We start from the raw sequence: 57,671 nt of genomic DNA on the forward strand, positions 1-57,671 counted from the left end.
GCTAACAACGGCAGTTTTGCCGTTGTTTTCGGCCAGCATAGCCGAAGGCCCCCGCTCATGACAAACGGCACCGGATGCTCTGCCCACATGCGGACAGCAGAACCGTTATTTTTCAAAGTAACCCCGTTATTCCTCCATCGCGGACACAGAATCGTCTATTGGCATCCTTTCTCCCCATTTCGGGTCAAAAAACATGAAATAAGGGCTCCTGAGTCCGTGACAACAGTAAAAATACTCATTTCCACAAAATAAGCGCATCTGTGTCCGCAACACTAAAACTCAGCATCTGCAACTTATTACTCACAACTTAATACCACTTAGCTACTCATTACTCCTACCCCCACACTCTCCACTCACCTACCCACTACTCTCACTACTCTCACTACTCACTACCCTAACTACTTACTACTCTCACTACCCCCTACTCCCACTCACCACACAGCTACTCACTACTCCCCACCCACACTCCATACTGACTACTCTTACACCACACTCTCCACTCACCTACTCTCAACTCTTGCTACTCCATACTCTCGCCATTCCCTGCTCCCTACTCATCACTCAGCTACTCCACACTCCCATACTCCATACTGACTACTCTTACACTACACTCTCCCATACTCCATACTGACTACTCTTACACTACACTCTCCCCTCACCCTACTCCCTACCCCACATCCTACTCCCCATCCTCAACTCACTACACTCTCTACTTCCCACTCACCCACTCCCCGCCTACACACCCCGAAGACCAGCCACACCACGAAGCTTCCTACATCCCCCCTAACTACCCTCCAGCACTCTACACTGCTCTTAACCGCCTACGCCGCTAAATCCGAGTGAGAGACGTCTATTTTTTAATTAATATAATATATATGACGTATTATATATTGCATTAATGATCATTATTGCGTATTATATAACCAAGTTAAGGGTTATATATTCCAATAGCACGTAAGAATGGAAGGGGGAATCGGCAAACGGTGCTCCTTTTCAGTGAAGGAACGCCAGATTGTATCCGGAAAGTGGAGGGAACCTGTGATCGAACTGACATCCCGTCAACTGCAAATTATTGAAATTGTCAAAAAAAGAGCGCCGATAACCGCCGAGCAAATTGCGGAGCATCTCCATCTCAGCAAGCCGACGATCCGCTCGGACTTGTCCGTGCTCGTCATGCTGGAGTACATTGACGCTAAACCGAAGGTGGGTTATTTTCCCGGCAAAAAAACCTCGGAGCGCCTCGGCGGCAGCTATCTGCTGAAGGACACCAAGGTCAAGGACATTCAGAGCATTCCGATCATTATCCGCGAGACGACAACGATCCAGGATGCCGTAGTTACACTGTTTCTGCAGGATGTCGGCACGCTGATCATCTGCGACGGGGACGGCAAGCTGACCGGAGTGGCCTCGCGCAAGGATTTTTTGAAGGTTACGCTGGGCAATCCCGGCGCGGTATCCATGCCCGTGAGCATGGTAATGACCCGCCAGCCCAAAGTCGTGACGGTTTCTCCCGAAGATACGGTGCATGATGCCGCACAAAAAATGATTTTTCACGAGGTGGACAGTTTGCCGGTGGTGATCCCCGGTACTGTGGAAGAAAACGGCCCAAGGCTCGACGTGGTCGGACGGCTGACCAAAACTTCCATCGTCAAACTTCTCCTCGATCTAGAAGCCAAAGGATAACGGGAGGAATCAAAAACGCATGGAGCCATCCTCACATTTCATTACGATATGCTCGGATTCTATAGGGGATACAGCAGAGGCTGTCGTTCAGGCTGTTATCCACCAATTCCAGAATCAGCGTGTCACGATCAGAAGATACGGCAATGTAAGGCATGAAGACGAGCTGCGGAAGCTGATGGAGGAGACGGCCCAGCTTCAGGGCTTTGTCGCCTACACGCTGGTTCAGCCGGAGCTGCGGGAGATGATCCGCGAGGAAGCGGTACGCCTTGACCTGCGGATTGTCGATATTATGGGCCCGATGATGCAGGCCTTCATCGATACCTTCGATGATGCGCCCCAGGCCCGGCCAGGGCTGCTTCACCAGCTCGACGAGGACTATTTCCGGCGGATCGAGGCGATCGAATTTACCGTGGCCTGCGACGACGGGCGCGATCTTGGTGCCATGCTGAAGGCGGATATTGTGCTGCTGGGCATGTCCCGCACCTCCAAAACCCCGCTCAGCATTTTTCTCGCCCACCGGGGTAAAAAGGTCGTGAACTACCCCATCGTCCCCGAGATCGGCCCGCCGCAGCAGCTGATGAGCCTGCCGCCGAACCGGCTCATCGGGCTTACGATGAAGCCCGAGTATATGCTGAAGATCCGCTCTGAGCGGCTGAAGCAGCTCGGACTCCCGGCAGGCTCGCAGTATGCCAGCCTGGAGCGCATTACCGAAGAGATGGAATATGCTGCTGTCCTGTTCGCGAAGCTGGGCTGCCCGGTGATTGATATTACGAACAAGGCCATTGAAGAAACTGCAGGCATTATTATGGGTTATATCACTGATTCTCCGTAGAACCGTTTTACTGCTGGTCTTAGCCTGTCCGGCCTTAGCTTATACAAATATATTACTGGAGGGAAATCATATGGAACGAGAATTGGCACTGGAAATTGTACGGGTAACTGAACTGGGCGCTTTATCCTCGGCCCGCTGGATAGGACGGGGCGATAAAAATGCTGCGGATGATGCGGCCACAACCGCCATCCGTTCCATGTTCGATTCCGTCTCCATTGACGGGACAGTGGTCATCGGCGAAGGGGAAATGGACGAAGCGCCGATGCTCTACATCGGCGAGCAGGTCGGGAACCGGAACGGCCCTTCCGTTGATGTAGCCGTTGATCCGCTGGAAGGCACAGAGGTGGTAGCCTGCGGGCTCCATAATGCCCAATCGGTAATTGCCATTGCCGACCGGGGCAGCCTGCTCCATGCGCCTGATATATACATGGAGAAGCTCGCCTGCGGTCCCGAGCTCGCCGGCAGGCTCAGCCTGGAAGATCCGGCTGAGGTCACGCTGCGCAAGGCCAGCCTCATTACCGGCAAAGCGCTCTCCGAGCTGACGGTGATGGTCCTTGACCGCAAACGGCATGAGCCGCTGCTCGCCACGCTGCGCGGGCTGGGCGTGCGCGTCAAGCTGATCGGCCACGGCGATGTGGCCGGAGCCATAGCGGCAGCGCTGCCGGACAGCGATGTTGATCTGTACATGGGCTCCGGCGGAGCACCGGAAGGCGTGCTGGCAGCAGCCGCGCTGAAATGCCTCGGCGGTGAGCTGCAGGGCAAGCTGCTGCCGGAGGGCCCCTTCGAGCTGCAGCGCTGCCTGATGATGGGCATCGAGAATCCGACGCGCGTCCTCTCGATGGAGGATATGGTCGGCACCGGCGATGTCATCTTCGCGGCGACCGGCGTGACCTCCGGCGAATTTTTAAGCGGAGTCCGCTTCATCGGCAAGGAACGCGCCGAGACCCATTCCGTCATCATGCGGGCGCAGAGCCGCACAATCCGCTACATCCGCAGCATTCATTTTCTGCCGGGCAAGGAGATTCCGCAGGTAAAGGCCAGCAGACCGGATGCGGCTTTCATCTGATCTGCGGTTCACCGTACTCGCTGTAATAGCAAGTTTTAGGCCATCCTTTGCGGATGGCCCTTCTTTTGAAAATTTGCACTAACAAGCTATGTCATCAAACTCTGCTTATGTAAAATGATCTAATTCAGTAACAGAGTCGAACAGGTAATGGCCTTTCTCGCATGCAGTTGACAGTTTATTCATCATTCCCCGTGATCTCCGCGTTGGTTGAAGCGGCAAGTTTTGTTTAATATGTTCTCTGCATAGATTATAAAAAAATCTCATGATACCTTATTCATATAACGACGGAGGAGGTTATAACATGAAGATCACGTTAAGAAGGTATAGATTACTTTCCGATTTCGAAAGAGTCTCTCAGTTCATGCGATTAAACTTCAAGAGTATCAGTTGGGTGGTAATGTCCCGCAGCCTTTTTGGGAGTATGCGCATACACATCCTTATTTTAATCATTCTCTAACACATCGATTCGGTATTTGGGAGGAGAACGAAGAAATTGTAGGTGTAGCTTGCTATGAAATGGAAGTTGGCGAATGCTACTTTTCAACCAAAGAAGGATATGATTTTTTAAAACAAGAAATGGTTGAATATGCAGAGACAGAGTTGTCAAAGAGATCAGCTGACCAATTCAGCCTCGATGTTAGGGTATACGATTATGAAGAACATCTTATAAAATTGCTTGTCCAAAAAGGATATCACAAGGTATACAGTGAGCCAATCCGAGTTTACAATTACGTTTCGGGTTTCTCCACGCGCATATTACCCGAGGGGTTCACTTTCATAACTTTAGAAAATGAAAATGACCTGCGTAAAATTAACGATGTATTGTGGCGGGGATTCAACCATGGAGACGAGCCTGACGATGACCTTGATTCCAGATTGCTCATGCAGAGTGGTCCACATTTCAGAAAGGACCTTACCGCAATAATAAAAGCCCCCAATGGAGAGTACGCCTGCTTTGCCGGAATGTGGGTTGATGGTGTGAACGATTTTGCATATCTTGAACCACTCGCTACAGATCCGCGATATCGCAGTTTAGGGCTTGCAACTGTAGCAGTAACCGAGCTAATGAAACGCACTGAACAACTGGGGGCTACATATTGTTTCGGAGGTGCTCCTGACTTTTATCCCAAAATTGGTTTTGAAACCGCCTGCCACCGGAAATGTGGTCAAAAGTATGGCCAAGCAACAATTCACTAAGAGGATAGGTTCTGACCAGATTCCCGTTTCTGTCTCTCAGGGTTTAACCGTAACCACTCATCGAGACGGACTAAGTCCTTTTACTTCTATTACCTTTTTACTAAACTGATATGCTACAGTAACATTTTCTATAATCTCAGTATCCTGATATGCAAGAGAGCCCTCAAACTCTAAAGTATCATTGTCTTTCCACACTACTTTGTCTGCATAGCTATAATTCTCATGATCTGGGCGGATCCATGTATCTAATTCTTTTTGTGCACCATATTTGACTCTTGCAGATTCTACTAACTCTGGACTTGTTCTTCCCTCTTCAACATTCATAATTTGAACAAATTCACTTTTATTAGAGCCTGTCACGACCGCAACTAACTTCTTATTTGGTGAAGGAATAATATCTGTAATATACATAGATGGTGGAGAAAAGCTTAAATACTCTTGAAGCACATTGTCTTTTATCCTCCAAAGGACATTTTGACTTCCATAATCCGAATAATTGTTAAATAACGTAAACAATATACTTCCGTCTGCTAACTTAAAAATATAAGGGCTTCGATAACTTTTTGACAGAATATCTGTGGCGAAAGCAGCTGAATCAGCGATTTTTGGATTATCATTTTCTAAAAATGGCTGGAGTGCTTTTAACGCTTTTTCTCTCAACTTTTGATCATTAAAGCATTCTACCAGCCTATTAATAGCAATATATACATGTTCATCATTATTACTTTTTAAAGCTTGTAGAAATTTTTCCGCATCAAAGCGGGTAACAGGTACTAACTCCATGTCTTCAGCTCTTAAATAACGTATGTAAGGCTCTGCATTCTGATTTTTATAATATTCTGTCGCTAATAAAGCTGAAGCAGTAGAACTATAAAGGATAAGACAGGCCACCACAACAACCCACTTTTTAGAAATACTTTTTTTACTTCTCTCCATACTGTGCCCGGCCGCTTCAATTAAGTTCTCATCAATTAATCCGATCTCTCTATATAACTCTTCTCTTTTCACAGGTTTACCCCCTCTTTCTCCAGATGAACTTTAAGTTTATTTCTTAACCTGAATAAAATGGACTTCACTTTACTACTACTCATATTAAATTTCATAGAAAGATTCTTTATGGAATAGGAGTACCAGTACCTCCCAACAAATAAATTTCTTGATTGCTCATCCAAGGCATATAAAAATTGATTTATTACATTGGCTATCTCACCTGCTTCATACTCTGTTTCTACAGTATCAGGGGAAGCTAAACAATTTTCTAATTCAGTTAGAATAACTTCGAACTCACGATTACGCTTTTTCGCTGTGTTATAACCATGTTTATCAAGCGCAATATTACGTGTAATTCTCCCTAGAAATACAGGGAACTTCCTAGGCATATTAGGGGGGATTGCATTCCATGCTCCTAAGTATGTATCGTTCTCACACTCTTCAATATCCGAATAACTGGAGAGTGTGTTTCTTGCAATCATTCTGCAGTATGCCCCATATTTATTCTTAGTCTCTATAATGGCTTGCTGCGAACGCTGTAAGTATAGGCGGACTATTCCCTGATCTTCCATCCGGTATTCTCCTTTTACAAATCTTATCTCTCTTATCTATATAGTAGAAAGTTTGTAGAATTGGTTGCACTTCTTTTCGATTCTCTAATATTAATTGGTTCGCAAACAACCATTCCTCTGTTTACAACAACAATAGTATGTATGTGGTTTAGATCTAAAAGTTTCAACGATTTCTGTATGCAGGGCAGAAAGGGCCACCCTTCGCAGGATGACCCTTTCTTTTTGTAGATCAAGGATTCAATCGGCTTGTTGCCTAGCATCATGACTTCAATGCTCACCGTTCCGTCAAAGGAAAATTGAGCGTAGTCGTATTCTGACAGATAGTAAATAACGGCAATGGTAACCGCTTTCATTCCTCTCACACGGAGTTATTCATCTACTATAATCCTTGTCCAAAAAGAAAGGAGCGGGGTAAGCCCACTCTCCAGGGATAAAATTGTACTGTTCTGTTCTAACTGATACCAGCCAGTACTCCGCAATAATTAGTAATCTAGTAGACGTCCATTATCGTTCCATTGGCCGTACATTTTATTTTCTCTCGTGTTTGTTATGAATTTGTCTAATCTGCTCTTATATAGCTCCGGCTGATTCTTATAGCTTTGTATCGTGTCGATCCGAATTCTTTTATAAAGATCCGGAAATGCCATGAAATTCTCATATACTTGCTTTTCCTCTTTTAGCCTTTGCTCTATATCTTTATCTATTGTAAAAGAATGGTGATCCATATCAGGAAGAACCCTTCTTCCTTCGTCTCTCATGAACCCCAGCTTTTCGAGGCGGCGGATACGTTCTTTATTTAGTTCAGTCCATGAACTTTTTTTACTTCTAGGAGATAGTCTCTGAGCCAGCTCCGTTTCAGACATTTTCTTCTTGGCTCCATCGATCCATCCACAGCACAAAGCTTCTTCAACCGCGTCCAAATATAACAGCACATCGGGGGTGGGCGTCATACTAATCAAGACCCAGCAACACTTTTCAGTCTTACCATTGCTCTGCAGCCAATTCCTTAAATCTTCTCTCGATTTTATTGGAATTAAATTTTCAATTTCCATAGATAAAAACCATTATCCTTTCCTAATGGATTTACATTCTCATATTGGAAATAACTTCATCAAGGAACTTATCCGCGTCACTATTAAATTTCCAAACCACACCAAATTTATCAGCCAGCATTCCGAAGCAGGAAGACCAAGGCATTTTTGATAACGGCATGATAACATAACCACCTACCGACAAATTAGAGAAGTAATTTTCCATTGTCTGTTTATCATCAATAACGATACTAATCAGGATATTATTGCCTTTCACCAGCTCGCCCGTTACACTCTTCATCGAAGGCAGAAGATCCGACATCATAATTTTCCCGCCTGCGAATTCGATTGAAGACTCCATGATCATATTTAATTCATTTTCTGGCAACGGATAGTTTGGATCTTGCGGAAAATCACTGAATTTCACCTTTTTTACCTCGCTTGCATTTAAAGCCTCCGCATAAAATTCAATTGCTTGTTCTGCGATTCCATCAAAGTTCAAATACGCAATAGCTGACATAAAGTCATACCTCCTTCTTGTGATAAATGTAGTATAATCCACAAAAGGTGACAGCTGTTTGTCACCGTTCTTAGATTATGTAGAGAAAAAGGAGGGGGACATATGGACAAGGTTGAGAGACTAATTTCTATTATTATGATATTGCTGAAAAAAGATGTCGTTCCAGCAAATGAATTCGCACAATTATTTAATGTTTCCAAAAGAACGATACTCCGCGATATGGAAACACTGAGTTTATCCAACATCCCGGTCTATTCGGTCAATGGCGTTCATGGCGGCTATGGCATTATGGATGAATACAAGGTTGATAAACGTCTTTTAAGCAGCTCTGACTTGGAGAATATACTGACTGCGCTCGGCGGATTGGAACAAATTCTAATTAGCGAAGAAGTTGAAGTGACGATCAAAAAAATAGAAGCCATGGTTAGCCCATTGTCTCCAAAAGGTTCAATCGAGCTGTCATTTTATGATTGGGCGGGCCGGGCTGAGATTCTTCAAACCTTGAGGATCTGCCAAGAATCGATACTAAAGAGAAGGTTAGTTTCATTTGATTATATAGATAAAAATGGCACCACGACGAAGAGGATTGCCGAGCCGTACCAGCTTCATTTTAGTGAAACGAGTTGGTATTTGAAGGGATTCTGTTTACATCGCCAGAGATATAGAACATTTAAATTATTCAGGATCGATCATCTTCATATGGAGGAAAATACGTTTAACCCTAGAGATTATTTAGTGGAACAAGCACATGAAGCAAGTTATCAACCTCAATTAGCCGCTATTAAGGCGTTGATTTCGCCTGGCATAAAAGATCAATTCATTGAAAGGTACGGCCGGAAGAGTATTGAAAACTATAGTTCTGACTATTTCTTAGCCACCATCCACGTTCCCCAAAACAGTATTGGGTTTCAATTTTTAGCAAGCTTCGGTACAAATCTGGAAATCGTAGAGCCCAAAACATATGTTGAAGAATTTCGAAATTATTTAATTAGAATGGTGGAGAAATATTCTTAAATGTCCCCAAGAAGAGCGTCGAGTTGCTCCCACCGCTCCGCAGTGCGGATCATTTCTTCGGCAAAACGGACAGGGACCGCGCTGGACGATTCGAACGACGGCTTGATCCACCAAGGTGATTCGATGCACCAGACGTACTTGATTGCCTTCACAAGCGAGCCCGGCGGCAGCAACCGCACACTACGGTAGCCTTCAGTGAAAGCGGCCACCGCATCCTTGCGGAATCCGTGCTCGCTGAGCGTGCCGGAAAGGACAGCCCGACCGAGGTCCAGCGCTGGAAACGAGTAGCGCGCCCGGTCGAAATCAACAATGGCTGTCAGAGCGTTTCCTTCGAAAAGCAGGTTGTCTGCCCATAGATCGAGGTGGGCCCAGCCTGCAGTCAGAGGCGTAAAGTCATCATCTCCAAGTGATTCAACTATCGCCTTCTGTAATTGCAATGCATTCCGGACACGCTCAGACGAGTCACGAGCCGCATCCCAATTCACCTCCCAGGTGCGCTCCATCTCCTCGCGGGACAACCGCCAAACCGGTTCCTCCGGCGGCACTGCTGCTCCGAACCCTAATGTCGTCGCGGAATCCCAGACGGCATGCATATCCGCAGCAGCACGTCCGAGTGAGTGCATCATATGCTCACCGATCATGCCAGCAGGCACCATAGCGCCCGGACAGCACGTCATAACGGTCATGTACCTTCCGCACGGCAGGATGTGCATGCAGCGCCCTTCCAGCATCAACGGCTCTGGACACGGTCCTCCCGACTGATAAAAAAGAAGCTGCAGTTGCAGCGCATTTTCAATCTTCCCGCGAAATTCCAGATCATGCATCTTAAACCGCTCAGGGTGATAGCTTTTTACGAACAGCCCCCCCTTGTTTGTCTCGACAATCCACTTCTCGTTCATTAGCCCTCGCCTAACACGCTCGGCGGACAGCATCTCAGCCGAAAAATGCTTTTTCAGCCAGTCTGCGATTTCGTTGACTATTTGGTCCTCAGTCGTCAACAGCATTTTAAGTCAACCTCTCTAATCGACATTTTTCTTACCTGATTAAAGGAAAAATCGGAACAGCGAATTCTGTACTTCGGCTGCACAACCAGTCCATCCGGAATTCCCTCCGGGTAGGTCTGAACAAAGCGCACATATTTATTCAGGAGTTCTGTTTTTCCTGACAGATATCCCGGAAATACAGGGACAGCAATCGCTCAAACTCAGCACCATTAATTTTGTCCAGAGGTGTTTTTAAAAGCACATCATCCGGTCTTCACGTCGTAGAGGAACGGTTAAAAGTAGTAGCAGTGCTTTTGACAGTACTTTTCTTAATAGTAGTCTGCCGCTTGCCTGTACTGCGTCTTCTCTTCTTCTTATTTCCTTGCATCATCCCGGTTAAAATGGACAAGACAATAATAGCTACTATAAATCCGATAAATGATGTCATGGCTGCTCCTTGATAAATTAATAAAATTTCTTGAATATCAAACTTTAGGGCATTGCCATTAATCATAAAATAAGCACTACACTTACGCTACAGCAAAACGCACAAGCCACTGGCTTGTGCGTTTTTACTTCTTACGACCTCATTTGTTGCCCTGTAGGACCTTGCTTCATAATAATTCTTTTAGTACATTTTTAGCCACACGGATTTTCTCATCATTGGCATCACGAAGCATACCTACAATATCTAGAATATCGCTCTCTGCTGATGTAACCATAAACTCTTCATTCAGATACGCAAACAGCTGAATTAAATTAACTTCAAGCGATTCTGCTATCTTATGTAAATTCAATAAAGAAACATTCTTCTCGCCGCGTTCAATCTGCCCTATGTATGAAAAATGAAATCCGCCTTTCTCCCCAAGCGCTTCCTGCGATAATCCACGCTCTTTCCGAAGAGCACGAATCCGGGTTCCTACGAGCTTCAATATTTCTTTATCCATTATGGTATTCACCTCTCCATGTCAAAAGTGTAGACAAGTTTCATAACGGTAAACACCAAACAATGAATATTATTATTTATTTTAATATTTATAGGTATTATAATTATGTGATGCTTTTCCAATTACAGTCTAGGAGGCATTAGCTATGGGTAAAAGTTTGCAAGAGAAAATCGACGATTATTATCAACTTGCTCAATATCATATGAAATTAGCCCAGATTATGAGAAAACACAATCAGTTTAAAGCTTCGTTCTTTCTTTGTCATTCGGCGCTCATCTCCATAACCCGTGCGCTATACATTTATGAACACAAGGCAGAGTTCGGTTCAGAAATATCATTAATTGATCTTTTGCTACTTATACATACGGATTATAATCCTGGGCTTGAGATTGCGGTGTTTGTTGGCGAGTTAAGTTATATCGTTAATGGGGAGGGGCAGGAGTTAGAGGTGATACAAGATGAGGATATGAAAAGAGTGATATTAAGAGCAAAGGAGATACTGAGCATTCTTTACGAGAGAATGAGGGATTGAGAGTGCTTATGAAGAGCATCTCATTATTCATTAGGTACAATTACTTTTAAATAAATAATTCTATAAAAAAGGAATAACTTAAATTTTTTAAGAACTACTTGATAAATAAAAGATCAACAGCAGCCAAATTTAAAGACAGATCTATGAAGTCTAGCTTGGAAAGAATAATGAAAACAAGCTACTACTGCGAACCCGTCAATCCTTACTTACGATAAGATTCACCCCACAGCAGCTCAACACACATCTGCTGGTTACGCACCCCTCAACCTGCAGAATTCCCGCTCATTACAAAGAAGGGTCTCCCCAAGTCCGGCGGACTCAGGGAAACCCTTCCTTTAATCGTTATTCCAAGGAGGCAATGCCCCCTGCTTGCGAATTCCTCTTAACGGGTCCGGCTGTGGTCTCTCAGCACCTCGTTATTATTGTTCACCTTTACATTCCCCGTCTTATCCACCCGGGCTTCCTCACGTTTAATCGTATCTTTAACCTGCTCCGTCTCTTGAATTTCACGTTTATGAACATCCACTTCACCGGTGACCACCGTATTCTTGTTAACCTCGACCTGTTCTTCGCTTACAGGAATACGAATCGTCTCATCGGCTCCGACGGGTTCTGCTGTGGAATCATTATTAACGGAACGGCGTTCGATAACAATTTCTTCATGGCTGACTGGAACATTAATCGTTTTCTGCTCTTCAACGATTTCCTTCCGCACGTTCACTTCACCGGTCTGCACTTTATTTTTGGAAACGTCGAGCTGTTCTTCCCGCAAGCGCAGCTTACGCGCTTCATCGCGCTCACGGTCAGCCCAATCAGCGGATCGTGTGTTGTCCAGTGTACTGTCCATGCCTTCCCGCGAGCCGGAATAGACATCTCCCGTCATCCCCGGCCGGTTCACATCATCCAGCCTTCTGCTCTCCGGAAGATCATTCACCGGTGCGGAATTCATCGTATCCAGCCCAGTATCCTCGCGTCCCTCCAGCCCGGAGCCATTGAATGCGGCATCTACCGTGTCACTTACTGAATGCCGGGCATTCGCCGCTGCCTCACCTTCAGGAATTGCCTCCTCTATATAACGGCTGGCATTTGCGGAGTTGTGACTGCGGAACACCGAGTACACATCATTGGCCCGCGTGCTGTCGGCATCCACCATGACGAGAATGCGGCCTTCATCCACATAATTATCATAGCTTTTCGCTTCGTCCTCCGGTATGCCAAGTCCGATTAATCCGCCGACAAGTCCCCCGGTTCCGGCACCTACCGCAGCTCCCGCCAGCGTTGCCGCAATGGGTCCCGCCGCAAGAATCGGTCCGATTCCCGGAATGGCCAATGCGCCAATGCCTGCCAGAAGTCCGGTCACACCGCCCAGCACGCCGCCGGTCGCCGCACCTGAAGCCATTCCCTCAGGGGCTTTGGTGCCCGTCTCCTCATTAATCGTATCGACATCCTGTTTATTTCTTGCAATCACCGAGATATCCTCTGTCAGAAATCCGCGGCTTTTCAATTCCTCAATGGCCTGTGAAGCTTCATGTTCGGTATGGAATACACCTACAATTTTCTTGTTCATAACGATTCCCTCCTGATGGCTTTTTATTGGGTGTCAATTCATCTTGCAGCTTATTTTCACACCTCTTACTTAACCAAACGCTCAGGGCCTAAACTGGGAAATCTCCGTTTCCAGGCTGAATCCACAAAAGAATTTCTGAAACAGGAAATAATAAGGGAAATATAAAAAAAGACACATTTTCATCAATTTTTTCGAATCCAGGTTAGATAATCTGACGCAAATATCCCCGATTTTACCCATTTGTTAAGCCTTTTGGAACATTGACCGCTACCCCATTACAGATGCTGCAAAAGGGACTATACTCCTCGTAAGATAGGTCAACTATTATGACCCGATCAAGGAGGCTCAGGTATGAATATGCGACTCAAGGTGCTGAAGAAGCACCTGCTCTTCTGCTGCAGCGAGCACTGCAACAATCAGGATGTGGAAGATGTCATGCAGGAATTCAAAGAACAGCTCGTGGAGAAGGGGATTAACAAAACCGTCAAAATCAACAAAACCAGCTGTCTCGGCCTGTGCGGCAACGGCCCTTTTGTGATTGTCTATCCTGACGGCATCTGGTATTACAATGTGACTACAGATGATGTGGAACGTATCGTGGAAGAGCATCTGGTGAATGGTGAGCCTGTCGAAGAACTGGTAATGCTCAAAATGGAAGCCTGAAGCATTATCCCTACCCGCGCCGGCCGGCTGGCTGCATGTTTCTGATTCGCTGCATTTGCCCCCGTACAACCTCTCCTTATCCAAAATCCTGCAAGTCCCGCCCGCAGCCTGGGGCCTGGGACTTTTTGCGGTTGATCAGCCTTAGACAATCTAATGTATAATAGAGGATGTCATTCAAGGTAACTGCCTGGAGCCATCCTACACTGAAAAGAGGCTGAAGCATGGCCATATTCAAATATAATTCAGAGCGCCCTTTCCGGGGCAATCCCGATCTGCATCTTCATTATTGGGGACGTGAAGAGTGTGCTCCCGGCCACAGCGTCGGCCCCGGCGTGCGGGACCTGTACAAAATCCATTTCATTCATGCCGGAACCGGCCAGGTCACTGTCGGGAGAGAGACCCACATCCTGCAGCCTGGGCAGGCCTTTCTGACTTACCCTCGCGTATGGATCAGCCTTGGACCTATTCGTGGGTTGCTTTTACGGGGGAAGAGATTGGCTATTTGCTGTCCAAAACCTCGCTCTCGCCGGAGCATCCCGTCTTCCCGATGGATGATTCGCTTATGCCCGCACTCTATGACCGGCTTAGCACGGCTGCGGACCATAAGGACAGTCTTGATCTGCCTCTTAAGGCGATCATGTATGAGTTCTTCGGGCTGCTGGTGCGCCTGGTCCCGGCTTCTGCCAACCCCATCCCGCTTCCCCGTCAAAAAAGCATCTATGTGGAGCAGTGTCTGCACTATCTGCATGCTCATTACTGTGAGAATGTAACTGTAGAGCGCATGTCATCCTCCCTGAAGCTGGACCGCAAATATTTATCGGCATTGTTCAAAAAAACCGTCGGCCTGCCGCCGCAGCAGTACCTGCTTAATTTCCGTGTCGCCAAGGCATGTGAGCTGCTGACGGAGACCCCCTGTTCAATCGGTGAAATTTCACGCTCCGTGGGCTATCAGGACCCGCTGCTGTTCTCCCGCATGTTCAAGAAAGTTAAAGGCTGCTCACCCAAGGAGTACCGCATCCGCCATGCCGGTAATGACATTGTTCTATAAACTTCTTCCTTGCTGACATACGTTTATTCCTGCATTTCCGCTACAATAATAGCGAAGTGGAATCAGGAAATGTATGCTAACAAAACTTTAAGGAGGAAACTATCCCATGTATCTTGCAAATCCTGAACGTTACAGCCAGATGAAATATAACCGTACCGGCCGCAGCGGCCTGCTCCTGCCGGCAATCTCGCTTGGACTGTGGCATAACTTTGGCGGCAATGATGTGTTCGAGAACGGCCGCGCCATGATCAGAAGGGCCTTCGACCTCGGGATTACCCACTTCGACCTGGCCAATAACTACGGCCCGCCGGCCGGGTCCGCCGAGGAGACCTTTGGACAGATTCTGCGCAAAGATTTCGCCGCTTACCGCGACGAGCTGATCATCTCCAGCAAAGCCGGCTACTATATGTGGCCGGGCCCTTATGGTGAATGGGGCTCGAAGAAATATCTCGTTTCCAGCCTCGACCAGAGCCTGAAACGGATGGGACTGGATTATGTGGATATTTACTATCACCACCGTCCGGACCCGAACACACCGCTGGAAGAAACGATGTCCGCACTGGACCTGCTGGTGCGCCAGGGCAAGGCGCTGTATGTCGGCATCTCCAACTACAATGCCGAACAAGCGCGTGAAGCGGCGCAGATTCTGCGCCGCCTCGGCACGCCTTGCCTGATCCATCAGCCGAACTATTCCATGATGTCGCGCTGGATTGAAGACGGGCTGCAGGATGTGCTCGCTGAAGAAGGCATCGGCACCATCGCTTTCTCGCCGCTGCAAAAAGGCATCCTGACCGACCGCTATCTCAAAGGCATCACACCGGATTCCCGCGCGGCCGGACCAAGCGTCTTCCTCTCCGAGAAGGAGATTACCGCCGAGGTCATTGGCAAAGTAAGCAAACTGAACGATCTCGCCGCCGCACGCGGGCAGAAAATGTCGCAGCTCGCCTTGTCATGGGTTCTCCGTGGCGGCAAAGTGACTTCGGCCCTGATCGGTGCCAGCAAGGTCAGCCAGATCGAAGATGCGGTGGCCTCCCTGAAAGCACCTGAGCTCAGTGCGGAGGAGCTGGAGCAAATCGAGAATATTTTGCGGGGATAAACTTTACGCAGCGTCACTTCAGACGGCAATGAAGCCAGCCCAGCCAACAGGCTGCCGCTGGCTCTATTGCCGCCTTTTGCTGAGGGGATGCTATAATGGACACACAACAGCACAGAAAGGACAGCAGATGAAGACAAACCGTTTAGGAAATTCTGATTTATACGTAAGCGCCATGGGGCTCGGCTGCATGTCCCTGGGGACAGATGCAACGAAGGCTGCCGCGATCATGCATGAAGCACTGGAGCTGGGCATCAACTTCCTGGATACTGCCGATCTGTACGATAATGGGCGCAATGAAGAAATTATCGGCCAGGCGCTGCGCGGGCGCCGCGCGGATGTCATTCTTGCCACCAAAGTGGGCAACCGCAGAATCCCCGGACAAGAAGGCTGGAGCTGGGACCCTTCCAAAGCCTATATCAAATCGGCAGTAAAGGAGAGTCTGCGCCGGCTGCAGACCGATTATATAGACCTCTACCAGCTGCACGGAGGAACCCTCGAAGATCCGATCGACGAGACGATTGAAGCTTTTGAGGAGCTGAAGCAGGAAGGCCTCATCCGGTATTATGGCATCTCCTCCATCCGTCCGAATGTAATCCGCGAATATGTCTCCCGTTCTCATATTGTCAGCGTCATGAGCCAGTACAGCATCCTGGACCGGCGGCCGGAGGAAGCAGTACTGCCGCTGCTGGAACAGCATGGCATTGGCCTGATTGCCCGGGGGCCGCTGGCCGGGGGCATATTAACCGGGCATGGCGGCAGCAAAGCCCACCGGGAGTATCTCGGTTACAGCAGCGAGGAACTGCCGTTGCTCCATGAACGCCTGCTGGAGCAGACCGCCCCCTCCCGTACCCTGACGGAGGCGGCCCTGCATTATCCGCTGGCAAACCCTGCGGTAGCTGCGATCCTTCCAGGCGCGAGCAGCCTGGAGCAGTTGCGGTTGAATGCAGCGGCAGCTGCGTCGGCCCCGCTTACTGCGGCAGAGCTGGCAGCCATCCAGGCCGCCGGCAAAAGCAACCGGTACGCGCAGCACCGGTAGAGCAGCAGTGCAGCACATGCCAAAGAGGCTGTCTCTTAAGCGGTTAAGTTCTGGCCGTACAGGATAGCCTCTTGTTCCCACTTTCTCACGCATAAACTTGTGTAATATACACCATCACCAGCATTCCGAAGATAAAGGAATAGGTGGACGGGCGTTCGTAACCATGACCGTGGCTCTCGGGAATCAGCTCCTTGTAGACGATGAAGAGCATCGCTCCGGCAGCAAATGCCAGCCCGTACCCTACCACATTCTGTACATAGCTGGCTGTAAAATAACCGATGACCGCCGATACCATCTCCATGAGGCCAGTTAAGGCGGCCATAATCAACGCTTTTCGCCGGGTCGCCTGGGAATTGAGCAGAAACACCGCCAGGATGAGCCCCTCCGGCATGTTTTGTGCCCCGATGGCAATCGCCACCATGGGCCCGAGACTGGCCTGCTCACTGGCATAGCTGAAGCCCGTACTGAGGCCTTCGGGAATATTATGAATAAACAGCGCGATCAGCACGAGCAGCGCTTTGGAATCCATGTTGGTGAAGCCGGGTTTATTCTCTACATCTATATGCGGGATATTGTTCTCGATCAGATCGAGCAGCAGCACACCGGTAATCAGGCCCAGGGACAGGGAGATGATTCCCGACTCCTTGATCGCCTGCGGCATTAACCCAAAGGTGGATGCAGATACCATGATTCCGGCGGTGAAGGCAACCAGCACATCCTTCCACAGCTCGGACAACCTTCGGACAAACAGAATGGGAACTACCCCAAGCACAGTAGCCATAGCCGATAAAAAGCTGCCAAAAAGCGCAGTTTCCAAGTCTTCAACCCCTTTGGTGGACAGGACTCCTAGACCCAGCTTATGCTATAAGCAGCCTTAGTTATGTCTAATAATTTCCATTTCCCTTCTACAGCTCTGGCCCAATCTGCAAATACATCAGATCCTCGTCCAGATATTCCTCCCCCAGCTTCATTGCCCTCGGTTCTGTGCCGTAGCAGATAAAACCCAGAGATTCATACAGCCGTTTGGCGGGCAGGTTGGTGGAGGTAAGCGTCAGATTAAGAATTTCCAGACCCGGCACTGCTGTAGCCCGGCTGATCAGTTCCAGCATCAAGAGCCGTCCCACTCCCTGCTGGCGGGCACCCGGATCAACGTATACGGAATATACATGGGCTTTATGATGGATTTTCGGCCTGCTCTCACGGAAAAAAGTGACGATGCCCACCAGCTTCTCCTCCCCATCAAAAGCTCCCAGTGTAAAATGATCCTCCGCCGGCTCCAGTCTGATCCGTGTAGTGACAATGGAGATTTTGAGCTCGGATTCATAAGTGCTGAGAAAAGCCTCAGGGTTCTGCTGCAGCGACTGCAGCCGGAGCTCACGGTAAATATCCGCATCGGCGGAAGTCAGTGTTCTTACGTACAAGGCTTTGCCTCCTCACTGTGTTTGTCATTAAATTCTTCCTTTTACCATTATATCGGCTCTTCCCAGGTACAGGTCCTGCTGTATTTCTAAATTGACAAAAAAGCTGGATTTAGGTATATTTATTTGTGTTAAATTTAATTTTGCAAAATATAAATATTTATTGCGTACTAATCCAACGAAAATGAGGGAATGGCTATGATGATCTTAAGTACAATACTCGTAGCGCTTGTAGCACTTGAGCATGTGTATATTTTAGCCCTGGAAATGTTTATGTGGACTACCCCAAGAGCGCAGAAGGCATTCGGGACCACCCGTCAGTTCGCTCAGGAAACGAAATCGCTCGCGGCCAACCAAGGGTTGTATAACGGCTTTCTGGCAGCGGGTTTAGTATGGGGCCTGCTCCATCCGAACGACACGTTCGGGTACCAGCTTCAACTGTTTTTTCTAATTTGTGTAGGTGTTGCAGCGGTCTATGGCAGCATCACTGCCAAGAAATCGATTCTTTTCGTCCAGGGCCTTCCGGCCTTCGCGGCTATTCTCGCTGTTGTTCTGGCCAATCTGTGAACCCTTTTTTTGCAAAATAAAGGCCATCCTTTGCCGGATGGCCTTTAGCATTCAATATTGTTTTTGACAACCGCTGCCCACAATTCATTTATCGCTTCACCAGCCTCAACAATAAGTCAGCGGAAGGGACAGAATAGCCCTTGCCCAAAACCATCACACCGGACAGGATCGTTATGTAGCCTGAGATCAGCTCCTCCAGATTTCCATCTGCGATTTCCCCTTGTTCCTGCCCTTCCTTGAACAACGGAAGCAACCTTTCAACATATAGCTCCAGCGGATATTGTTGGATCAGCTGGCTTACTTCTTCGGGAACCTCCTGGGAATTCCGGGCTTGATGCAGCAGCATAAAAAACGGGGTCCCACTCTCATCCAGAATTGCCTCCGTTAACACTCTAACTCTCTCAATCGGTGATCCAGACAATCGGCTCAATTGATCGATTTCCGCAACCGATGTTACAACTGCCTCCCGGACCAGTGAAATAAAGAGTTCTTCTTTCGTTTTGAAATAATGGTAAAAAAGTCCGTGGCTCACCCCTGCTTCAGCAGTGATCATACTGATTTTCGTTCCTTGAATGCCATGCTGTGCGAAGATTTTTACAGCCGCCGCTGTAATTTGTTTTTTGCGCTCATCGTAAATTTTTTGAAGCTGTTCTTCTTTTAAGCGTGGCATACGACATCTCCTTAAGAATTGAGAAAAAAGTTTTTTAGAACCTGCGCCATGGCGTTGGGTTCATTTTCATTTTCCGGTCCAAAATGGTCCAGTTGGGGAAAGGTTTCTAGTGTAGAGTCAGCTATCGTGTGGTTCAACTCCTCAAGTATTTCTTTCGTGGACTTAGGGCTCTTCCCCCCTGAAAGCAATAATACATCTGACACAATCTTTTCATAGTTTGGGTAAGAAGAAGCATGCGACTGTACCTCCCGGTGTTCGTTTAAATTTTGCGCCAATAACCGGGTGATCTTATGCCATTGTTTCCCGCGTATCATCATTCTCAGAATAAATCTGGAATACCAAAAAGGAAGCCCGGATAACGGGGTATTGCCCATGCCTCGTACAAAGTGGGCAAAAGCACCTCTGAAATCATTTCTTTGCATGGCCTTCTCGTAATTAGACATCCAAATATCATCCATAGGGTGAAGGAGAACCCCCGGTTCATACACAGCTAATTTGGTAATGGAGGAATCCTTCCTTGCCGCCTCAAGTGACACAAGTCCGCCAAAGCTATGTCCGAACAAATAATTTGCCCCCGTTGCTTTGCGAATCGCCTGGACGTCTTCACACTCTTTATTAATAGCATAATCCGGACCCTGGGGTCCACTTATGCCCCGCCCCCTCCGGTCCATCAGATGAACGGTAAATGAATGCGAAAGAGCTTTGGCTAGGCGGGTATAGTCGCCCGAATCCCTCAAAGCTCCATGAACAATAATAATTCCCGGTCCATTTCCGATGCTTTGGTATCCAATTTGGGTACCATCTCCCGATAGAGCTTTCGATTGAATAAACAGACTAACCTCATTGGAAGAAACTTTTGAATTGGGCATACGGCCACCTCCTTTCGATTGATTAATTCAGTCAATCAATTTTATTCCGTAAATAATATTCTGTCAATGCTGTTCATCCGGCAGCAAGTACCGGTTTTTATCGTCCATCGTCAAGAGAGCTCACCGAACCAACAGAGGGACCCACGCAAAATCGCACAGTCAACAATACCTGTCTTTAGCTCACCGTCGAGAGTTATGCATGCTGTATAATAATGTGCACTTAAACAAGCCAAAGATGCTAATCTTGCCTTTAGCAATAACCGAGCTAATGAAATGGACTAAACAGATAGGCGCTACTTATTGTTTTGGGGTACCCCTGACTTTTATCCCAAGATTGGTTTTGAAACCGTATCCCACTGGGAGTTATGGTAAAAAACCTGGTATTAGAAATCATGGAGAACCGTTAATTGTGGTACGGTTCTCCATGATGTTTATAACGTCAAGTATTTAAAGATCATCTTTATCAGATTGGATTTCTCGCTGCAGAACATGCTGCGCTCCTCTTGAGTGGAGACTTTTTATTGATCCAGCAATGCCGCCTGCCGCTTGTAATGATCCTCGATCACCAGGCACGCCATGGCTTCAATCACCGGCACAATGCGGGGGCAGATGCAGGGATCATGCCTGCCTTTGGTCATAATCTCCCGTTCATTGCCGTCGGCATCGATGGTCCGTTGGGGGACTGAAATCGAAGAGGTCGGCTTGACCGCCACCCGGAATACGATGTCTGCCCCTGTGCTGAGCCCGCCGATGACCCCTCCGGCATGGTTCGTCTGAAATCCGTTTGCGTCCATCTGATCATTGTGTTCACTTCCAAGCATGGCTGCAGCCTGGAAGCCCGCACCAAATTCAATGCCTTTGACCGCCCCGATGGAGAGCATGGCCCGTGCAAGCTCTGCATCCAGCTTGTCAAACACAGGCTCCCCAAGTCCCGCCCGGACGCCGCTAATCCGGCATTCCACAATTCCCCCGCAGCTGTCTCCCTTGGCAGCCAGCTCTTCAATCCGTTTAATCATACGTTCTGCTGCCGCAGGATCGCACGCCCGCACCATGTTGGATTCGATAACCTCCGGATCAAATGTCCCGCAACGGATGCCGCCGATTTCGGTTGTATAAGCCAGTACCTTCACGCTCCGATGCTCCAGCAGCTTGCGCGCAACCGCACCCGCAGCCACGCGGGCCGCCGTCTCTCTGCCCGAAGCCCTGCCGCTCCCGCGATAGTCACGAATCCCATACTTCTTCTCGTAGGTGAAATCCGCATGTCCGGGCCGGTACATAGATTTAATATCGTCGTACGCTGACGGACGCATGTCCGTATTGTCCAGCATAATGCATAGTGGTGTACCTGTTGTCCGGCCTTCGAAGAGGCCTGATAAGATGCGGATCTTATCATATTCCTTCCGCGGAGTCGTGACGGAAGATTGCCCTGGTCTTCTCCGGTCCATCTGAACTTGAATATATGCTTCATCCAATTCGACGCCCGGGGTAACCCCCTCCACAATAGCACCTACGGCCTCTCCATGGGACTCTCCGAACGTGGTCACTTTTAATCTTTCCCCAAACGTGCTTCCCGCCATTTTCATACACCCCTGTTCTTAGAGTTCCTTCTTCATCAGTCTAAGGGTATACTTGAAATAAATGAAATAGTAAAATTCAGCATTTGCCATAGAGAGGATTGATAACATGTGATCATCAACAGTGAATGGTACCGTATTTTTCTCTATGCCGCTGATTGTTCCAATCTAACCAGAGCTGCACACAACCTCAATATGACGCAGCCTTCCGTCAGCTACGCCATCAAGCAGCTGGAGGAAGCGCTGGGTGTCCGGCTGTTTGACCGGTTATCCAAGGGTGTCCGGCTAACACAAGAGGGACAGACTCTGTATCTGCATGTCCGGCAAGCCTTCGGGGAACTGGACTCCGCAGAACGCCAAATGAAAAATATGAAGCAGTATCGTGAAGGCCGGCTGCGAATAGGGGCCAACGGGGCAATTATTAAAGACTTCGTTGTCCCCCTGCTCGACCAGTTTCATGCCCGCTACCCCAAGATTCGCATTCAATTGTCGCAGGAAAAAACCCGCCTCATCCTGGAGCGGTTGAAGCGGGGCTTGTTGGACCTCGGTTATATTTATCTGCCCGTATCAGACGAAGAAATCCGGATCGTGGCTTCCCATGCCTCACCTTTTTGCGCGGTTGTTGGACCTGCCTTCGCAGAATGGTCACGGGAACCTCTGCCGACGGAACGGTTAACGGAGCTTCCGCTCCTGATGCTGTCCCCGGGCAGCACCACGCGTTCCTTCATTGAAGGATGGTTCCGCTCCCAGGGGATAGAAATCGAAGCCGACTTTGAACTGAATAGCCTGGAAATGCTCACTGAATTTGCCGAGCGGGGGTACGGGGCAGCTTTTTTGCCACGGGCTTTTGTGGCCTCACGTATCATGGGAGGGTCCTTAGTGGAACTTCGTACGGCAGTCCCCATTCCTGACCGCCATATTGGCATTGCTGTTCGTAAGCATTCATCCCTGTCACTTGCGGCAGAGGCTTTTTTGGACATGTAACTCCTTTGCAAAACAGGACGATTCCCCGTAAGATACCAGGAAAACGTCCTGTTTTATTTTAAGTATTACCGCTGGCCACTCAGCTGTTGAAGTAAGTCTTCAGTACAAATTCATGCGTAAGTTTTCGAGGCCGCCTCTTCTGTTCCTTTTAAATTAAATAAATCAAGATCGAGTGCTCTTGCTATGGTAACCAACGTATCGATCCGTGGTACTACGGCTCCAGTCTCGATACGGGCAATATGTTCTTGGCGCAAATTGCCGCCACGCTCGATGATCCGAGCCGCTAGTTGCTCCTGAGTTAGACCTAACTCAAGACGACGTTTATGAATTAAATTAATAAGCTGTGCGGTAATCTCTAATACTTCAGATCGCTCTGATCCAAGTTTTCCACTAATTTCCTGTTTCTTGGCTCTCCACGTCTTCACTTCGTCATCCCTCCTTTTTTGAATGGCGTTCTAACCAATCCTTCCTGTGAAGTTCTGCCTTTTTAATCTCACTTCTTGGTGTCTTCCCAGTCTTTTTTCGAAAATGAGAGAGAAGAACATATTTGTTGCCATCCCACAAAAATAACAAAACTCTATTAACACCAGGAGTAATTTCCCAAATGTCTTTCGTAAGCTTATCAACAAAATTATAACCTGCGAGCGGGCCTAATTGTTCTAACCGATCTAAAGCGACTTCCATGTAAAAAGGCGCCCGATTCCAGGCGCCTTAGTGATTATTTTATAGCAATATAAATCTGCAGCTCTGTGTTTGTTGGATCAAAGTCTCTGGCATCATAAAGCTCAAAGTCGCCTGTGTAGGCTCTCTTCTCGGGGGATTCCTTGAAATAGGCCCAAATCTCGTGCCACGCTTGTGCCACCACTTCATACACAGGCCCTTTTTTCGTCGTGAATACCATGTATTTGCTCTCAGGGACGGTTACAACGACGTGATTCTTGTCAGCCGGGACCGCCTCATTGCTTGATTCATGCCCAATTACAACAGTATAAGCTCCGTTTGCGTCGCTCTCATAATCTGTGTACACCGCGTAAATGAAATGCGGATTTTCGCCTCCCGCCGCAGATAAAAGATTGCTCTGAAAGTAAGTTTCCCACAGCTTGGGCAATCTCCCCTCCGGTCCCGCCTCTTCTGCATTTGTAGTACGTACAGCAACTCCAGTTATTATCAGCTTTTGTTTATCAGTTGTATATGTGTTCATTGTCCACCCTCCTCTTTCACTGAATTGTACAATAAGAAAGTTGACAACTTACTGTCATGTTCCCTATATGCTGCCAATCCATGCTTAGGATAAGCCTCTGGGGCTGTCTGCTCACACTAACTCATACAAAGATGTATCTACCGCCTGAACGAAAGGTGTCCATTCTCCTGCCGTATACAGCATAAGCCGGTGCATGGCCCGCGTACATGCTGTATAAAAGAGCTTGCGCTCGTTCTCCCGGTGATAAGATTGCAAGGAGGCATCGTAAATCAACACAGCATCAAATTCAACCCCCTTAGCGAGATATGCGGGAATGACAAGTATACCCTTTTCAAAAGTGGGCGTGTTCTTTGTGATCAGCCGCAGCTCTTTGACCCCCCCGGACGCCAGAGCCTCATAGGCTTCTATGCTCCCGGCAGCGGTTTTCGTAATCACGGCGATGGATGTATAGCCTTCAGCCTGAAGAGCTGCGATATCTGCTGCTATCCGTTCCACCCGTTGCCCGCTGCTCTCCAGCCTCGCAAGGGTTGGCTTCCTGCCGCTTCTCTCAAACGGTACAATGGCTTCTCCGCCCGGCAAAAGCGGCTTCGTGAACTCCACAATTTCACGGGTAGAACGGTAACTGCGGACAAGAAGAAACTGGCTGGTCTCCTCCTCTCCATAGAGCCGGACCAACGGTGAGCCGATCCCGTGCAGGTTCGTTGCCTGTGTAAAAATGGCCTGACTGAAATCACCGAGCACAGTCATCCGGGCACGGGGAAAAAGTCTTTTGAGGAACTCATACTGAAACATCGAATAATCCTGACCTTCATCGACGAATATATGCCGCACCTGAGTGTTGGTCCGGTTACCCTCGACAAGTTCTTTTAGATATAGATAAGGTGTAGCATCTTCATACAGCAGTTCGTTCCGGCCCAGCTTTTCTTTGGTTTGCGTGCAGATTTCCGGCCAAAGTTCCGGTACCCCGGCATTTGTCATCTCCCTGTATGCTGCTTCTTCGCTGAACAACTGGCTGTACAGCCCAGGCATATCTACAAACAAGAATTGTTTTACATTCCGTCTCAGGGGTTTGAATTGCTCTTTTACGATCATCCGGCTGAGCAGCTCTTCCTCCCGGTCGGCAAAATCAAAATCGCCCTCGTCCGGGCGGCGCTTGTTGCGCATGATTTCATCGATTTGGGCATATTTTTCGGCAAAGTCAAAAACTCCCCGGTCTTTGTGCAGCATACTGAAGGCTTCAGCGTACTGTTCCCCATCCAGATAGTTAAGCTCCTCCTGCACCCAGTCCGCTCCCTGCTCCTTCTTCTCCAGCCGGGCCAGCTCCTGCAGCAGCCATTTCTGCACAAGTGTGATACGGTTGGTCAGGCGGATCGAAGCATCATAGCTGTAGAACTTGGTTTTGATCTGCTCGCCGGAGATCAGCACGCGATCCCGGAAACGGATGCTGACAAACCTCATGCCTTCCCGCTCCAGCCACACCGAATACCCGCGGAGTGCCTGAAGATAGGCTTCCGATGCTTTATATTGAATTCCATTCATACGGGCCTTATACCCTTGAGCCTGATGCCTTGTCAGCGCATATTCGATCTGATCGAACGGGTCCTCCAGGCGAAACGTTGATCCGAGCCAATATTCCAGATATTCCTGGAAGGTGGTCTGCTGCATGTTTTCCTCCCCGAGCTCAGGAAGAACTGTAGAGACGTAGCTGTTAAACATGGGGTTAGGCGAGAAAAGAACAATCTGATCCGCCGTGAGCCTTTCGCGGTGTTTATACAGCAGGTAAGCTACGCGCTGCAGCGCTGCAGAGGTTTTCCCGCTTCCGGCTGCCCCCTGTACAATGAGCATTTTGCTTTTATCGTTGCGGATAATGGCGTTCTGCTCTTTTTGAATCGTCGCCACGATGCTCTTCATTTGCGCATCTGCCCCTCCACCAAGCACTTGCTGGAGCAATTCGTCGCCGATGGTTAAACTCGAATCGAACATATGCTGGAGATGCCCGTCACGGATCTGGTATTGGCGCTTCAGGTTCATGGTCCCCGTGATTTGCCCTCCCGGTGTTTCATAGGCTGCCGGGCCCGGAGGATAGTCATAGTAAAGACTTGCAATAGGAGTACGCCAGTCATACACCAGAAAGCTCAGACCATCCGTATCGACGAAGGAGGATACCCCGATATACACTTGCTCCGTAATCCCCTGGCCATCTTCCAGAAAATCAACGCGTCCAAAATAAGGAGATGGCAGCAGCCGGTTCATATTTTTCCACTGCTGCACGAGCCGTCTATGGCTGCGTTCCCGTTCGGACAACACTGCGGATTGCTGGTTAATTGTGAAAAACGTTTCTTCGAAATCCTCGTCCGTACTGGTGTTGACCGTAACCTCTTCCCAGAATCTTTTGCGGATCTCCGCCGCCTGATCCTTTAGCTGGCCTATCTTGGGCTCCAGTTCAACGATTGTGGATGTCAGTTTCTCCTTAACCAGATCCAGCCGCTGCTGCTCCTGCTGCCATTCATTCAAGTTCATCATCTCCTGAATACACTCCTTCTCAAACGAAGTTAGATAAAAAAAGGACTGTTGACAAAATGCAATTCCATCTGCTACAATAAAGATGTAAATAAAATACGATACTTGTATCTTCATTGAAAAAAACATCGGCAGTTCTTCAACTTTAGCATAATGCTTATTTGTTTGCAATGGTTTTGCCTATAATAACCTGGCGTTTCTGCCAGGTTTTTTTGTTTCTGCCAAAGCTGTATGTCCCTGGATTGCTCCAAGTCTGGCAGCCCGGCTTAAGGAAAGCGTACCGGAATGGTAAGTTATTGCCAAGTAGAAACGGGTATCGTCCTTATTAGGACGGTATCCGTTTCAGCGAGAAATAGAAGGATAATTTATAGCGTGAAGCATAGAAATTCTTATATTTTAAAAAAGAGATACCTCTTCGAGGTATCCCTAGAAATTCCTTTTACTATTCCCCCACCTTTGGCTTTATCGGGAGCAACAGGTCCAGCTGCACACATTTATCAATGTCTTCATTGCTCAAATGATATTGATTGATGTAGTTTAAATGTTCTTCTATTGAGCCATTCATGCAATCGGGATCACCCCACTCCGGTTCATATTCAATACTGTTGGTTACCCAATCCATAAGCCAGCCCCATTCCTCAAAATTCCCCATCGGTATCATATGGGTAGCATATAAACCCCCAGGAAATTTCTTTTTCACGAATGGTTTTTGTACTTCCAAATCGTCGGGGATGGTTACCCATCTCTCATATCCGTGATCAGTTCCGTCAGGACTCACCCCGTTGGGGTGATTAAAACCAAAATGCCGCAAATCAGGCTTCATTTCTTTAAGATTGGTTTGAATCATAAATTCCCTTAATTCATTCCCTGTGTCGTATTCCGGTGACCCGCCTACATAGTGTATAGAAGCAACTGAGGCGGGAGCTACATATACAATTCTTACATCTTTAAGTTGGGATAATGGATTGTCGGCTATCTTCAAATCATTCATGAATGTACCCTCCTTAAGATTGTTTTTGGTTACGGGAAGGGCTTCTATGACCTGCAGTATTGATTCTTCTGACAAGTATTCAGGATTTATTTTTACCTCTGCATGTTCTCTCAGATGGATTACAAATTGATTTAATACTGTTTTAATTGTAGATAATGCCAGGATTTCATTCGAGAGCTCTTCGATTCTTCCTTGAAAAATGTTTAATGCTACTTGTGCCTCTTCACTTTGCAGAACTCTCTTAATTTCTTTCAAAGGAATTCTAAGCTTTCGTAAGATCAAAATCTGTTCCAGTCTTTTCAAAGAATATTCATCATAGGTGCGGTATGCATAACCCTCTTTCCTCAAGCTCTGAAGCAATCCGATTTGCTCATAATATCTGAGTGTTCTTGTTGAAATCTGGTAGTTTTTTGTAACCTCACTTATTGTCAGCAGTTCCATAGCTCCTCCTTTCCATCAACAGCTTAAAGTACGACCCGACGTCAAAGTCAACTAGGTTGTATTATACGAATATTATCACATCAAAAATGGCGGCATCCGGGAAGTTACTCCCTTTACCGCCATTTTCCTTGTTCCCCAAAGCCATGAAATGGCTGCTTGGGACAGCCTAATGCCAGGGTATAATACCTCGCTGTTCTTTAGCTCTTAGAAATTCAACTGGAAATTCGTAATCTGGAGCGTTCCCGCTGATACGGCTTCACCCGTTCCGGCATATACCTTGAATTGAACCCCCCTTACGTCAATTGCATTTTCCAATGCGGCATGATTGCTCCAATTTGTTTTTGCCGATTTCCAAACCGGGGAGTTAAACGCATATACGACATCGACCGATTCACCCGGCTCGATAATCCTTTCAACTGTAGGATCGGCTGCGGTTTGGCCTCCTGTTTCCTGCCATACCCAACCGCCTCCGGTCCTTACTACCAGAGATACATGAATTGCACTCGTTCCGGTATTAGTAAGGGTACTGGAAACGCTTGCATATTTTGTCCAGTCATCGCCAATCCCCAGACCAGGCTTAGTTTCAGTAGCTACACCTGCTGCAATCGTATCGCTTATCGTTGATTTATATTTTACAAAGAGAGTTTCTCCATCCAACCCGCTGGATTCATTCCCTGTGTAAGAGGATTCAACAAGATTCCATGGATAGAAGCTGGCTGTTTTGGGGCGGTTCATTTCGGCGATCGTCGAAGCATAGGCCGTCGGCTCCAGATCAAAACTGATGGTATGCAATTGAAGACTGCCCGCTAACCCTCCGCTTCCACCTTGTACACGTAAAATAATACGGTTTACATCTTTGTTCGTGAGACCCGTCAAAGGTACTGTAGCGATCATTGTAGTTTTCGCAGGGACTTTAATGTAATGTCCCAATTCAACCCATTTCCAGTCGCCGTCTTTGACAATCGGTTGGATCTGAACCTCAGCTGCATTAGGATTGGACAGGATGAGATTCATATTACTGTAATTACTCCAATTTGCAACAGGGGCCGGGTCTACCTGGAAGCTTGGATAGTTCTCACTTTGCAGATTAAAGCTCATATTCAATCCGCCGTTATCAAGGTAAGTCAGCTCAGCAACTGTAGGCGTAGCCGGTTTGTCGGCACCATTAATTCCAACATACCAGGTAGTGTAATTGTCGATAATCCCCGGATCAATGACTTGAATATTGCCGGGATCGCCCGTAGTTACTTCAACAGCGTTGCTTGCGGCCGATTCATTGCCTGCATCATCAAACGCCTTAACCGAAAAGGTATATGCTGTTTTACCCGCTAAACCGGATGCAGTGTAGCTTGTGGTTGCACTGGTGCCTTGCAGTTCTCCGTTCACATAGATGTTGTAGCCGGCAACACCAATGTTGTCCGTTGACGCGGTCCAGGCCAGTTTTGCTGTTGTGATTGCAGGCGCCACCACAAGTCCTGCCGGCGCTGTAGGCGCTGTTGTATCATTGCTGTCTGATGTTTTTATACTTACGGCATTGCTTGCAGCAGACAGGTTGCCGGCAGCATCAATCGCTTTTACCGTAAATGCATAAGTGGTATTTGCTTTGAGGCCTGTTACAGTATAGTTTGTAGTTGGGCTGATATGAACCAAATTTCCGTTCTGATAAATATTGTACCCCGCCACACCTACATTGTCTGTTGAACCCGTCCAAGTCAGCGCAACCGTAGAATATGTTGGTGAAGTGGCGGACAAATTCGCAGGTGTTGTCGGTGCCTGATTATCGGATGTGTCTTCAAATACCGAACTCCGCTTCGAGGTGGCTTTAATCCCGTTTGGCCCGTTGATGATGGCATTCCCTTGTTCAGTATAGCTGGTTCCTGCCCAATCGTTCGACATATCCAGATACTCCAGCCCGGTACCGTTTCCTTTCCACGACCATCCGAGATACCCGACGCCTTTTTGCTCGGAATAACTCATAATTGCCGCTTCGTCGACATCACCGTTCGTATGCTTTATTCCGAATTCACCGATAACCAGCGCCAAGTTTTTGTTCAATACATTATCAATATTACTCTTAACTGTTGCTGCGTTTCCTCCTGCGTATTCGTACATATGAATCGAGAACATCGTATTTCTCAGGGGGTCTGCATTAAAAACCTGTGTCCCATAATCAATAATGGATTGCGGATATTGCCCCCAGCCTGCTCCGTCAACCATAATGGTATTCTTAATCCCAGCGTTTCTAAGCTTCGGTATTACAGAAGTATATCCTTTGGCCCAGTTTGCCCCATCCCATGTGCCGTACCACTCATTTGCAATGTTGAGGATAACGGTTTTTTCTTTACCGATGAGCGCACTTTTCATTTCAATCCAATAATTTGCAATATTATTAAGTACAGCTTCACTATCGGACCCGGTCCCGTCATGGACTTCGACGACTGCCACCATTTTATTCTGTTCGCACAAGGTGATCAGATTTTGTATGGCTGCCAAACTGTCTTTTGACCATTGCTGCCCGTCTGATAGTACAATTCTTACGGTGTTAGCACCAGTTTTGGCTATTGCCGGTATGGCAACAGACTCTTGACCCTTGTACCAGTTGTGAGCGTGGTTAATCCCTCTCATCACAAAGGGTTTTCCGTTAGCATCATATAAAGTGGTTCCGTTAATATAGAATCCGGGGTTTATGGAAGTTGCACTGGTGGTTACACTCAGCGCCGCGCTTGCCGCGGATATATTCATTGCTGCGTCTTTCGCCTTTACTGTGAAGCTGTATGCTGTATTGGCCGTCAAGCCGGTAACAGTATAGCTTGTTGTTGTACTGGACCCGGCCAGCGCCGTCCCGTTATAAATGTCGTACCCTGTTACTCCTACGTTGTCCGTGGACGCTGTCCAAGCAAGGCTTACGCTTGTTTCCGTTTTTGAGATGCTTTTAAGGTTTGTTGGCGGGGTTGGTGGTGTGGTGTCTGAAGTAGTTGTAGCCTGCGTAAATTTCCATCTCTGTTGCGCATTCCCGTTGTCCGTCCACTGCTGGACATTGGCTCCGTCTGCGGTGGAGCCTCCTGCCACATCCAGGGCTTTACCGCTGCTTTTGGAGATTAACTTGTAATACCCGCCGCCTGTATCCATTATTTCCCACTTCTGTGTGGCAGTACCGTTATCCGTCCACTGCCGGACATTGGCTCCATCTGCAGTTGAGGGGTCTGCGGCATCCAATGCCTTACCGCTGGATTGGGCGATCAATTTATAGAATCCATTGCCAACGTCAATGACCTTCCACTTTTGCTGGGGGTTTCCATTATCCGTCCACTGCTGTACGTTAGCTCCGTCTGAAGCAGAGCCTCCTGCCACATCCAGGTTTTTGCCGCTATGCTGTGCTGTAAGCTTATAAACTGCACCGGATATAATTCCAGTATCCACCGGCCCGCTATCCGAATACACTTCAAAATCCCAGAGAGAATACCCATATTCAGTAGCCCTTTGTGTTCCATACATTCTTACATATCTTGCATTTGTTGCTGCGAAAGAAATATGATCAATCCCTCCGTCTCCTGTTGTAGTGGAGTAAACCGTAGTCCAATTGCTGTTATCTGCGGATACCTGAATTTGGTACGCTTTAGCGTAGGCAACTTCCCAGTTCAGCTTAACACCACTTACATTGTTTGGGCTTCCAAGATCAACACTGATCCACTGGGGATCGGAATAATTAGAGGACCACCTTGTTGAAGCGTTTCCATCAACAGCCCTATCCTGTGTTTTTGTGGAATCCTCACTTGAGCTTGCCGTTGCAGTTTTGTTAGCTGCGATGTTAGTTGCTGCACTCGCCTCCATTGGCGGTACCATCCCCGTAAGCAAACCAAACATCATAATAAAAGCCAAAATTTTCTTCAAGCAACATCCCTCCCATTAATGAATAAGTCATACATTGGATACACTTTTCACTTTCGTTTGAATGAAACTAATAAAAAGTCTCCCTCCTTCCTCATTATCCGCAAAATGAAAGCGCTATCTTTTTTGAATGGACCAGAAGAGCGCTTAGCATGATCTAGCGGTTCCGGCAACATATTGGTTAGCCGCTACATCACTTGTTAGGAGTTCTATCTATCCAAAACCCTCTAACGATTACAGAATATCCCTTTGTTATCATAACTGTCAATGGTTTCAATAACACAAAAATAATTTTTCCGCAGGAGATTGACCCGGTATATCCGGGAATTAGATACGGCATTTTTCTACAACAAGTTGATTTTCTCTTGACGCCCTCCATGAAAACGCTTATATTGGACATATCAAGAATACGTTATATAACGTTATGTTAATTGTTTTAGCAGAGATTCTGTGTAGAAAGGTTGATATCTATGAAAGTTGTCGCAGTTGGATACAGCTGTATGGATGTTTATGACAATCTGGATAAGAGCTATCCTACAGGCAATGGTGTGGATTTTGCAATCAATATTAAAAAACGGGGAATCCGCTCTGCTGTTGTAAGCGCTGTAGGAAATGATTCTTATGGAGAACAGATGGTCGAGAGGCTGCAGATAAGCGGAATTGATACTACACACCTCCGGGTGGATAAGGGTTCAACGGCACAAATTCATATGCAGTTAATTGATAACGATCGGGTCCACGGTAATTGTATTGATGGAGTTATGGCCAATTATTATTTGAGAGATGAAGACTTTGATTTTATTAAGCAGCATGATTACATTCATACAGATTACTTCGGACGTATTTATGGCTTACTGGCACAATTCAGACAAGCGGGCTGCAAGATCGCCTTTGATTTCTCTACGTTTTTGGAGGATAAGGATTTTGAATTGATTATTCCGAATGTGGATTATGCTTTATTCTCATACTCTCAGCGGGATTCATGGATCGAAGATAAAATGAAGTGGGCCTGTGATCAAGGAGTACAAATCGTAGTGGCTACTTTTGGGGAATATGGAAGTTTGGCTTATGACGGAAAACAGTTCTATGAGGGAAGTATTATAAAAGTAGAAAATATTGTAAATACAGTTGGTGCCGGGGATTCCTTTTTTGCCGGATTTATGGCTGGGGTAATCAAGGGTTTTCCGGTACAAGAATGCTTGCAGGAGGGTGCAAAGCTGTCCGCTGAGGTCATTCAGAAATTTGAACCCTATTAATTTTAGAAGCTGAGGATATCGGAGGAGGAGAAATAATGATTATTGATGCACATGTACATCCGATTTATTTTGATACGATTTGCGGGGATGATTCCGTCCTGAAATTCCGTTCTGAGCAATTTGGTATCTATAAGCAGTCGCCATACAGTTATGAGGAAATTATAGCCGAAATGAATTTTGGAAAAATCGACCGTTCTATTCTGCTTCCACTTGATTTAACCACACAAAGCGGCGGCAGTATTGTAACTAATGAGGAGATCAAGAAGATCATAGATCGTCATCCCGATTCATTCATTGGATTTGCCAGTGTAGACCCGTATCGTAAGGATGCGTTGGAGGTTTTGGAGAATGCCTTTGCCAATCTGAAGCTAAGCGGGCTAAAGCTGAATCCGTCCAAGCAGCAGTTTTATCCTGATGATAAGCTATTGTGGCCGATCTACGAGAAGTGTAGAGAATACGATAAGCCAATCATGTTTCATGCCGGCTTGAGTTGGGAGCCTAATGCGCTTGCCAAGTATGCTAATCCAATTCATTATGAGCAGGCAGCTGTAGAATTTCCGGAACTGCGGATGTGTCTCGCCCATTTTGCCTGGCCATGGGTCAGGGAAATGATGATGCTGATGATAAAATATCCTAATGTCTACACAGATACCTCAATGCTGTATATGGATTCCTTTAATGATTTTATGGAGCGTATTTTTATGAAGGAAATGGACCCGCTGACCCTTGAACGCAATTTTGCCAAGCAAGTGATGTTTGGATCAAATACCCCAAGGTTTCGTGCGTTTAAATTAAAAAAGGCTATAGAAAATCTGCCGTTTAGCGAAAAGGTAAAGGCGAACATTTTTGGTGGAAATGCACTTGCATTTCTGGGGGAGGGGAAATAAGCGAATGAACAAATTAGTTTCAATCTCATGTATGTCGGAGCAAGCGGTTCAAATGATAAATATTACTGAGGAAGTACACAGGATCGTTGCGGAATCAGGAATTACGAACGGTTTGGTCGCAGTAATTACGGCTCATACGACCACGGGGATTACAATCAATGAACCGCTGGAGTGTGTAGAAACAGATATATTACAACGGCTGGAGAAGCTTGTTCCTGATGATGATAAATATATTCACGCTCATTTTCTTCCATCCTATGGAGCTACAAGCAATAACTCGCCAGGTCATCTGAAATCGATGCTGCTGGGAAATAGCTGTATGTTTCCTATTCAGGAATCCAGAATGGTATGTGGTTCAGCTCAACATATCTATCTTGTGGAGTGTGACGGTCCGCAGACCCGTAAAGTATATATTCAAATGATGGGTGAGTAATTAAAAACAAACTATGCCGTTTCTAATAACAGATACGCTAACAACAACCAGGATCAACGGGGCTATTTTGCAAGCAGTTGTAACTGCTTGCCAAACAGCTCCGTTGTTACGCTTCAAGGATAATGAAGAGCGCACTGGCTGTAACATGCAAGTTAAAAGGCCATCCTCAGCGGAAGTCTTCCCTATCAGCCCACTCTATTCAACTGTCAATTTCCGTTAGCGGAACGTAATCAGAAAGCATTTTCCCTTATTTCATTTAGCTCTTCTGCGTTAAACACTCCTGCCTGGTACAGGTTGAAAAATTCCTCCGATACACTTTGGTCAAAAATAATCATATCATCCGAATTGACCGTCACCTTAATGCCATTGTCGTACAAAGTTCTTATGGGATGTGTTTGATAGTTCTCTACTCTGGAGAGCAGGATATTGCTCGTTGGGCAAATGTTCAATTGGATGTGGTGGTCCGATAACCATCGCATCACCTGGGGAGAACGCGCAGCGGCGATTCCATGCTGTATTTGATCCAGCTCCAATTCTTCAGCCGCTTGTCTAACCAGTTCAGCCGTTCCAAATTCACCGGCATGTGCCTTCAGAATCAGTCCCTTATCCTTCGCCTTTCGAAAAATCTTCTTAAAAGCAGGGACAGCAAATTCATCTCCGAATATGTCCATCGATTTGAAGTAATTAAGCTCCAGAAACTGATCTATCTTGCCTGCGGTCTCATGCATTGGTGTATGTGTTAGAAACGCGATTTCCGGGACAAAAATAATCTCAGGAGCCACTCTCCGATGGATGTTCTGTATGGCTTGTATCAATTGTTCAGGGGAGTCATCGAACCAAGCCTCTTCACCAATGGTTACACTCATATGAAGTAAGGTAATCCCATCCGTTTTCGCCTGAGCAAAGGCAGCTTCTATACGCTTTTCATAACCAAGCCGGCCATTTAACAAAGGCTTAATATGTATGGCGTTCCACTGGTTCATCTCATGAAGATCTGCAAACTTAGGGCACTCAGGTATCTTTACACCGCACCAGTCCTCAATATATCTCTTATTTCCGCCCCTGGTGATATGATTGTGTAAATCTGCTTTGGGTACTTTTCTCATTTCAGCCAAGCTATTCTGCTGTAAAGCCGCTATAAACTGATCTTTCATGAGTGGCTCGCCCCCTGGATTCTTAATAAAGGGTCAAAAGGCACCCGGATGGGTGCCCTTTGTCTACAACGTAAGCAGGTTCTGCTAGCGGCCGCGGTGTTTTTCTTTTGCTTTTTGCACCTTTAATTCCCTTTTACGTGCCAATGCTGCCTCCAACTGCTGTTTCGAACCGGTCCGTCTCTCCTGCTTTCTTTTCTCATACTCCAGCTTGAGAGCCTCTTGTGCATAGGAAGAAACACCTTTTCTCCGTACCTCATTAGTTGCCTGCCTTGCAAGCCGCTTGGGACTGACCTTTTTCAGTTCAGACGGCTTTACGGCCACTTCCTCCGAAAGTCTGCTGGTAAGCTCCGACATCTCATTACGAATGAACTGTAGAATTTCCTCGTCCTGAGGCTCTGGACCAAAAATGTACCTGACTGCTTTCAACTTTCCTTGGTCCTGATCCTCCAGGACTCCGACCCAATACTGACCATCATGATAAACTGTAAGCTTCATATAAATCCCCCTCAATTGAATCGAAACGACGGACATCCCGAGGGGGGAAGGTTACTGACATGCCGTTCTGACCAATACAGAGCCATGCATGTGCCTGGACTACCAACCAGGCTGTGTTTTCTCGTTTCAAGGAAAATTATAGACGCCCTATGGGTTAATATCAAGACAGCGACACTCAATAATATACCTGTTCTACATTTTAAGATTTTCTAATAATTAGAATTCGAACTATAGCAAGTGACCTAATCATTTTCCGCCTTATGGTACGGCCTTTTTATTGATTTACCTTGTAGAGTTGACCGGCACGTTATATTAGTCCCCAAATCTCATCTTGTCAAGAAATAATGTGGGATTGAGCGACATAGCGGGAGATCCCCCCATATGCTTTCGAAATATGAATGAATTTCCGAGTCTGAAGAGCAGTATCGCTTTTTCCAAATCACCCGGTTTCACGTAATATTTTCTTAGGTTATTACGAAAGACAGAAAAGGAGGTGCTATATGAACAGCATCGACAAAATAAGATTTATTCTTCTTTACGCTAAAACACCTGAAACAAATTGTTACGGGTACATGGAGCTGAATCAGGAGGGCAACATGATCGCGCTCTACAATAGGTATGGCGAAGAAATAGAAATGTACGGTGGACATGAATTTGTCAGGGTACGAACACTTGGCAAATTCGATGATGAAGACCGCGATAATTTTTATTCCTTGTTAGAAAGTGATGGTGTAGGATAGTCTGCCAGATTAGTCAGGGGGATATTGGTCATCCAAAAAACGAACGAAACGTTATAAGTATTCGGAGGTAGAAGATGAACAAACAGGTTCAAGAGGCAGGCGAAATGAAGAGAAGGCAGATGCTAACCGCGCTGCTCATCGGTGCATTTGTTGCGTTTCTTAATGAAAATTTGCTTGCCAATGCGCTTCCCGGATTGATGCGGGAATTCGGGCGTGCCGCCGCGACTATACAGTGGTTATCGACGGGCTATATGCTCGTTATCGGCGTGCTGGTGCCGGTGACCGCATTACTGCAGCAATGGTTCACGACCCGCCAGATGTTCATGTCTGCGATGGCGTTATTTTTGGCCGGTACCTGCTTATGTGCAGCGGCGCCGGGATTCGGAATCTTGCTGACGGGCCGGGTTATTCAGGCTTGCGGGACAGGATTATTGGTCCCGCTCATGATGAATACGATTCTCGCCCTCTATCCACCAGAACGCCGGGGTGCCGCCATGGGACTCATGGGGCTGGTCATCATGGTCGCCCCTGTCATCGGGCCGGCTTTGTCCGGTTTGATTATCGATACCTTTAACTGGCGTTGGCTGTTCTACATGGTGATTCCTGTTGCTTTGTTTGCGATTATTTATGCATTCCTGTACCTGAAGAATGCGACAGAAGTGACCAAGCCAAAGGTCGATCTTGTATCCATAGTGATGTCAACTGCCGGTTTCGGCTGCGTCACCTACGGCTTCAGCCACACAAGTGTCTCACTTGGGCCTGAAGGTTACGGAGTGATTGCAATTGGCAGCCTTTTCTTGCTTCTGCTTGTATGGCGCCAGCTTAAGATCAAAGAACCGTTGCTCGATCTGTCCGTATTCCGGCAGCCCACTTTTTCTCTGGTTGCGGTATTGACTGTATTTCTGATGATGGTTCTATTCGCCACAACAACATTGCTGCCGTTCTATATGCAGGATGCGCTGAAGCTGACAGCGCTTGGGACAGGCTTACTTCTAATGCCGGGCAGCCTTTTGAACGGGATGCTGATGCCGGTGTCGGGCAAATTATTCGATAAATTCGGGCCGAGATTCGTCATTGTGCCCGGACTGTTCCTGATCGCCCTATCGTTGTGGCTGTTTACCGGCATCGACAGTGATACAACACAAGGTTCCGTCCTGTTCAATCATGTCCTCTTATTCTTAGGCATGTCGTTCGTCGTCATGCCGGCTCAAACGGCAGGATTGAATCAGCTTCCACGTCACCTGATCCCTCATGGCACAGCCATATACAATACACTTCAACAGATTGCAGGCGGAATCGGCATCGCTTTGTTCGTAGGCATCATGTCGTCAGGAGCCAATCGTTATCTTCACCATTCGCTCAATCCTACTGCGGTCCACGAGAAGGCACAAAGCATGGTTTCCGGTCTGCAAACGGTTTTTTGGATTGAATTTATTTTTGCAGTGCTTATCTTGGTGCTGGGCTGGTTTATTAAAAAGCCACCTGAGCGTAGTTGATTCATTCCTGTATAAGCTGAACTGGAGAACTTGAAGGCTTGGGGAACACAATGAAACTCATAAGAAACTATGCTAAGTGGAAAAAGTAAAACTAAATGGCTGAAATCCGGGCTACAGAAGGTTCTAGTGGGATTTTGCACACCTAATTCATATCTATTCACTAGCTTTGTTCGAATCATAAATGCCTAAGAGGATGACTTCCCGGTCTGCATTTGATTGTTTAGCCGGTTACAGCTAACCGTCCCGCCGTTCTATCAGATAGAACATATAATCGGTCGGGACCCCGGTATACCCTTGCTGCCTCAGCATCGCGGTCACATTGCCCCGGTGATAGGTCCCATGGTTAACCACATGCTGCAAAATGTCGGAGAAATGCGTATCGAAACGGCCGTACTTCGGGTGCCTGATCGTCATCGCCCTGTCCAAGTCGGGCGTACGCCGCAGCAAATCGCGGAACTGTTCGGCGACGAAGGCGAACAGCCGACGCATCTCGTCCACTGTTGTGTCCTGCGCTTCCTCTGTCCACTCCGGGATTCTCGGAAAAATATTCTCGTTTGGAACTTCCGCGAGCACGGACATATAGAGCTGTTCATACATGTACATGTGCCCAAATGTTTGAGACACAGACGGGAACACGCTCGTCACTTGCGCATGGAAGACATCCTTGGGAAGCTGCTCCAGGTGGGTGAATAACCGGTCATTCGCCCAAACATGGTATTCGTACAATTGATGCGGGTGTTGAAGCATGTATGAATCCACCTTTCCTTTATTCGTCGGTTTGGCTGCTACTGCCGCAGCCTTGTCTCTATCGTATACCGGGTTCACTGACAACCGTTGTCAGCGAAGTTCAATCAGGGTTGTCTTCGTAATGTTTTGCGATTTTGCAGGCCATTTCCTGGATCTGTCGCTTAAGCTCAAGCGGCTCGCGAATGTGTATGGCTGTGCCGAACGTCATCAGATACATCGGAAGGTACTTGTTCATCGTCGGAACGTCCAGCAGAAACCGTGCCTCGCGATCGGTCCGTTCCGTCAAATAATGGCGTAGATGCCAGTGGCGGCAAACCGCGTTCAGGGTGTCGGGCTCTCCCGCGATACGGATGACCGTCAGTGGTCCGTCCGCCTCCCGTTCCCGCTTAGACTGGTCGCGGAAATAGGCGGACGCGGAGAAATGCTCCGGCTTTTCGAACCTTGCTTCGGTCGGCTCCAGCCGCGCGATTCGATCCACGCGGAACGTCCGCATTGCCTGCGACTGATGGCAAAACGCAACAACGTACCAATCGTTTCGGTCGTAAGCCAATCCGTATGGATCGACTTTACGTTCGCCGGCCTGTCCCGCGTTCTCTTTACGATAGGCGATGCAGACCGTTCGCCCCTCCTTCGCCGCCTGCTCCAGGTCCCGCAGCAACAGAACGCCGGAAGGCGGACGTACTGGAGAAATCACATCCAAACCGCTTGTCTGGCTGGACAGATCGCAGCGCTGCTCTTCGTGCAGCCCGTTCTCGATCTTTTTCAATGCGCCTTCCAGCTCTTCCGTATACGGATAGCCGGCGCCTTGCGCAAATTTAAACGCGTCCACAAGCGCTTTCAACTCTACAGAGTTGAAGAACAAGGGCGCCTCCTTAAAGCTGTCCAGAATGCGAATGCCGCCGTCGTGGCCTGATTCCGCGACGACCGGCACGCCGCTGGCGCCTAATGCGTCGATATACCGGTACACGGTGCGGACGCTGATCTCCAAGTCGTCCGCGATCTGCGCGGCAGTGAGCTTCCTGCCGGATCGCAGCATCCACAGCATGGACAGCATGTTATCCCATTTTGCCACCCGGAGTCCCCCTTTTCCTCGCGAAAATAAAACTGTTTTTGATATCGCATAATCATGTTAACACATAAACAAATGTTCGTAGCAAGTGCTAAGTCTATGTTTGACAACCCACTCGTTTCCTCAATATATACCGCCTGCTTTTTAATCTCACCTCACCTGTCTCCCTTGACTTAAGTCAATGCCCCTGCCCCGCCTCCTTAGTACAATGAAACCACAATCAAGAAGGGGGTTAGATTAATGTCTGCAGCAGTGGCACGAACTGGGGGCGTTTCAATTGTTCTGATGGCGGCGGCGGCCGCTTTTTCGTATGGATATGTTCATGGAAGTCTTGTGGTGGAGGGAAATCCAGCCGCCACCTTCGGCAACCTGCAGGCTTCTCCCCTGCTGTTCAGGGGTGAAATTCTGGGATGGCTTCTGATCTTGGCCTGTGACATCGCTGCGGCATGGGCGCTATACACGGTCCTGAAGCCTGTGCAGCCGGGCCTGTCCCTGCTGGGCGCATGGCTGCGTCTATCGTATACGGCGGTATTGGGTGTTGCCGTCTCCAGCCTGGTTGCTGTCTCGCTGCTCACAGACAGGAGGGACCAGGCGCTTGCCGGCTTCACATCCGGGGAGCTGCAGGCGGAGATGATGCTTTTTCTCCGGGCTTTTGAAGCAGTATGGTCGATTGGACTGATTCTGTTTGGGGGGCATCTGCTGATTGTGGGCGTGCTGGCCTACCAATCTGAGAATATCCCGAAAATCATTAGTGTTCTATTGCTGCTGGCTGCAGCCGGTTATATTGTGATCCATCTGTGCCGCACCCTTGTTCCTGAGTATGAGGAATTCATAGAAGTAATTGAACGGGTTTTTATGCTGCCGATGACCGCGGGGGAGCTGGGCCTTGGCCTATGGCTGTTGTTCAAAGTCCCGGCTCGGCGTGCCCGCGGTGAATCCGCTTCTTAATCCGGCTCAGCGACTCCGGCGTCATGCCAAGGTAACTTGCCAACTGATGCTGAGGGACGCGGCTGATCAGTCCGGGTCTTTTATGAAGCAGAGTTTTCAGGCGTTCTTCGGGAGATGAGGCAATAAAAGCAGCGAACTCTTCCTGCACCTGGCCGAAGCTTTCCTCGATCATCCGGCGCGTCATGGTTTCGAGCTGCGTGTATTTGGCATACATCTCCCTTTCGGTATCCAGCCGCCCGACGACCAATACGCAATCCTCCAGACAGGTCAGGGTGTATTCCGATGATTTATCCGGCTTATGCGCATTGAAGGTGGAGATCGCCTGCTCCTCGGTATAGAAGTTGGAGGTGATATCCCGGCCCATAACGTCAACTGCATGCTGCCGCACACACCCTTTCAGGACAAAATAGCAATAACCCGGGACCTCACCCTGCTTAAGCAGAGTGGTTCCCTTGCGGTATTCTTTGACAATAATTTCATCCAGAACCGCTTGCTGCTCTACTTCGCTCAAGGAGGTCAGCCGGGTCATATATTGGAGTAAAAGATGCTTCATGATTCAGCCGTCCTCCCTTTCATGTCATCATGTGTACAACGAAATTCTCGGAAAACTGCCTGATCTGCATGAGGATGTGTTGGCCCTTCCATTTTATCATTAATCTCCGGGAGGTAAATCACCCACTTTTATGGTGTTGTTGCTTAGATGAAATGCCCCTTCCCCCAGTCGTCCGCCTCCCTGCTTGGAACGGTACAAACTCAAGTGGAAAAAGTGAACTTAATCTTACATAGCCCGCTACCCCGCGAGTGCTAAGTGGAAAAAGGTACACTAATTCAGCACATTTCGCCCCTGACGGAGCAATATGGCCCAACTAAGTTTCCTTTTTCCACTTTAATCTCACGATTGTTGATTTTGGGAAGAAATAAGTTCCCTTTTTCCACCTAACGCTTGCTCACCGGTGTCTTCACAAGCACTAGTTGGAAATAGGATACCGCATCCGGCTGATTCCACCTTTTCAAATAAATTCCCTTAATTTCCCCGAACTCCCCTACGCGATCCGGCCGCCCTTTCACCTTATTTACACGAGCTCCGGTCTGCTACTCAGTCCAGCTTATCCCATTTCTCAAACAACTGCTCCACCCTTCGGCCAATGGAAGCTTCAGGCACGGTTAGTATTTTTCCCTGCTCCACAACAATCTTCCCGCCTGCCACCACTGTAGATACGGCTCCGGGCTGCATGGCATAGACCATGTTGGCGAACAGCTCTTTCCTGGGTGCCAGGGAGAGATCATGCAGATCCAGTGCGGCAAAATCAGCATGCTGCCCGGCCTCGATCGACCCGATTGGCATCCGCAGGATGTCACCGGCGCTGGAGGTGCCCATCCGGTAGACCTGCTCGGCGGTGATGCAGGTACCGTCCAGGCGGCTGACCTTCTGCAGAAGCGCACACATGCGCATCTCTTCATACACGCTGATCCGGTTGTTGCTGCAGCCCCCGTCTGTTCCCAGTGTCACCCGGACTCCCGCCTGGAGCAGATCCGGTACCCGTGTAACCCCGTCCGCTAGGAACATGTTGCTGGAAGGGCAATAGGCCAGCGACCCGCGTCTGCGGCCGATCAGTTCTATTTCAGAGTCATCCAGCCATACCAGATGAACGGCGATCATCCGCTCGTCGAGCACACCCAGTGAATCCAGATAATGTACAGGCCGCATGCCATAATTGTGCGAAATCTCCTCTACCTCGAACATTTCCTCGGCTACATGGATATGAAACGGCGTATCCAGTTCCACCGCGAGCCGGTGGCCGGCCTGGATCATTTCAGGTGATGCCGCGTGCGGGCTGTGCGGCGCCGGGTGAATGGTCACCATGGAATTTCCCTGATACTTCTCCGCTAATGATCGCGTGCGCTCCACGGCTTCCGGTACCGTCTCCCGGTAGGACTGCGGCGCACCCGCCCAGTCATACATCGTGCGTGCAAAAACCAGGCGGATGCCCAGATCACCCGCCGCCCGGATGACCGCTTCGTCGTAAGCAGTGCCTCCATTATGCACATAGAAAAAGTCACAGACTGTAGTCACACCGTACCGCAGCATTTCCCCAAAAGCGAGCAGCGCCCCCGTATAAATAGCCTCTTCATCAAGCAGCGGCGAATACCGGTACAATGCCTGATCCCGCCATTCCAGAAAAGGCTTGTCGGCTGCAATCCCGCGCAGCAGACTCTGAAAGGAGTGATGATGTGAATTGACAGTGCCGGGGACGATGGCTTTGCCCTCCCATTCAATTGGCCGGGCATCCGGGTAGCGCTGCAGCAATTCATCACGGCTGCCTACATCCGTAATCTTCCCGTTTTCCACCAGTAGAGCGTAGCTCTGCTTGAATTCCCCCTGCGTATATACCGCATCCGCCGAATATAAATCGCGCAATGGTTGTTCCTCCTAATGGTTCAATTCTTGATCTAAGGCGAGAATGGACTGCAGTAATACATTGCCGGCCTTCTCCATATCTTCGATCCGGCTTTCCTCTTCAGGACAGTGGCTTTTGCCGTCCAGGCTGGGCACGAACAGCATGCCCGCCCTGGTTAGAGATGCCATATGCGTGGCATCGTGACCGGCCATGCTGCCAAGCCGCAGGCTGCTGTATCCCAGCTTCTCCGCCTGTCCTTCGCACAGGCTGATGACCAGGGAATCCAGCGGCTCAGGGCTCTGATCCAGAATCAGACGCCGTTCCAGGCGCAGGCCGCGGCGTTCTGCTATGGGCAAGGCAAGCTTGCCCCAGTCCCCAAGTACCTCCCGGATTTGTGCACGCTGCTCGCCTCTGATCTCCAGATGAAACGTAACCTTTTCCGGGATAATATTCGCCGCATTCGGTTCATTGCTGATCCGGCCAATCGTGCCTACCACTTCATCCGCCGGATGGTTCCGGCAGACGGTCTCGAAGGCCAGCAGCATCTCGGAAGCGCCCATCAGCGCATCCTTGCGGTCCCCCATGAGCGTCGTCCCGGCATGGTTGGCTTCACCCAGAACCGTGATTTCTTCACGGTAGATGCCTGTTATGGCCGTCACAAGCCCTACCGGGATATCGCGGTCCAGCAGTCTTTTTCCTTGTTCGATATGAACTTCGAGAAAAGCAGCCAGCTCCTCCGGCTTTCTCCGCGCCGCCTCGAACTGCTCTGGATCGCCGCCCGCCAGGCGCAGCGCCTCCGTTAATAGCTCGCCCTGGTCATTGCGGACTCCCGCAAGATCCTTGGCCTTGAGCTTACCGGCCACCGCTCTGCTGCCGAATGTCGACAGCCCGAACGGATTCGGCTCTTCCGCGCTGAAGGAAACCAGCTCCAGGGGGTGGCGGGTAACCACTTTGTTTTCTTCCAGTACAGTCATGACCTCCAGCGCCAGCAGCACCCCCAGCGCGCCATCGTATTTGCCGCCATTCGGAACCGTATCGATATGGGAGCCGAACGCAATTGCGGCAAGACAGGCTACGGAACGGTCTGAGACAGCTGAGACATCCGGGCTTCTGCCGCCCGCACCGCTTCTCACCGCCCAAATATTCGCTGCCGCATCCACCCTTACGGCCAGATTCAAACGGAGCAGTTCGGCCTTGAGCCATTCCCGCGCCGCCAATTCTGCCGGGGTAAACGTGGTGCGGTCCAGACCTCCCGTAGCCTGGTTCAGACCGAATATAGCTAATTCCCGGATGTTGCTCTGAAGCCGTGACGCATTGATCCGCAGCTTACTAGATTGTTGCTCTTGATTCGGCAGCAGATGGTCTTGCTGCTCCTCTCTCAGCAATCCACCCTCCCGCACTTCATCCTTCCACAAATCACTCATGCGGACACCCTCCTACCGTTCTGGATAACGACCTCTCCTTTTTTGAACACGGTATCTACCAAATTAACCGCATAATGATACTGCAAGTAGAGATAGTTGGGTGCATCGAACAACACGAGATCGGCCTGTTTACCGACTTCGATGCTCCCGATGGTGGCAGCCCGGCCAATAGCATGAGCGGCATTGATCGTACAAGCGGCCAGCACTTCAGCCGGTGTCATTCGCATCGTCAGGCAGGCCAGGTTCATAATAAAAGGCAGCGATTCCGTCGGTGATGAACCGGGATTCCGGTCCGTTGAAAGCGCGACAGGCACTCCGGCAGCGATCATAGCCCGTGCATTGGCTGGCTGCGCCATCAGAAAAAAGGCGGTGCCGGGTAGAAGAACAGCGATCACTCCGGCTTCAGCCATCCGCTGAATGCCAGCTTCGGAGACATGCAGCAGGTGGTCTGCGGACACGGCTCCCAGCTCGGCAGCCAGCTCGGCTCCCCCGTATGACACTAATTCGTCGGCGTGAATCTTAGGCTTCAACCCCCACTTTTGGCCCGCCGCCAGGATGTCCCTGGACTGATTTACGGTAAATGCCCCCTCTTCACAGAAAACATCGCAAAACTCGGCTAATTCCTCACGGGCCACCGCGGGGATCATGTCTTCGATGACGGTGCGTACAAAAGCATCCGCGTTTCCCTTGTACTCCACCGGCACCGCGTGAGCGCCCATAAACGTTGGGACCAGATCCACCGGATGGGAAGCGTTCAGCCTGCGGACCACCCGCAGCTGCTTCAATTCATCCTCCAACCGCAGACCGTATCCGCTTTTAGCCTCAACCGTCGTTACTCCATATTCGAGAAAACGGTCCAGCCGCTTCACCGTTTCGGCCATTAGCTGTTCCTCGGCGGCTTCACGTGTACGCTCTGTCGTATAGAGAATTCCGCCCCCTGCATTCAAAATATCCATGTATTTTGCACCCTGCAGACGCAGGTTCAATTCGAACTCCCTGGACCCGGAAAATACGATATGGGTATGCGGGTCAATCAGCCCCGGGGTGACCGTCCTGCCTTCCGCCGACAGTACCGTAACCTCCTGGTTCCCGGAGTGCTCCGCCACATACCGGCGGGCTTCTTCGCTGCTGCCCACGAAGGTGAAAATTCCGTCTTCAATGACTATGCCTCCGTCTTCGATGAGGCCAAGCTCTTCCATCTCCTTGCCCGCCTTCGGCTTCGCGCTGGCTCCGCGCAGGGTCGCAATCTGCGCGGCACTATGAATGTAGATCATGCTTCCGCCCCTTTCCCGGACCGCCCAGCATAGGCATGCGGATGCCTTTGGACCTGGCTGTCTCTGCGGCAAGTGCATATCCGGCGTCTGCATGACGGACGACACCCATGCCGGGATCAGAGGTCAGCACCCGTTCCAGCCTTGCTTCTGCCTCTTTAGATCCATCTGCGACGACTACCATTCCGGCATGCTGGGAATATCCCATGCCTACACCGCCGCCATGGTGGAGCGATACCCAGCTGGCGCCGGCCGCTGTATTGACCATCGCGTTTAGAAGAGGCCAGTCGGAGACAGCATCACTGCCGTCCTGCATCGCTTCCGTCTCCCGGTTCGGTGAGGCCACAGATCCTGCGTCCAGATGATCCCTGCCAATCACAACCGGTGCAGATAATTCTCCTGAGGCTACCATACCGTTAATTATCCGGCCAAACCTTGCACGTTCACCGTAGCCCAGCCAGCAAATGCGGGCAGGCAGCCCCTGGAAGGAAACCTTCTCCTGAGCGAGGCGTATCCAGCGCTGCAAGCCTTCATTTTCGGGAAACTCACGCATAACCGCAGCATCGGTTTTATATATATCCTCAGGATCGCCGGACAACGCCACCCAGCGGAAAGGTCCCTTCCCTTCGCAGAACTGCGGGCGGATATAGGCCGGAACAAAGCCGGGGAAGCTGAACGCCTGCCGGACGCCTGCATCATAAGCGACCTGCCGGATGTTATTGCCATAGTCGAAGGTCACCGCTCCTTTGCTTTGCAGCGCCAGCATGGATTGAACGTGGCGGGCAATACTTTTTTTGGCCAAGGCCACATATTCCTGGGGATTCGCAGCTCTTAGCTGCCGGCCTGTCTCCACCGTCAAGCCCTCCGGGATGTAACCGTTCAGCGGGTCATGCGCCGAGGTCTGATCCGTCAGAACATCCGGTATAAAACCCAGATCAAGCATGCGCGGCAGCAGCTCCGCCGCATTACCGAGGAGGCCGATGGAGAGCGGCCGCCCTTCGCTTTTGGCAGCTTCAGCTATGGATAGGGCCTCTTCAAGCGTCTCGGCGAGGATGTCGCAATACCGGGACTGGATGCGTTTCTCAATCCGGGTCCGGTCCACATCGATTCCGATGAATACCCCGTCATTCATGGTTACAGCGAGCGGCTGAGCGCCACCCATTCCGCCAAGACCGGCACTGAGGGTAATCGTCCCTTTCAGCGTGCCGCCAAAATGCTGTCTGGCACACTCCGCAAACGTCTCATAGGTCCCCTGCACAATGCCTTGAGTACCTATATAAATCCAGCTGCCTGCCGTCATTTGCCCGTACATCATTAGCCCTTTCCGGTCCAGCTCGTGAAAGGTCTCCCAGTTCGCCCAGGCCGGAACCAGGTTGGAGTTCGCGATCAGCACCCGTGGCGCATCGGGATGCGTACGGAAGATAGCCACCGGTTTGCCGGATTGAATGAGCAAGGTTTCGTTGTCTTCCAGCGTTTGCAGCGAATGTACAATAGCGTCAAAGCTCTCCCAATTGCGCGCCGCCTTGCCGATCCCGCCATAAACGACCAGCTGCTCCGGATGCTCTGCCACCTCGGGATCGAGATTGTTCATCAGCATTCGCAGCGCCGCTTCCTGGACCCAGCCTTTGGTATGGAGCTGACTGCCTCTTGGTGCGCGGATGACTCTTGCTTCGTGTGTGCCCATTTCGTTACTCCCCCCCTTTTGTTAAATATCAGCTTCAGTTTTTATAATTATGAAAAGGCACCAAAGCAAATAACTCCTCCAGCACGCCAGGCTCCTTCATCCACTCCGCAATGGCGGCAAAATCGCCGGAAAGTACGCGGTCCGCATCTACAAAAGGCACCTGCTCCCGGCAGTGGTCATACAGCCATTTCGTTCCCTGCCCCAGCAGCTGCGGATTGCGGTAATCAATGGCCTGCGCCGCGCAGAGCAGCTCAATCGCCAGTACGGCATAGGCATTGTCCACAATTTGCTTCGCTTTCCGCGCACCAATCGTGCCCATGCTGACATGATCCTCCTGATTCCCAGAAGAGGGAATCGAGTCCACACTGGCCGGATGGGCCAGAGATTTATTCTCCGACACAACGGCCGCCGCCGCGTATTGCGCGATCATGAACCCCGACTCCAGGCCGCCGTTCGTCGTCAGAAACGGGGGCAGCCCGTCGTTCAGATGCGGATTGACCATCCGCTCGATTCTGCGTTCGGAGATGTCCGCCAGCTCCGCCGCGCTGATGGACAGATGATCCATCGCCAGCGCAATGGGCTGCCCGTGGAAGTTGCCGCCGGAGATGACCTTTTCTTCATCGGCGAAGATCAGCGGATTATCTGTCGCCGAGTTGATCTCAATCTCCAGCTTCCCGGCAATATAAGCCAGTGCATCGCGGCTGGCGCCATGGACCTGCGGCGCACAGCGCAGCGAGTAGGCATCCTGCACTCTCAGCTCCCCTTGGCGGGTCATTAGCTTGCTGCCGTCAGTCAGATTCCGGATATGATCGGCGGCTTGCCTTTGCCCCCGATGAGGCCGGACGATATGTGTTGCCGGGTCAAAAGCATCCCGGACCGCACGCAGCGCCTCACAGGTCAATGCTGCCGCGCAATCGGCCCAGTTGGCCAGATTCAGCGCATCCCAGCAGGCCAGCGTGCCAACGGCAGTCATCACCTGTGTACCGTTGATCAGGGCCAGCCCTTCCTTGGCCTCCAGCACAATCGGCGTAAGTCCCGCTTGCGCCAGCGCCTGTGCACCCGGCATGCGCCGGCCTTGATAATAGGCCTCCCCTTCGCCGATCATCACAAGCACCATATGCGATAACGGGGCCAGGTCGCCGCTTGCGCCCAAGGAGCCTTTTTCCGGGATTACGGGTACCACGTTGCGGTTAAGCATTTCCACCATCAGCTGGATCACCTCCAGACGGATGCCGGAGTAGCCAAGAGATAAGGCGTTAATTCTTAATAGAAGAATGGCGCGGACGGCCTCTTCAGGCAGCGGCGCGCCTATCCCGCAGCTGTGGCTGCGGATCAGGTTGAGCTGCAGCGCCTTCGTATCCTCCGGGGAGATATACGTATCGCTGAATTTGCCGAAGCCTGTGGTCAGGCCGTACACCGCTTTTTTCTCCAGCAGCAGCTTCTCTACGTACTTGCGGGTATGATTGACTTTCCGGCAGCTTTCCCCGCTAAGATCCACGGTTTTATGATACCGGGCCACTTGGATCACTTCTTCAATCGTTAAGGAACTGCCATGGATAATTACGGTTGGATTGGCGGTTTCCAACATAAGCCTCACCTGCTTTACGAGTAATAGAAAAAGCCCATACCCTAATAAGAGGTACCGGCTTCTATATTACTAATCACTAAATTACGGCTTATCCGTTAAGGCGCTTCTTCCCGATAACATACTGCCTCTAAATATGATTAAAACCGAAGCCAATGGCTTCATGCTCAAACCCTTTTTTGGGAGCGCCAATCGTACCATAGGCACAGACGGCAATCCATTCGCCCTCCAGCTCAGCAGAACCGGACCTTTTTCCCCTTACAATGGCAAACGTAAGCCCCACCGTACGTAAAATATCACCAAACTGCACGATTCCGCGGCCAATGCTCTGTATGGTCTCGATGATCGCATGATACAGCGAATGAACCTCGCGGTAGGAATTGCCGTCGATAATATGGTTATTCTTGGCGGCTGTTTCGATCGCTGCAACCACCTTGATCATATCCATGGCACCCACCCGGCCAATCGTGTAGCGGAAATCCCGCGAATTCAGCTCCTGCTCGACAACTTTTTTCCATTCATGCTCCTGCAGAACAGCCAGCAGAATAGCTAATTTACCCATCGGGAATGATGAAGCCAGCGATTCCTCCATGCGGAATTCTCCTCGATTCTCGCGTTCAAATTGTACAGCCTGCAGAGTTTCACTTTTCGAATATGTTATATTATATGCCGCATATGCAGCGGTATGTTCTACTCCTTAACGATTTAGCAACTCCAAATACCGCCCCAGCCCGTTCGCCTCCAGCTCCTCCTTCGGGATGAACCGGAGCGCGGCGGAATTGACCCGGTAATGCTGCTTCGCCGGCTCCGGACCGTCGAAGAACAAATGGCCCAGATAGGCTCCGCTCAGTCTGCTGCGCAGCGCGGTCCGCACCTCACCGCCGCTATAGTCGGCTTCCCGCCGGATCAGTCCCTCGGCTATCGGCCCGGTGAAGCTGGGCCAGCCGGTAGCGGAGTCGAATTTGTCCGCCGAGCTGAACAGCGGATCGCCGCTGATTACATCGACATAAATGCCGTCATGGAATTCATTCCAATACGCATTCTCATACGGCGGCTCCGATGCCTTATGCTGCGTGACCTCATACTGCAGCCGGTTCAGCTGATTGCGCAGGCGCTTTTGATCCTCTGGGCTGTTCCAGTGCTGCTCCAGAAATTCGTCCCGGCCCGAGCCTTTCAGATAGAGCTTATAATCCAAAGGATGGGTTTTATAATAATCCTGATGCAGCGCTTCAGCAGAGTAGAATGGAGCGGCAGGAAGAATTTCTGTCACAATCGGGCCCTTAAATCTTTTGCTGGCCTGAAGGGCCGCCTTAGACGCCTCCGCCTTCGCACGCTGTTCTTCATTATGCACAAAAATTGCCGTCCGGTAAGAATACCCCCGGTCCATAAACTGTCCGCCTTTGTCGGTCGGATCAATCAGCTGCCAATAAATGTCCAGCAGCCGCTCATACGGGAACCGCTCCGGCTCATATGTAATCTGCACAACCTCCACATGCCCCGTCGTTTCCGTCCCCACTTCCTCGTAGGTCGGATTGTCCGTATGGCCGCCCGTATACCCGGATACCACAGAAACAATTCCCGGCAGCTCATCAAAAGGCTTGACCATACACCAAAAGCAGCCGCCCGCAAAGGTGGCAAGCTCCGTTCTGTTCTTTTCATTCAACCGGAACACCTCCTCTGTGAATTGTCCCTATTATATATGAATATCTCTTTTTTCCAAAGAAAGCAGGGCAGCTGTTAGGCAACCTATGATTATAATAACCGGAACAAGCACCGCCTGGACGTACTCACTTGTACCCGACAGCTGAACAACCTTCGAGTGCTCTACATATATCCCGAAAAATTTCCCGGTCGACGAAGTCCGATCACAAGGCGCATGGCATCGGACTCAAAACATTAAAAAAAACATAGCAGAGTTGAATGGCCTGCTGGATATTTCATACGACCATCATTTCTTCAGGGCAAGAAAAAACCTTCTACAAGTTGAACCAAACTTATAGAAGGTTTTTTAATTGGAACAAGTGAAAACGGCTTCGCGCCTTCAGCTCCTTATAATTAATTCCAAAAAGTACAAGAGTAAGAGCCTGCCGTATATGGGCAGTCGACAATATTATGTGTAAATACTCCGTATATTCCCCACTTTGATTTAACTTTTACATTCGGGCCTGATCCTCCTCCAACATATGTTACAATGCCTGAATGATCTCCTGCCCCATAATCCACTTTACTTCCGGCTACACCCGTTCCACTGGTATAACTGCCATCAGTCCTATAAGCACTTGCACTATTCATCCAATGAGTATTAGTGGAACTAGTTGAATACCATGCATATGAGTGACAATTATAACTGGGACTCTGAGAACTCACAACTGTTGCATTAGGATACGCCGCTACCATCTGTGCTTGTAATGCCGATGCCTCAGTCGCCGTAAGTCCATGATCAGCCCAAGTCAGCCCTTTATATGTGGACACACTAGTACCATTAGGTGTTGTTACAGAACTGTTAGTATAGTATGGAGTAATATCACTATTTGATCCAATAAGGCTATTAGAACTAAGAGCTTCAAGTAAAGCTTTAACGTAAAGTCCTTGAGCGATTATTGTATTATCTGTTGTTTCTAAATAACCTATCTTATCCTGATATTGCTCTAGTTCGAATATGGCATCAGTTCTCTTTGTTAATTCTTGTAAACCGTTGAAATTACTATAAATTGCATTGAAACCTTCTTGCTTAGTATTAAAAGCAAACATATTTGCTAGTAATGGATACTTCAATACTGTTTCCACTAATGCTTTTGTGGTCATCTTATTTAAAATAGTTTGTGGAATTTGAGAGGCGTTAACTTTCTCCTCAGTAGACGTAAACTTCTTCCATTCATCAGTATTGGGTTTTACAACGTATTCATATGAACTAGTTATTGAATATTGAACATTTGCGGTTTCATCTACAGCACTTGTTGAATCAGCAAAAGCTGCCGGTAACGCTAAACAGAAGATCAAAGAAAAACACAATGATATCGAAGTTAGAAAATTCTTTTTCATTATCCTCATCCCTTCATTTTATAGTTTGAACTTGCAACGATAACACTTCTCTGAGGTTCAGCAAGGAATTTAAACCTTCACATTAACCACCCCCCAACATGATTTGAGCATATATTATTTTCCGTCTATACAAATTTGTAATCGTTTACATTCACTTCCATTCAATCAATACGCATCAGCTTTTATTACAAAAGCATATCTCTCTTCGTTTAGTCCCCAAGTCGCCGTAATTTCAAATCCTCTAATATCCACCTTTTTGTTATCGAATTTCGAACTCAATAGAGATGCAGGATTCTTGTTTAATAAAAAGAAAAATTTATGACCTTCGTTTGTTAACGAAATATCGGAAGACAATTTATCAGAATATAAAAACTTCCCGTTTGAATCCAACAATATGTCTTTGACAGCAACACTGTCGGGTGGGTTATTCCCAAAGTCTAAAGTTATTTTAGTATTAAGTTTTATATATTTTATGTCTGTTAAATTATCTTGTTTGAAGGCAAATTCGAAAATCGTCTTATCATTTTCTGAATTATTGTCCTTGGAATAGTCTGAGGAAACGAAATTAATGCTCTCATCTCCAATAGTTATTGTTAAATCATGACTTTCATTAGTACTCGTACATCCACTACACCCTATTGATATTATTAGTAATAAAATTAATAATCCATGGTTCACAGAACCATCCCCTTTGTTATGTACGGAATTATTATTGTGAAAAATTTCACGATTATACTCAATCCTATTCTTAAAGTCCACATGAATACTATATAATTGTTTTTTTGGTATATCAAGTATTTATTTAGAAATTTTTGTATTTCTTCAAGAACAGATTCATCAGGAAAATTGATGTGAGCGTCGTTTATAACCGCCATCTTATTAGCACGCCGATCATGTCTTTAGCCCTGCGCCATTTATGGAGGCATCGCTTAAACCGTAGTTGGATGATAAATCGCCACGTAAAAACCTATTGACTTGTATTTGCATTGTCCCTATAATCAGTCTATGACTTTTCATGTAAGGAGATCTGACATGATTATTGTGGATGAAGTATACCAAAATGTTGTTTATCGTCTATCCAGCGAGGAAATAAAAGACCTCATTGAACGCCTCAAGGCCAGGAAAGAGGAAGAAATCGAGGGAATTAAGGATAAAATCAATAAATACGAACAAAAAAGGCGGGCAGAAGAGGCGATGTACCAATCGCTCTCCCCGATCCGCAAATGGTTTGCAGGGCATCCGGCGAGCCATCACACCGCTGTAGAATATATAGTTCATGTAAAAGACCGTTTTAAACAAATAGACAGCATTAAAAGAACCATTCAGGAATTGGATCAGGTCTTGCTGCTGCTCGCTGCTCATCCAGCAACAGAAGAGATCCCGCTGTCACCAGAAATCATAAGAGAGATTAAATTCATTAAGGGCATGGAGGCATTATAGAAATGAATGTGACGCTGGAGTCCCTTGGCGGAGGAGTAGATACGGTTTGGGTCGTATTGAGCGCCGCTATGATTTTGCTGATGGAGGGCGGTTTCGCCCTGCTGGAGGCCGGTTTTGTAAGATATAAAAACAGTGTGAACATTATCATGAAAGTGTTCGCCGATATCACGATAGGAACGCTGATTTTTTATATTTTTGGATTTGGGCTGATGTATGGCAAAGATGCCGGCGGTTTGATAGGCACCAGCGGATTTATGCTTGGCGGTGATCTCTCCAATCTCCATTTCACCATCTCGATTGATACCTTTTGGCTGTTTCAGGCGGCTTTTACCATTGCCGTTATCTCCATCGTATCGGGGGCGGTTGCTGAACGGATTAACTTCCGCGCTTATCTGCTGTACGTCATACTCATGACCGGCCTGATCTATCCCCTGGGTGGCCACTGGGCCTGGGGCGGCGGCTGGCTTAGCAAATTAGGCCTGCAGGACTTCGCAGGTTCAGCCGTCATTCATGCCCTCGGAGGATTCTCGGCACTGGCGGCGGCTATTGTCATCGGTCCCAGAAAGGGTAAGTTCAATCAGGCCGGGAACAGCACCGTTGCCCTCCCGAGCAACCTGCCGCTGGCGTCGGTTGGTGCCTTCCTGCTCTGGTTCGGCTGGTTCGGCTTCAATGCAGGCAGCACCTTAAGTGCTACCGATGCCCGGATCGGACACATCGCGATTACAACCATGCTGTCAGCAGCAGCAGGCGGCGGGATCACACTGATCTACACCTTATTCCGCTACCAGCGTTCAGATGCGCCATCCGTAATTAACGGTTCTCTCGCCGGTCTGGTTGGTATTACGGCCGGCTGTGCCTTTGTCAGTGACGGTGCGGCCATCCTTATTGGCGCTGTCTCCGGTCTGCTCATGATGGCGGCTACCAACTGGCTGGAAGCCCGCCGCATCGATGATCCAGTGGGCGCTTTTCCGGTACATGCCGTATCCGGCGCTTGGGGAACCGTAGCCGTAGGCTTGTTCGCTACCGACGGGGGACTGCTCTATGGCGGAGGCTGGCATCAGCTCGGGGTACAGGTCCTTGGTCTTGTCACATTGGCCGCCTGGGGATTTGCAACCACCTGGTGTGGTCTTAAGCTGATCGGGAAGCTGGTCCAGGTACGGTCCAGTGAAGAAGAGGAAGAAATCGGCCTCGATATCAGTTATCACGGCATGATCGCCGCGCACCGTTCTGCTGAATTTATTGAGCTGGAAGATCATTACCTGGCGCAAGACAACAATGATTCTCACAGTAGTACAGGAAGATAAGGGACACCATTCATCTGAACCAACTCCCTTTACAAGTAGGACAACGCCTTTTCGCATCCCGATAGGAATGTGAAAAGGCGTTTTTTGTGTTCAAGGTCTATCCCCATGCACCTCTAGGGGAGTAGGCTATCTTGCCAGTATTGAAAAAGAGGTTTTCCAAGAGTTCGGAGAACTCATGGAAAACCTCTCATTTAGCACTTATTCATGGAAGTGCATGAATTACATCATGCCGCCCATGCCACCCATGCCGCCCATATCCGGCATGCCGCCGCCTTTTTCAGGCTCTGGCTTGTCAGCGATAACCGCTTCGGTAGTCAGGAACATAGCAGCTACGGAAGCTGCGTTCTGCAGCGCGGAGCGTGTTACCTTGGCAGGGTCAACGATTCCGGCTTCGAACATGTTCACCCATTCACCGGTAGCAGCGTTGTAGCCGATGCCGATGGATTCTTTTTTCAGACGGTCCACGATAACGGAACCTTCTTGGCCTGCATTAGCTGCGATTGTGCGGATTGGCTCTTCCAGAGCGCGCAGCACGATGTTCACACCTGTCTGCTCATCGCCAGTTACTTCTACAGCAGCAACAGCGTTATATACATTCACAAGAGCTGTACCCCCACCGGATACGATACCTTCTTCAACCGCAGCGCGGGTTGCGTTCAGGGCGTCTTCGATGCGCAGTTTACGCTCTTTCAATTCAGTTTCAGTTGCAGCGCCGACTTTGACAACGGCTACGCCGCCAGCAAGCTTAGCCAGACGTTCCTGCAGTTTTTCTTTGTCGAACTCGGAAGTGGTTTCTTCCAATTGGGCACGGATTTGGCTTACGCGTGCATTGATGTCCGCTTTGTCGCCGCTGCCGTCTACGATGGTTGTGTTTTCTTTGGTTACGCGCACTTGACGGGCATTACCCAGTTGTTCCACAGAAGTGCTCTTCAGATCAAGACCGAGCTTCTCAGTGATGACTTGGCCGCCGGTCAGAGCAGCGATATCCTGCAGCATAGCTTCACGGCGGTCGCCGAAGCCAGGAGCTTTCACCGCTACAGCGTTGAATGTTCCGCGCAGTTTGTTCACGATCAGCATCGCTTGAGCTTCGCCTTCGATGTCTTCAGCGATGATCACGAGCGGACGTGCCTGTTGAACGATCTTCTCCAGCAATGGCAGAATTTCCTGCGTGCTGCTGATCTTTTTGTCGGTGATCAGGATGTACGGGTTCTCCAGCACAGCTTCCATTTTGTCCGTATCAGTGATCATGTACGGGGAAATGTAGCCGCGGTCGAACTGCATACCTTCAACCACTTCAAGCTCAGTCAGGAAGCCGCGGGATTCTTCAACGGTGATAACGCCGTCTTTGCCCACTTTTTCCATAGCTTCCGCAATCAGCTTGCCCACTTCGTCGTCAGCAGCGGAGATTGCAGCTACTTGAGCGATCGCCTGGGAATCTTCGATTGGCTTAGCGATGTTCTGCAGTTCAGCTACAGCTGCTCTAACCGCTTTGTCGATCCCTTTGCGGATAACCATCGGGTTTGCACCTGCAGTTACGTTCTTCAGACCTTCGCGGATCATCGCTTGAGCCAGAACAGTTGCAGTTGTAGTTCCGTCACCGGCTACATCGTTAGTTTTGGTAGCTACTTCTTTCACGAGCTGTGCGCCCATGTTCTCAAAAGCATCTTCCAGTTCGATTTCTTTGGCGATGGTTACACCGTCGTTAGTGATCAGCGGGCTGCCGAATTTCTTTTCCAGCACTACGTTGCGGCCTTTTGGTCCAAGTGTAACTTTCACGGCATTTGCCAAAGCATCAACTCCACGCAGCATTGCGCGGCGGGCATCTTCACTGAATTTAATTTCTTTTGCCATTGTGTAATTAACCTCCTAAAAGTTTTGTTAGCGTTACTTCCTGAGTGACTTCGTTCAAAACTCACTTCGAAAGCATCAGCCAATTTTGGTGTAAGTATAATTCGGTTATCACTTATGAAAGGTTTGCTGATTAGTCGAGAATCGCGTGAATGTCGCTTTCTTTCATAATCAAATATTCTTTGCCTTCGTATTTAATTTCAGTTCCGGCATATTTCGAGAACAGCACACGGTCGCCTTCTTTAACTTCAAGCGGAACACGTACTCCGTCTTTCAGGGCACCGCTGCCTACAGCGATAATTCTGCCTTCCTGCGGCTTCTCTTTGGAGGAGTCCGGCAGCACAATCCCGAATGAAGTGGTTTGCTCTTGCTCGCTTGGTTCTACCAATACGCGTTCACCTAGTGGTTTGATCATGAAAAAATAGCCTCCTTTGAAATATGTTGTTTAACTTGAAAACATAGATGGGATACCGGTGAAGACTAAAGCTTCGGCGGCAGCTCTGAAAAACAGGTCCTTCGGATCGGAACATACCGACGATGGCCTCCTTC

The 57,671-nt window shown here is 48.8% G+C and carries 55 protein-coding genes and 2 pseudogenes; 21 read left to right on the top strand and 36 right to left on the bottom strand.

Going from position 1 to position 57,671, the window contains the following annotated elements; translation table 11 throughout:
• Window positions 1–1,038: 1,038 nt before the first annotated feature.
• From BLQ82_RS19565 to BLQ82_RS19580, 4 genes are all read left to right on the top strand, one after another.
• Window positions 1,039–1,683 (top strand): helix-turn-helix transcriptional regulator, encoded by a 645-nt coding sequence (locus BLQ82_RS19565; protein WP_082722669.1) that lies wholly within the window; start codon window positions 1,039–1,041, stop codon window positions 1,681–1,683.
• A 19-nt stretch (window positions 1,684–1,702) separates the two neighbouring features.
• A complete protein-coding gene (locus BLQ82_RS19570) occupies window positions 1,703–2,515 on the top strand; it encodes a pyruvate, water dikinase regulatory protein (RefSeq protein WP_060819002.1) in 813 nt (270 codons plus the stop codon).
• 70 nt (window positions 2,516–2,585) lie between these two features.
• On the top strand, window positions 2,586–3,581 hold the full coding sequence (glpX, locus tag BLQ82_RS19575; protein ID WP_074648435.1) for a class II fructose-bisphosphatase: 996 nt from the start codon (window positions 2,586–2,588) through the stop codon (window positions 3,579–3,581).
• A 387-nt stretch (window positions 3,582–3,968) separates the two neighbouring features.
• Window positions 3,969–4,778, top strand: a complete 810-nt coding sequence (locus tag BLQ82_RS19580; protein WP_143013500.1) for a GNAT family N-acetyltransferase — start codon at window positions 3,969–3,971, stop codon at window positions 4,776–4,778.
• Window positions 4,779–4,835: 57 nt separating this feature from the next.
• On the opposite strand, the gene BLQ82_RS19585 is transcribed toward BLQ82_RS19580, so the two are convergent.
• From BLQ82_RS19585 to BLQ82_RS19605, 4 genes are all read right to left on the bottom strand, one after another.
• A complete protein-coding gene (locus tag BLQ82_RS19585; RefSeq protein ID WP_062523545.1) occupies window positions 4,836–5,786 on the bottom strand; it encodes a hypothetical protein in 951 nt (316 codons plus the stop codon).
• Window positions 5,783–6,340: an RNA polymerase sigma factor gene (locus BLQ82_RS19590; protein ID WP_062523544.1), complete on the bottom strand. Its 558-nt coding sequence runs from the start codon at window positions 6,338–6,340 to the stop codon at window positions 5,783–5,785. Before BLQ82_RS19590 ends, BLQ82_RS19585 begins: the two co-directional genes overlap by 4 nt.
• 482 nt (window positions 6,341–6,822) lie before the next feature.
• Entirely contained in the window at window positions 6,823–7,392 is a 570-nt protein-coding gene (locus BLQ82_RS19600) for a YdeI/OmpD-associated family protein (protein ID WP_062523542.1), read from the bottom strand.
• A gap of 31 nt (window positions 7,393–7,423) precedes the next feature.
• Entirely contained in the window at window positions 7,424–7,891 is a 468-nt protein-coding gene (locus tag BLQ82_RS19605; RefSeq protein WP_062523541.1) for a VOC family protein, read from the bottom strand.
• Window positions 7,892–7,993: 102 nt separating this feature from the next.
• Here BLQ82_RS19605 and BLQ82_RS19610 point away from each other — a divergent pair, with 102 nt between their 5' ends.
• Window positions 7,994–8,905, top strand: a complete 912-nt coding sequence (locus BLQ82_RS19610; protein ID WP_062523540.1) for a helix-turn-helix transcriptional regulator — start codon at window positions 7,994–7,996, stop codon at window positions 8,903–8,905.
• On the opposite strand, the gene BLQ82_RS19615 is transcribed toward BLQ82_RS19610, so the two are convergent.
• From BLQ82_RS19615 to BLQ82_RS19620, 3 genes are all read right to left on the bottom strand, one after another.
• Window positions 8,902–9,909 carry a phosphotransferase gene (locus BLQ82_RS19615; protein ID WP_062523539.1) on the bottom strand — a complete coding sequence of 336 codons (1,008 nt, stop codon included), beginning with the start codon at window positions 9,907–9,909 and terminating at the stop codon, window positions 8,902–8,904. The genes BLQ82_RS19610 and BLQ82_RS19615 overlap by 4 nt on opposite strands.
• 253 nt (window positions 9,910–10,162) lie before the next feature.
• The gene (locus BLQ82_RS31580; protein WP_143013501.1) at window positions 10,163–10,402 is read right to left on the bottom strand and encodes a hypothetical protein; all 240 of its coding nucleotides are present in this window, start codon (window positions 10,400–10,402) and stop codon (window positions 10,163–10,165) included.
• Between the two features lie 100 nt (window positions 10,403–10,502).
• The gene (locus BLQ82_RS19620) at window positions 10,503–10,838 is read right to left on the bottom strand and encodes a helix-turn-helix domain-containing protein (RefSeq protein ID WP_062523556.1); all 336 of its coding nucleotides are present in this window, start codon (window positions 10,836–10,838) and stop codon (window positions 10,503–10,505) included.
• 142 nt (window positions 10,839–10,980) lie between these two features.
• Between BLQ82_RS19620 and BLQ82_RS19625 the strand changes: the two genes are divergently transcribed.
• A complete protein-coding gene (locus BLQ82_RS19625; RefSeq protein WP_062523538.1) occupies window positions 10,981–11,367 on the top strand; it encodes a hypothetical protein in 387 nt (128 codons plus the stop codon).
• Window positions 11,368–11,749: 382 nt separating this feature from the next.
• Here BLQ82_RS19625 and BLQ82_RS32715 read toward each other — a convergent pair whose 3' ends face one another.
• Complete coding sequence (locus BLQ82_RS32715) at window positions 11,750–12,316, bottom strand: YsnF/AvaK domain-containing protein (protein WP_342028162.1); 567 nt, start codon at window positions 12,314–12,316, stop codon at window positions 11,750–11,752.
• A gap of 123 nt (window positions 12,317–12,439) precedes the next feature.
• Window positions 12,440–12,934, bottom strand: a pseudogene (locus tag BLQ82_RS32720) (general stress protein); the annotation flags it as partial.
• A gap of 351 nt (window positions 12,935–13,285) precedes the next feature.
• Between BLQ82_RS32720 and BLQ82_RS19635 the strand changes: the two are divergent.
• The 5 genes and pseudogenes from BLQ82_RS19635 to BLQ82_RS19650 all read left to right on the top strand — a co-directional run bounded on the left by BLQ82_RS19635 (window position 13,286) and on the right by BLQ82_RS19650 (window position 16,777).
• Window positions 13,286–13,597, top strand: coding sequence for a (2Fe-2S) ferredoxin domain-containing protein (locus BLQ82_RS19635; protein ID WP_020429600.1), 312 nt, complete (start codon window positions 13,286–13,288; stop codon window positions 13,595–13,597).
• 221 nt (window positions 13,598–13,818) lie between these two features.
• Window positions 13,819–14,007 (top strand): annotated as a pseudogene (locus BLQ82_RS32725) (AraC family ligand binding domain-containing protein); the annotation flags it as partial.
• A gap of 92 nt (window positions 14,008–14,099) precedes the next feature.
• Window positions 14,100–14,645 (top strand): helix-turn-helix domain-containing protein, encoded by a 546-nt coding sequence (locus BLQ82_RS19640; protein ID WP_244280894.1) that lies wholly within the window; start codon window positions 14,100–14,102, stop codon window positions 14,643–14,645.
• Window positions 14,646–14,751: 106 nt separating this feature from the next.
• Window positions 14,752–15,741, top strand: coding sequence for an aldo/keto reductase (locus BLQ82_RS19645; protein ID WP_062523536.1), 990 nt, complete (start codon window positions 14,752–14,754; stop codon window positions 15,739–15,741).
• Window positions 15,742–15,868: 127 nt separating this feature from the next.
• Window positions 15,869–16,777 (top strand): aldo/keto reductase, encoded by a 909-nt coding sequence (locus BLQ82_RS19650; protein ID WP_062523535.1) that lies wholly within the window; start codon window positions 15,869–15,871, stop codon window positions 16,775–16,777.
• A gap of 85 nt (window positions 16,778–16,862) precedes the next feature.
• On the opposite strand, the gene BLQ82_RS19655 is transcribed toward BLQ82_RS19650, so the two are convergent.
• On the bottom strand, window positions 16,863–17,594 hold the full coding sequence (locus BLQ82_RS19655; protein ID WP_062523534.1) for a ZIP family metal transporter: 732 nt from the start codon (window positions 17,592–17,594) through the stop codon (window positions 16,863–16,865).
• A gap of 88 nt (window positions 17,595–17,682) precedes the next feature.
• Complete coding sequence (locus BLQ82_RS19660; protein WP_062523533.1) at window positions 17,683–18,198, bottom strand: GNAT family N-acetyltransferase; 516 nt, start codon at window positions 18,196–18,198, stop codon at window positions 17,683–17,685.
• Between the two features lie 195 nt (window positions 18,199–18,393).
• Between BLQ82_RS19660 and BLQ82_RS19665 the strand changes: the two genes are divergently transcribed.
• Window positions 18,394–18,762, top strand: a complete 369-nt coding sequence (locus tag BLQ82_RS19665) for a DUF1304 domain-containing protein (RefSeq protein WP_062523532.1) — start codon at window positions 18,394–18,396, stop codon at window positions 18,760–18,762.
• Between the two features lie 88 nt (window positions 18,763–18,850).
• On the opposite strand, the gene BLQ82_RS19670 is transcribed toward BLQ82_RS19665, so the two are convergent.
• The 3 genes from BLQ82_RS19670 to aroC form a co-directional block, all read right to left on the bottom strand.
• Complete coding sequence (locus tag BLQ82_RS19670; protein ID WP_062523531.1) at window positions 18,851–19,432, bottom strand: TetR/AcrR family transcriptional regulator; 582 nt, start codon at window positions 19,430–19,432, stop codon at window positions 18,851–18,853.
• A gap of 11 nt (window positions 19,433–19,443) precedes the next feature.
• Window positions 19,444–20,301: an alpha/beta fold hydrolase gene (locus tag BLQ82_RS19675; protein WP_062523530.1), complete on the bottom strand. Its 858-nt coding sequence runs from the start codon at window positions 20,299–20,301 to the stop codon at window positions 19,444–19,446.
• Between the two features lie 518 nt (window positions 20,302–20,819).
• Window positions 20,820–21,878 carry a chorismate synthase gene (aroC, locus tag BLQ82_RS19680; protein ID WP_062523529.1) on the bottom strand — a complete coding sequence of 353 codons (1,059 nt, stop codon included), beginning with the start codon at window positions 21,876–21,878 and terminating at the stop codon, window positions 20,820–20,822.
• Window positions 21,879–21,986: 108 nt separating this feature from the next.
• Here aroC and BLQ82_RS19685 point away from each other — a divergent pair, with 108 nt between their 5' ends.
• Window positions 21,987–22,859: a LysR family transcriptional regulator gene (locus BLQ82_RS19685; RefSeq protein ID WP_082722668.1), complete on the top strand. Its 873-nt coding sequence runs from the start codon at window positions 21,987–21,989 to the stop codon at window positions 22,857–22,859.
• A gap of 110 nt (window positions 22,860–22,969) precedes the next feature.
• Here BLQ82_RS19685 and BLQ82_RS19690 read toward each other — a convergent pair whose 3' ends face one another.
• The 6 genes from BLQ82_RS19690 to BLQ82_RS31120 form a co-directional block, all read right to left on the bottom strand.
• Entirely contained in the window at window positions 22,970–23,284 is a 315-nt protein-coding gene (locus BLQ82_RS19690; RefSeq protein ID WP_062523528.1) for a helix-turn-helix transcriptional regulator, read from the bottom strand.
• A 4-nt stretch (window positions 23,285–23,288) separates the two neighbouring features.
• Entirely contained in the window at window positions 23,289–23,543 is a 255-nt protein-coding gene (locus BLQ82_RS19695; protein ID WP_062523527.1) for a type II toxin-antitoxin system RelE/ParE family toxin, read from the bottom strand.
• 34 nt (window positions 23,544–23,577) lie between these two features.
• Entirely contained in the window at window positions 23,578–24,060 is a 483-nt protein-coding gene (locus BLQ82_RS19700) for a GyrI-like domain-containing protein (RefSeq protein ID WP_062523526.1), read from the bottom strand.
• A 111-nt stretch (window positions 24,061–24,171) separates the two neighbouring features.
• Window positions 24,172–26,580 (bottom strand): RNA polymerase recycling motor HelD, encoded by a 2,409-nt coding sequence (gene helD, locus BLQ82_RS19705; protein ID WP_062523554.1) that lies wholly within the window; start codon window positions 26,578–26,580, stop codon window positions 24,172–24,174.
• A 442-nt stretch (window positions 26,581–27,022) separates the two neighbouring features.
• On the bottom strand, window positions 27,023–28,012 hold the full coding sequence (locus BLQ82_RS19710; RefSeq protein ID WP_062523525.1) for an effector binding domain-containing protein: 990 nt from the start codon (window positions 28,010–28,012) through the stop codon (window positions 27,023–27,025).
• A 204-nt stretch (window positions 28,013–28,216) separates the two neighbouring features.
• Window positions 28,217–31,879: a cellulase family glycosylhydrolase gene (locus tag BLQ82_RS31120; protein WP_425281129.1), complete on the bottom strand. Its 3,663-nt coding sequence runs from the start codon at window positions 31,877–31,879 to the stop codon at window positions 28,217–28,219.
• Window positions 31,880–32,370: 491 nt separating this feature from the next.
• Between BLQ82_RS31120 and frlD the strand changes: the two genes are divergently transcribed.
• Genes frlD through BLQ82_RS19735 form a run of 3 tightly spaced genes read left to right on the top strand, consistent with a single transcriptional unit; the run spans window position 32,371 to window position 34,476 of the window.
• On the top strand, window positions 32,371–33,156 hold the full coding sequence (gene frlD, locus BLQ82_RS19725) for a fructoselysine 6-kinase (RefSeq protein WP_074648437.1): 786 nt from the start codon (window positions 32,371–32,373) through the stop codon (window positions 33,154–33,156).
• A gap of 35 nt (window positions 33,157–33,191) precedes the next feature.
• Window positions 33,192–34,043 (top strand): amidohydrolase family protein, encoded by an 852-nt coding sequence (locus BLQ82_RS19730; RefSeq protein ID WP_062523523.1) that lies wholly within the window; start codon window positions 33,192–33,194, stop codon window positions 34,041–34,043.
• Between the two features lie 4 nt (window positions 34,044–34,047).
• Window positions 34,048–34,476: a secondary thiamine-phosphate synthase enzyme YjbQ gene (locus BLQ82_RS19735; protein WP_062523522.1), complete on the top strand. Its 429-nt coding sequence runs from the start codon at window positions 34,048–34,050 to the stop codon at window positions 34,474–34,476.
• Between the two features lie 230 nt (window positions 34,477–34,706).
• On the opposite strand, the gene BLQ82_RS19740 is transcribed toward BLQ82_RS19735, so the two are convergent.
• Window positions 34,707–35,630 (bottom strand): amidohydrolase family protein, encoded by a 924-nt coding sequence (locus tag BLQ82_RS19740; protein WP_062523521.1) that lies wholly within the window; start codon window positions 35,628–35,630, stop codon window positions 34,707–34,709.
• Between the two features lie 84 nt (window positions 35,631–35,714).
• Window positions 35,715–36,125, bottom strand: a complete 411-nt coding sequence (locus BLQ82_RS19745; protein WP_025704800.1) for a YjdF family protein — start codon at window positions 36,123–36,125, stop codon at window positions 35,715–35,717.
• A gap of 500 nt (window positions 36,126–36,625) precedes the next feature.
• Between BLQ82_RS19745 and BLQ82_RS19750 the strand changes: the two genes are divergently transcribed.
• Window positions 36,626–36,865 carry a hypothetical protein gene (locus tag BLQ82_RS19750; RefSeq protein WP_062523520.1) on the top strand — a complete coding sequence of 80 codons (240 nt, stop codon included), beginning with the start codon at window positions 36,626–36,628 and terminating at the stop codon, window positions 36,863–36,865.
• A 74-nt stretch (window positions 36,866–36,939) separates the two neighbouring features.
• On the top strand, window positions 36,940–38,361 hold the full coding sequence (locus BLQ82_RS19755; protein ID WP_062523519.1) for an MDR family MFS transporter: 1,422 nt from the start codon (window positions 36,940–36,942) through the stop codon (window positions 38,359–38,361).
• A 234-nt stretch (window positions 38,362–38,595) separates the two neighbouring features.
• Here BLQ82_RS19755 and BLQ82_RS19760 read toward each other — a convergent pair whose 3' ends face one another.
• Both BLQ82_RS19760 and BLQ82_RS19765 read right to left on the bottom strand, forming a co-directional pair.
• Window positions 38,596–39,108 (bottom strand): DinB family protein, encoded by a 513-nt coding sequence (locus tag BLQ82_RS19760; RefSeq protein WP_062523518.1) that lies wholly within the window; start codon window positions 39,106–39,108, stop codon window positions 38,596–38,598.
• 100 nt (window positions 39,109–39,208) lie between these two features.
• The gene (locus tag BLQ82_RS19765) at window positions 39,209–40,180 is read right to left on the bottom strand and encodes a helix-turn-helix transcriptional regulator (RefSeq protein ID WP_062523517.1); all 972 of its coding nucleotides are present in this window, start codon (window positions 40,178–40,180) and stop codon (window positions 39,209–39,211) included.
• Window positions 40,181–40,417: 237 nt separating this feature from the next.
• Between BLQ82_RS19765 and BLQ82_RS19770 the strand changes: the two genes are divergently transcribed.
• A complete protein-coding gene (locus BLQ82_RS19770; RefSeq protein WP_062523516.1) occupies window positions 40,418–41,125 on the top strand; it encodes a DUF4386 domain-containing protein in 708 nt (235 codons plus the stop codon).
• Here the strand turns inward: BLQ82_RS19770 and BLQ82_RS19775 are convergent.
• The 10 genes from BLQ82_RS19775 to BLQ82_RS19820 all read right to left on the bottom strand — a co-directional run bounded on the left by BLQ82_RS19775 (window position 41,082) and on the right by BLQ82_RS19820 (window position 53,208).
• Complete coding sequence (locus BLQ82_RS19775) at window positions 41,082–41,678, bottom strand: Crp/Fnr family transcriptional regulator (RefSeq protein ID WP_062523515.1); 597 nt, start codon at window positions 41,676–41,678, stop codon at window positions 41,082–41,084. The two genes, BLQ82_RS19770 and BLQ82_RS19775, sit on opposite strands and share 44 nt — an antisense overlap.
• A 543-nt stretch (window positions 41,679–42,221) precedes the next feature.
• Window positions 42,222–43,544 carry an amidohydrolase family protein gene (locus BLQ82_RS19780; RefSeq protein WP_062523514.1) on the bottom strand — a complete coding sequence of 441 codons (1,323 nt, stop codon included), beginning with the start codon at window positions 43,542–43,544 and terminating at the stop codon, window positions 42,222–42,224.
• Between the two features lie 12 nt (window positions 43,545–43,556).
• Window positions 43,557–44,948, bottom strand: a complete 1,392-nt coding sequence (locus BLQ82_RS19785; RefSeq protein WP_082722665.1) for a Zn-dependent hydrolase — start codon at window positions 44,946–44,948, stop codon at window positions 43,557–43,559.
• The gene (hutI, locus tag BLQ82_RS19790) at window positions 44,945–46,222 is read right to left on the bottom strand and encodes an imidazolonepropionase (protein ID WP_062523513.1); all 1,278 of its coding nucleotides are present in this window, start codon (window positions 46,220–46,222) and stop codon (window positions 44,945–44,947) included. The genes BLQ82_RS19785 and hutI overlap by 4 nt, the downstream gene beginning before the upstream one ends.
• Window positions 46,206–47,903: a urocanate hydratase gene (gene hutU, locus BLQ82_RS19795; protein ID WP_062523512.1), complete on the bottom strand. Its 1,698-nt coding sequence runs from the start codon at window positions 47,901–47,903 to the stop codon at window positions 46,206–46,208. Before hutU ends, hutI begins: the two co-directional genes overlap by 17 nt.
• 34 nt (window positions 47,904–47,937) lie before the next feature.
• Window positions 47,938–49,491, bottom strand: a complete 1,554-nt coding sequence (gene hutH / locus BLQ82_RS19800; RefSeq protein WP_062523511.1) for a histidine ammonia-lyase — start codon at window positions 49,489–49,491, stop codon at window positions 47,938–47,940.
• Between the two features lie 127 nt (window positions 49,492–49,618).
• On the bottom strand, window positions 49,619–50,080 hold the full coding sequence (gene hutP, locus BLQ82_RS19805; RefSeq protein ID WP_062523510.1) for a histidine utilization transcription antiterminator HutP: 462 nt from the start codon (window positions 50,078–50,080) through the stop codon (window positions 49,619–49,621).
• Window positions 50,081–50,185: 105 nt separating this feature from the next.
• Window positions 50,186–51,151, bottom strand: a complete 966-nt coding sequence (gene msrA / locus BLQ82_RS19810) for a peptide-methionine (S)-S-oxide reductase MsrA (RefSeq protein WP_074648438.1) — start codon at window positions 51,149–51,151, stop codon at window positions 50,186–50,188.
• A gap of 392 nt (window positions 51,152–51,543) precedes the next feature.
• Window positions 51,544–52,530, bottom strand: coding sequence for a hypothetical protein (locus tag BLQ82_RS19815; protein ID WP_062523509.1), 987 nt, complete (start codon window positions 52,528–52,530; stop codon window positions 51,544–51,546).
• A gap of 165 nt (window positions 52,531–52,695) precedes the next feature.
• The gene (locus tag BLQ82_RS19820; RefSeq protein ID WP_062523508.1) at window positions 52,696–53,208 is read right to left on the bottom strand and encodes a hypothetical protein; all 513 of its coding nucleotides are present in this window, start codon (window positions 53,206–53,208) and stop codon (window positions 52,696–52,698) included.
• Between the two features lie 354 nt (window positions 53,209–53,562).
• Between BLQ82_RS19820 and BLQ82_RS19830 the strand changes: the two genes are divergently transcribed.
• Both BLQ82_RS19830 and BLQ82_RS19835 read left to right on the top strand, forming a co-directional pair.
• Window positions 53,563–53,970, top strand: a complete 408-nt coding sequence (locus BLQ82_RS19830; RefSeq protein WP_062523506.1) for a hypothetical protein — start codon at window positions 53,563–53,565, stop codon at window positions 53,968–53,970.
• Between the two features lie 2 nt (window positions 53,971–53,972).
• Window positions 53,973–55,274, top strand: coding sequence for an ammonium transporter (locus BLQ82_RS19835; RefSeq protein WP_425281106.1), 1,302 nt, complete (start codon window positions 53,973–53,975; stop codon window positions 55,272–55,274).
• A 219-nt stretch (window positions 55,275–55,493) separates the two neighbouring features.
• On the opposite strand, the gene groL is transcribed toward BLQ82_RS19835, so the two are convergent.
• Complete coding sequence (gene groL / locus BLQ82_RS19840) at window positions 55,494–57,125, bottom strand: chaperonin GroEL (protein ID WP_062523505.1); 1,632 nt, start codon at window positions 57,123–57,125, stop codon at window positions 55,494–55,496.
• Between the two features lie 130 nt (window positions 57,126–57,255).
• Window positions 57,256–57,537, bottom strand: a complete 282-nt coding sequence (gene groES, locus BLQ82_RS19845) for a co-chaperone GroES (protein WP_020429415.1) — start codon at window positions 57,535–57,537, stop codon at window positions 57,256–57,258.
• Between the last annotated feature and the right edge of the window lie 134 nt (window positions 57,538–57,671).

Origin of the sequence: Paenibacillus jilunlii (assembly GCF_900102965.1) — a bacterium.
GTDB lineage: Bacteria > Bacillota > Bacilli > Paenibacillales > Paenibacillaceae > Paenibacillus_AQ > Paenibacillus_AQ jilunlii.

Bases quoted from the DNA above. Each gene is read 5' to 3' on its own strand.
- BLQ82_RS19570 (WP_060819002.1), top strand. From the start codon at position 1,703: ATGGAGCCATCCTCACATTTCATTACGATATGCTCGGATTCTATAGGG.
- glpX (WP_074648435.1), top strand. From the start codon at position 2,586: ATGGAACGAGAATTGGCACTGGAAATTGTACGGGTAACTGAACTGGGC.
- BLQ82_RS19590 (WP_062523544.1), bottom strand. From the start codon at position 6,340: ATGGAAGATCAGGGAATAGTCCGCCTATACTTACAGCGTTCGCAGCAA.
- BLQ82_RS19600 (WP_062523542.1), bottom strand. From the start codon at position 7,392: ATGGAAATTGAAAATTTAATTCCAATAAAATCGAGAGAAGATTTAAGG.
- BLQ82_RS19605 (WP_062523541.1), bottom strand. From the start codon at position 7,891: ATGTCAGCTATTGCGTATTTGAACTTTGATGGAATCGCAGAACAAGCA.
- BLQ82_RS19610 (WP_062523540.1), top strand. From the start codon at position 7,994: ATGGACAAGGTTGAGAGACTAATTTCTATTATTATGATATTGCTGAAA.
- BLQ82_RS19615 (WP_062523539.1), bottom strand. From the start codon at position 9,909: ATGCTGTTGACGACTGAGGACCAAATAGTCAACGAAATCGCAGACTGG.
- BLQ82_RS31580 (WP_143013501.1), bottom strand. From the start codon at position 10,402: ATGATTAATGGCAATGCCCTAAAGTTTGATATTCAAGAAATTTTATTA.
- BLQ82_RS19625 (WP_062523538.1), top strand. From the start codon at position 10,981: ATGGGTAAAAGTTTGCAAGAGAAAATCGACGATTATTATCAACTTGCT.
- BLQ82_RS32715 (WP_342028162.1), bottom strand. From the start codon at position 12,316: ATGAATTCCGCACCGGTGAATGATCTTCCGGAGAGCAGAAGGCTGGAT.
- BLQ82_RS19635 (WP_020429600.1), top strand. From the start codon at position 13,286: ATGAATATGCGACTCAAGGTGCTGAAGAAGCACCTGCTCTTCTGCTGC.
- BLQ82_RS19645 (WP_062523536.1), top strand. From the start codon at position 14,752: ATGTATCTTGCAAATCCTGAACGTTACAGCCAGATGAAATATAACCGT.
- BLQ82_RS19650 (WP_062523535.1), top strand. From the start codon at position 15,869: ATGAAGACAAACCGTTTAGGAAATTCTGATTTATACGTAAGCGCCATG.
- BLQ82_RS19665 (WP_062523532.1), top strand. From the start codon at position 18,394: ATGATGATCTTAAGTACAATACTCGTAGCGCTTGTAGCACTTGAGCAT.
- BLQ82_RS19670 (WP_062523531.1), bottom strand. From the start codon at position 19,432: ATGCCACGCTTAAAAGAAGAACAGCTTCAAAAAATTTACGATGAGCGC.
- BLQ82_RS19675 (WP_062523530.1), bottom strand. From the start codon at position 20,301: ATGCCCAATTCAAAAGTTTCTTCCAATGAGGTTAGTCTGTTTATTCAA.
- aroC (WP_062523529.1), bottom strand. From the start codon at position 21,878: ATGGCGGGAAGCACGTTTGGGGAAAGATTAAAAGTGACCACGTTCGGA.
- BLQ82_RS19695 (WP_062523527.1), bottom strand. From the start codon at position 23,543: ATGGAAGTCGCTTTAGATCGGTTAGAACAATTAGGCCCGCTCGCAGGT.
- BLQ82_RS19700 (WP_062523526.1), bottom strand. From the start codon at position 24,060: ATGAACACATATACAACTGATAAACAAAAGCTGATAATAACTGGAGTT.
- helD (WP_062523554.1), bottom strand. From the start codon at position 26,580: ATGAACTTGAATGAATGGCAGCAGGAGCAGCAGCGGCTGGATCTGGTT.
- BLQ82_RS19710 (WP_062523525.1), bottom strand. From the start codon at position 28,012: ATGGAACTGCTGACAATAAGTGAGGTTACAAAAAACTACCAGATTTCA.
- BLQ82_RS31120 (WP_425281129.1), bottom strand. From the start codon at position 31,879: ATGATGTTTGGTTTGCTTACGGGGATGGTACCGCCAATGGAGGCGAGT.
- frlD (WP_074648437.1), top strand. From the start codon at position 32,371: ATGAAAGTTGTCGCAGTTGGATACAGCTGTATGGATGTTTATGACAAT.
- BLQ82_RS19730 (WP_062523523.1), top strand. From the start codon at position 33,192: ATGATTATTGATGCACATGTACATCCGATTTATTTTGATACGATTTGC.
- BLQ82_RS19735 (WP_062523522.1), top strand. From the start codon at position 34,048: ATGAACAAATTAGTTTCAATCTCATGTATGTCGGAGCAAGCGGTTCAA.
- BLQ82_RS19740 (WP_062523521.1), bottom strand. From the start codon at position 35,630: ATGAAAGATCAGTTTATAGCGGCTTTACAGCAGAATAGCTTGGCTGAA.
- BLQ82_RS19745 (WP_025704800.1), bottom strand. From the start codon at position 36,125: ATGAAGCTTACAGTTTATCATGATGGTCAGTATTGGGTCGGAGTCCTG.
- BLQ82_RS19750 (WP_062523520.1), top strand. From the start codon at position 36,626: ATGAACAGCATCGACAAAATAAGATTTATTCTTCTTTACGCTAAAACA.
- BLQ82_RS19755 (WP_062523519.1), top strand. From the start codon at position 36,940: ATGAACAAACAGGTTCAAGAGGCAGGCGAAATGAAGAGAAGGCAGATG.
- BLQ82_RS19760 (WP_062523518.1), bottom strand. From the start codon at position 39,108: ATGCTTCAACACCCGCATCAATTGTACGAATACCATGTTTGGGCGAAT.
- BLQ82_RS19770 (WP_062523516.1), top strand. From the start codon at position 40,418: ATGTCTGCAGCAGTGGCACGAACTGGGGGCGTTTCAATTGTTCTGATG.
- BLQ82_RS19775 (WP_062523515.1), bottom strand. From the start codon at position 41,678: ATGAAGCATCTTTTACTCCAATATATGACCCGGCTGACCTCCTTGAGC.
- BLQ82_RS19785 (WP_082722665.1), bottom strand. From the start codon at position 44,948: ATGAGTGATTTGTGGAAGGATGAAGTGCGGGAGGGTGGATTGCTGAGA.
- hutI (WP_062523513.1), bottom strand. From the start codon at position 46,222: ATGATCTACATTCATAGTGCCGCGCAGATTGCGACCCTGCGCGGAGCC.
- hutU (WP_062523512.1), bottom strand. From the start codon at position 47,903: ATGGGCACACACGAAGCAAGAGTCATCCGCGCACCAAGAGGCAGTCAG.
- hutH (WP_062523511.1), bottom strand. From the start codon at position 49,491: ATGTTGGAAACCGCCAATCCAACCGTAATTATCCATGGCAGTTCCTTA.
- hutP (WP_062523510.1), bottom strand. From the start codon at position 50,080: ATGGAGGAATCGCTGGCTTCATCATTCCCGATGGGTAAATTAGCTATT.
- BLQ82_RS19815 (WP_062523509.1), bottom strand. From the start codon at position 52,530: ATGAAAAAGAATTTTCTAACTTCGATATCATTGTGTTTTTCTTTGATC.
- BLQ82_RS19830 (WP_062523506.1), top strand. From the start codon at position 53,563: ATGATTATTGTGGATGAAGTATACCAAAATGTTGTTTATCGTCTATCC.
- BLQ82_RS19835 (WP_425281106.1), top strand. From the start codon at position 53,973: ATGAATGTGACGCTGGAGTCCCTTGGCGGAGGAGTAGATACGGTTTGG.
- groL (WP_062523505.1), bottom strand. From the start codon at position 57,125: ATGGCAAAAGAAATTAAATTCAGTGAAGATGCCCGCCGCGCAATGCTG.
- groES (WP_020429415.1), bottom strand. From the start codon at position 57,537: ATGATCAAACCACTAGGTGAACGCGTATTGGTAGAACCAAGCGAGCAA.